At 75.1% G+C, this 57,671-nt stretch carries 40 protein-coding genes and 1 pseudogene; 14 read left to right on the top strand and 27 right to left on the bottom strand.

Annotation, left to right across the window (positions count from 1 at the left end; all coding sequences use genetic code 11):
- Positions 1 to 85 precede the first annotated feature (85 nt).
- Both ABD363_RS16385 and ABD363_RS16380 read right to left on the bottom strand, forming a co-directional pair.
- On the bottom strand, positions 86 to 631 hold the full coding sequence (locus tag ABD363_RS16385) for a hypothetical protein (protein ID WP_344604059.1): 546 nt from the start codon (positions 629 to 631) through the stop codon (positions 86 to 88).
- Between the two features lie 645 nt (positions 632 to 1,276).
- The gene (locus ABD363_RS16380; protein WP_344604166.1) at positions 1,277 to 2,524 is read right to left on the bottom strand and encodes an MFS transporter; all 1,248 of its coding nucleotides are present in this window, start codon (positions 2,522 to 2,524) and stop codon (positions 1,277 to 1,279) included.
- Positions 2,525 to 2,964: 440 nt separating this feature from the next.
- Here ABD363_RS16380 and ABD363_RS16375 point away from each other — a divergent pair, with 440 nt between their 5' ends.
- The gene (locus tag ABD363_RS16375; protein WP_344604057.1) at positions 2,965 to 3,387 is read left to right on the top strand and encodes a DUF6003 family protein; all 423 of its coding nucleotides are present in this window, start codon (positions 2,965 to 2,967) and stop codon (positions 3,385 to 3,387) included.
- Positions 3,388 to 3,783: 396 nt separating this feature from the next.
- On the opposite strand, the gene ABD363_RS16370 is transcribed toward ABD363_RS16375, so the two are convergent.
- Together ABD363_RS16370 and ABD363_RS16365 are read right to left on the bottom strand one after the other, a co-directional pair.
- A complete protein-coding gene (locus ABD363_RS16370; RefSeq protein WP_344604055.1) occupies positions 3,784 to 4,092 on the bottom strand; it encodes a WhiB family transcriptional regulator in 309 nt (102 codons plus the stop codon).
- Between the two features lie 471 nt (positions 4,093 to 4,563).
- A complete protein-coding gene (locus tag ABD363_RS16365) occupies positions 4,564 to 5,340 on the bottom strand; it encodes an AfsR/SARP family transcriptional regulator (protein ID WP_344604053.1) in 777 nt (258 codons plus the stop codon).
- A 380-nt stretch (positions 5,341 to 5,720) separates the two neighbouring features.
- On the opposite strand from ABD363_RS16365, the gene ABD363_RS16360 reads away from it, so the two are divergent.
- The 3 genes from ABD363_RS16360 to ABD363_RS16350 all read left to right on the top strand — a co-directional run bounded on the left by ABD363_RS16360 (position 5,721) and on the right by ABD363_RS16350 (position 8,247).
- Positions 5,721 to 6,629, top strand: a complete 909-nt coding sequence (locus ABD363_RS16360; protein ID WP_344604051.1) for a manganese catalase — start codon at positions 5,721 to 5,723, stop codon at positions 6,627 to 6,629.
- Positions 6,630 to 6,692: 63 nt separating this feature from the next.
- A complete protein-coding gene (locus tag ABD363_RS16355) occupies positions 6,693 to 6,923 on the top strand; it encodes a hypothetical protein (RefSeq protein ID WP_344604050.1) in 231 nt (76 codons plus the stop codon).
- Entirely contained in the window at positions 6,916 to 8,247 is a 1,332-nt protein-coding gene (locus tag ABD363_RS16350) for an Nramp family divalent metal transporter (RefSeq protein WP_344604049.1), read from the top strand. Before ABD363_RS16355 ends, ABD363_RS16350 begins: the two co-directional genes overlap by 8 nt.
- A gap of 228 nt (positions 8,248 to 8,475) precedes the next feature.
- On the opposite strand, the gene ABD363_RS16345 is transcribed toward ABD363_RS16350, so the two are convergent.
- The 3 genes from ABD363_RS16345 to ABD363_RS16335 all read right to left on the bottom strand — a co-directional run bounded on the left by ABD363_RS16345 (position 8,476) and on the right by ABD363_RS16335 (position 13,953).
- Complete coding sequence (locus ABD363_RS16345; protein WP_344604048.1) at positions 8,476 to 9,060, bottom strand: hypothetical protein; 585 nt, start codon at positions 9,058 to 9,060, stop codon at positions 8,476 to 8,478.
- A gap of 409 nt (positions 9,061 to 9,469) precedes the next feature.
- Complete coding sequence (locus ABD363_RS16340) at positions 9,470 to 9,787, bottom strand: STAS domain-containing protein (protein ID WP_344604046.1); 318 nt, start codon at positions 9,785 to 9,787, stop codon at positions 9,470 to 9,472.
- Entirely contained in the window at positions 9,787 to 13,953 is a 4,167-nt protein-coding gene (locus ABD363_RS16335) for a SpoIIE family protein phosphatase (RefSeq protein ID WP_344604044.1), read from the bottom strand. The genes ABD363_RS16340 and ABD363_RS16335 overlap by 1 nt, the downstream gene beginning before the upstream one ends.
- A gap of 245 nt (positions 13,954 to 14,198) precedes the next feature.
- Here ABD363_RS16335 and ABD363_RS16330 point away from each other — a divergent pair, with 245 nt between their 5' ends.
- Positions 14,199 to 15,506 (top strand): PP2C family protein-serine/threonine phosphatase, encoded by a 1,308-nt coding sequence (locus ABD363_RS16330; protein ID WP_344604042.1) that lies wholly within the window; start codon positions 14,199 to 14,201, stop codon positions 15,504 to 15,506.
- The gene (locus tag ABD363_RS16325; protein ID WP_344604040.1) at positions 15,503 to 15,865 is read left to right on the top strand and encodes an STAS domain-containing protein; all 363 of its coding nucleotides are present in this window, start codon (positions 15,503 to 15,505) and stop codon (positions 15,863 to 15,865) included. Before ABD363_RS16330 ends, ABD363_RS16325 begins: the two co-directional genes overlap by 4 nt.
- Before the next feature lie 180 nt (positions 15,866 to 16,045).
- Here ABD363_RS16325 and ABD363_RS16320 read toward each other — a convergent pair whose 3' ends face one another.
- The 3 genes from ABD363_RS16320 to ABD363_RS16310 all read right to left on the bottom strand — a co-directional run bounded on the left by ABD363_RS16320 (position 16,046) and on the right by ABD363_RS16310 (position 19,811).
- Positions 16,046 to 18,088: a SpoIIE family protein phosphatase gene (locus ABD363_RS16320; RefSeq protein ID WP_344604038.1), complete on the bottom strand. Its 2,043-nt coding sequence runs from the start codon at positions 18,086 to 18,088 to the stop codon at positions 16,046 to 16,048.
- 1 nt (position 18,089) lies between these two features.
- Entirely contained in the window at positions 18,090 to 19,247 is a 1,158-nt protein-coding gene (locus ABD363_RS16315; RefSeq protein WP_344604036.1) for an acyl-CoA dehydrogenase family protein, read from the bottom strand.
- Between the two features lie 201 nt (positions 19,248 to 19,448).
- The gene (locus tag ABD363_RS16310; RefSeq protein ID WP_344604034.1) at positions 19,449 to 19,811 is read right to left on the bottom strand and encodes an STAS domain-containing protein; all 363 of its coding nucleotides are present in this window, start codon (positions 19,809 to 19,811) and stop codon (positions 19,449 to 19,451) included.
- A 1,040-nt stretch (positions 19,812 to 20,851) separates the two neighbouring features.
- Here ABD363_RS16310 and ABD363_RS16305 point away from each other — a divergent pair.
- A complete protein-coding gene (locus ABD363_RS16305; RefSeq protein WP_344604032.1) occupies positions 20,852 to 21,739 on the top strand; it encodes a CAP domain-containing protein in 888 nt (295 codons plus the stop codon).
- Between the two features lie 104 nt (positions 21,740 to 21,843).
- On the opposite strand, the gene ABD363_RS16300 is transcribed toward ABD363_RS16305, so the two are convergent.
- From ABD363_RS16300 to ABD363_RS16290, 3 genes are read right to left on the bottom strand one after another with little or no spacing between them, the layout of a single operon-like run.
- Positions 21,844 to 22,551: a B3/B4 domain-containing protein gene (locus ABD363_RS16300; protein ID WP_344604030.1), complete on the bottom strand. Its 708-nt coding sequence runs from the start codon at positions 22,549 to 22,551 to the stop codon at positions 21,844 to 21,846.
- Between the two features lie 35 nt (positions 22,552 to 22,586).
- Positions 22,587 to 23,234 carry an FMN-binding negative transcriptional regulator gene (locus ABD363_RS16295; RefSeq protein ID WP_344604028.1) on the bottom strand — a complete coding sequence of 216 codons (648 nt, stop codon included), beginning with the start codon at positions 23,232 to 23,234 and terminating at the stop codon, positions 22,587 to 22,589.
- A 45-nt stretch (positions 23,235 to 23,279) separates the two neighbouring features.
- Positions 23,280 to 24,116 carry an EamA family transporter gene (locus ABD363_RS16290; protein WP_344604026.1) on the bottom strand — a complete coding sequence of 279 codons (837 nt, stop codon included), beginning with the start codon at positions 24,114 to 24,116 and terminating at the stop codon, positions 23,280 to 23,282.
- 116 nt (positions 24,117 to 24,232) lie between these two features.
- Between ABD363_RS16290 and ABD363_RS16285 the strand changes: the two genes are divergently transcribed.
- A complete protein-coding gene (locus tag ABD363_RS16285) occupies positions 24,233 to 24,817 on the top strand; it encodes a helix-turn-helix domain-containing protein (RefSeq protein ID WP_344604024.1) in 585 nt (194 codons plus the stop codon).
- Positions 24,818 to 24,892: 75 nt separating this feature from the next.
- Here the strand turns inward: ABD363_RS16285 and ABD363_RS16280 are convergent, their stop codons facing one another.
- The 4 genes from ABD363_RS16280 to ABD363_RS16265 all read right to left on the bottom strand — a co-directional run bounded on the left by ABD363_RS16280 (position 24,893) and on the right by ABD363_RS16265 (position 28,478).
- Entirely contained in the window at positions 24,893 to 25,810 is a 918-nt protein-coding gene (locus ABD363_RS16280) for a TIGR03564 family F420-dependent LLM class oxidoreductase (protein ID WP_344604022.1), read from the bottom strand.
- A 186-nt stretch (positions 25,811 to 25,996) separates the two neighbouring features.
- Positions 25,997 to 26,338 carry a hypothetical protein gene (locus ABD363_RS16275; protein WP_344604020.1) on the bottom strand — a complete coding sequence of 114 codons (342 nt, stop codon included), beginning with the start codon at positions 26,336 to 26,338 and terminating at the stop codon, positions 25,997 to 25,999.
- A gap of 315 nt (positions 26,339 to 26,653) precedes the next feature.
- Complete coding sequence (locus tag ABD363_RS16270) at positions 26,654 to 27,844, bottom strand: sensor histidine kinase (protein WP_344604019.1); 1,191 nt, start codon at positions 27,842 to 27,844, stop codon at positions 26,654 to 26,656.
- On the bottom strand, positions 27,825 to 28,478 hold the full coding sequence (locus ABD363_RS16265; protein ID WP_344604017.1) for a response regulator transcription factor: 654 nt from the start codon (positions 28,476 to 28,478) through the stop codon (positions 27,825 to 27,827). Before ABD363_RS16265 ends, ABD363_RS16270 begins: the two co-directional genes overlap by 20 nt.
- A gap of 113 nt (positions 28,479 to 28,591) precedes the next feature.
- On the opposite strand from ABD363_RS16265, the gene ABD363_RS16260 reads away from it, so the two are divergent.
- Genes ABD363_RS16260 through ABD363_RS16245 form a run of 4 tightly spaced genes read left to right on the top strand, consistent with a single transcriptional unit; the run spans position 28,592 to position 32,383 of the window.
- A complete protein-coding gene (locus tag ABD363_RS16260; protein ID WP_344604015.1) occupies positions 28,592 to 29,161 on the top strand; it encodes a hypothetical protein in 570 nt (189 codons plus the stop codon).
- Positions 29,158 to 30,450 (top strand): peptidoglycan-binding protein, encoded by a 1,293-nt coding sequence (locus tag ABD363_RS16255; RefSeq protein ID WP_344604013.1) that lies wholly within the window; start codon positions 29,158 to 29,160, stop codon positions 30,448 to 30,450. The genes ABD363_RS16260 and ABD363_RS16255 overlap by 4 nt, the downstream gene beginning before the upstream one ends.
- The gene (locus ABD363_RS16250) at positions 30,447 to 31,163 is read left to right on the top strand and encodes an ABC transporter ATP-binding protein (protein ID WP_344604011.1); all 717 of its coding nucleotides are present in this window, start codon (positions 30,447 to 30,449) and stop codon (positions 31,161 to 31,163) included. Before ABD363_RS16255 ends, ABD363_RS16250 begins: the two co-directional genes overlap by 4 nt.
- On the top strand, positions 31,160 to 32,383 hold the full coding sequence (locus ABD363_RS16245) for an ABC transporter permease (protein WP_425577990.1): 1,224 nt from the start codon (positions 31,160 to 31,162) through the stop codon (positions 32,381 to 32,383). Before ABD363_RS16250 ends, ABD363_RS16245 begins: the two co-directional genes overlap by 4 nt.
- A 207-nt stretch (positions 32,384 to 32,590) precedes the next feature.
- Here ABD363_RS16245 and ABD363_RS16240 read toward each other — a convergent pair whose 3' ends face one another.
- Both ABD363_RS16240 and ABD363_RS16235 read right to left on the bottom strand, forming a co-directional pair.
- A complete protein-coding gene (locus ABD363_RS16240) occupies positions 32,591 to 33,769 on the bottom strand; it encodes a prephenate dehydrogenase (protein WP_344604007.1) in 1,179 nt (392 codons plus the stop codon).
- Positions 33,766 to 35,097 carry an aminotransferase-like domain-containing protein gene (locus tag ABD363_RS16235; protein ID WP_344604164.1) on the bottom strand — a complete coding sequence of 444 codons (1,332 nt, stop codon included), beginning with the start codon at positions 35,095 to 35,097 and terminating at the stop codon, positions 33,766 to 33,768. The genes ABD363_RS16240 and ABD363_RS16235 overlap by 4 nt, the downstream gene beginning before the upstream one ends.
- 171 nt (positions 35,098 to 35,268) lie before the next feature.
- On the opposite strand from ABD363_RS16235, the gene hppD reads away from it, so the two are divergent.
- A complete protein-coding gene (gene hppD, locus ABD363_RS16230; RefSeq protein ID WP_344604005.1) occupies positions 35,269 to 36,366 on the top strand; it encodes a 4-hydroxyphenylpyruvate dioxygenase in 1,098 nt (365 codons plus the stop codon).
- Positions 36,353 to 37,498, top strand: a complete 1,146-nt coding sequence (locus ABD363_RS16225; RefSeq protein WP_344604003.1) for an alpha-hydroxy acid oxidase — start codon at positions 36,353 to 36,355, stop codon at positions 37,496 to 37,498. Before hppD ends, ABD363_RS16225 begins: the two co-directional genes overlap by 14 nt.
- Before the next feature lie 170 nt (positions 37,499 to 37,668).
- On the opposite strand, the gene ABD363_RS16220 is transcribed toward ABD363_RS16225, so the two are convergent.
- The 8 genes and pseudogenes from ABD363_RS16220 to ABD363_RS16185 all read right to left on the bottom strand — a co-directional run.
- Positions 37,669 to 37,902, bottom strand: coding sequence for a ferredoxin (locus ABD363_RS16220; protein ID WP_344604001.1), 234 nt, complete (start codon positions 37,900 to 37,902; stop codon positions 37,669 to 37,671).
- 25 nt (positions 37,903 to 37,927) lie between these two features.
- Entirely contained in the window at positions 37,928 to 39,214 is a 1,287-nt protein-coding gene (locus tag ABD363_RS16215) for a cytochrome P450 (RefSeq protein WP_344603999.1), read from the bottom strand.
- A gap of 13 nt (positions 39,215 to 39,227) precedes the next feature.
- Positions 39,228 to 40,421 (bottom strand): cytochrome P450, encoded by a 1,194-nt coding sequence (locus tag ABD363_RS16210; RefSeq protein WP_344603997.1) that lies wholly within the window; start codon positions 40,419 to 40,421, stop codon positions 39,228 to 39,230.
- An 18-nt stretch (positions 40,422 to 40,439) separates the two neighbouring features.
- Positions 40,440 to 41,924, bottom strand: a complete 1,485-nt coding sequence (locus tag ABD363_RS16205) for a tryptophan 7-halogenase (RefSeq protein ID WP_344604162.1) — start codon at positions 41,922 to 41,924, stop codon at positions 40,440 to 40,442.
- Between the two features lie 37 nt (positions 41,925 to 41,961).
- Complete coding sequence (locus ABD363_RS16200) at positions 41,962 to 43,239, bottom strand: cation:proton antiporter (RefSeq protein WP_344603995.1); 1,278 nt, start codon at positions 43,237 to 43,239, stop codon at positions 41,962 to 41,964.
- 28 nt (positions 43,240 to 43,267) lie between these two features.
- The gene (locus ABD363_RS16195) at positions 43,268 to 43,489 is read right to left on the bottom strand and encodes an MbtH family protein (RefSeq protein WP_344603993.1); all 222 of its coding nucleotides are present in this window, start codon (positions 43,487 to 43,489) and stop codon (positions 43,268 to 43,270) included.
- Positions 43,490 to 43,676: 187 nt separating this feature from the next.
- Positions 43,677 to 50,090 (bottom strand): amino acid adenylation domain-containing protein, encoded by a 6,414-nt coding sequence (locus ABD363_RS16190; RefSeq protein ID WP_344603991.1) that lies wholly within the window; start codon positions 50,088 to 50,090, stop codon positions 43,677 to 43,679.
- Positions 50,091 to 50,140: 50 nt separating this feature from the next.
- Positions 50,141 to 57,655 (bottom strand): annotated as a pseudogene (locus tag ABD363_RS16185) (class I SAM-dependent methyltransferase); the annotation flags it as partial.
- Positions 57,656 to 57,671: the final 16 nt, after the last annotated feature.

Raw genomic sequence — 57,671 nt, 5'->3', positions numbered from 1 at the left:
TGGGCTCGGCGGGCCGGGGCCCGGCGTGGGCGGCCGCCCGCGCCGTCGCCGTACGCCGGCGGCCGCCGAGGGCGCGCGGGCGTCTTCAGCCCGTGCCGTGCGCGGCGCCGTCGTCGCCGCCCGTGCCGTCCCGGCCGTCCGGCGCGACGACGGTGTACAGAACCGACCTCTTCTGCTTGTGGCGCCTGATGAGTCCCTTGGCGACGAGTCCCTCCAACGTGTTCCGCACGACCTGGGGTGTGGGCATACGGTCGGGGTGTGCCCGCAGGAGCTCCTCCCGCAGCTCCGCGGCGGAACAGGGCTCCTCGTGTCCTGCGAGCAGGCCCAGGAGGAGGTCCCTGAGCAGGGGCCGGCGTCCGGCGGGCGGCCGCCGTGTCCTCGCCCCCCGGCGTTTCCTCGTGGCCGTGTCCGAGCGCTGTGCGGGTGCGGGCGGTGTCACGGCGCCGGGCGGTGTGCGGGCCGGCCCGGCCGGTTCCTCGTCCCGTGCCTGCTCGGGCACGGCCGACGGGTGCTCGGCCAGATCGAGGATGCCCTTCAGCAGGGCTTCCTCCTCCCGCAGGGTCTCGAGTCGACGGATCAGTTCCTGTTGCTCGCGGCGGTTCTCCTCCAGGTCCGACGCGGCTTGCTCCATGTACCGCGATCGCACCGTTGCGCCGGCTGACTTGCTGGGCACAGCCTTCTCTCCCTGGGTATGCGGACGACCTGCGCATCGTACTCAGCGGAACGCGCAGGTACCGGGGGCCGGGCGGGGGCCGGGAGCCGCGGGTCCGCGAAACAGGTGTGCGCGGGACGTGCGCGGGGGGACGAGTCCCCGCGGGACACGTGTGCGCCGCTGAAGGCGCCGCGGAACACTTCAGGTGTGCGGCCCGCGGTCACGGGCCGCCGTACGCGCGCGGCCCCGGAGGAACTCCCGCCTCGGTGAACGGCGTGCAGGCGCCGGGTCCGTCCGGTCGGGTTCGTTCACCGGTGTCCCCGGGGGTCGGTGCGTGAACCGTTGCGGTCCCACCTCCACCGGAGGACCGGGGCGCGCATCGGTCGGGTGACCGGCTTCGAGGACCGGTTTCGTGGCCGGCGTCCCTTGGCCGCCTGCCCGCGGGCCCGTCGCGCCGAGGACCCGGCACGGTGCCCGCGCGTCGGCCGTCGGCCGTCAGCCGTCAGCCGTCAGCCGCAGCGTGTCGCCGGGACTCGCGGTGGGACCGGGAGGGGAGCGGTACGCCCGGCAGGCCGCGGGTGTGCGGAGCCGGGCGTGGGGCGTGCCGGTCCGGGGACCGGGGATTCATCGACGGGCGGCTCTCCTGTGCTTGCCACGGCTTGGCCGGAGGCGGCCGGCACGGACGAAGGCGAGGGCGAGGCCGAGGCACTGCAGGACGGCGCAGGCGGTGATCACCGCGTCCAGGTCCGCCGGGGCGACGGCGGCCATGACGACGCCGGCGAGGGGGAAGGGCAGCAGCAGGATCAGCACGGTCAGGGACAGGGTGCTGCCGAAGACCTCGGCGGGGATGAGACTGGACCGCAGCGTGCGCAGCACGACCGCCAGCGCGCTGTCGCCGGCCATGAAGACGGCGATCAACAGCAGGTAGGCCGGGTAGGAGTCGGCGTGCGCGAGGGCGAAGCAGGGCGCCACCGTGATGAGCGAGGCGACACGGCCCGTCCTGACCAGCCCCCACCGGTCGATGGCGATCCGGGCCCCCGCGACCGCCAGCAGCGAGGCCGCCGCCGCGGCGGACCACACCAGGCCGACCGAGGCGCTGGACTGGCCGAGCTGCTTCATCAGCACGACCGGAGTCGCCGCCTGCAGCACGCCCAGCGCCAGGTTGGACAGCGCCAGTCCCGCCACCAGGTAGGCGAGCATGGGCAGCGCGCGCAGGGTGGACCAGCCGCTGCGCAGTCCCCGCAAGAGGGACGGGGTCGCTTCCGGGACCGGCTGACGGATGTGGGGGGTGATGACGGCCGACAGGATCGACAGACCGCTGATGGCGGCGAGCATGCCGCTCGAACCGCCCCATTGCAGGAGGACGCCGCCGGCCGCGGGCCCGATCAGAGCGGCTGCCTGGTCGATGCCCAGAAGGACCGACTGGACGCGGTGGGCCCCGCCGGCGGCTTCCCGGCTGGCGACGGCCCCGACGCTTTCGGCCGCGATGTAGCTGAACTCGGTCAGGAACCCGGTACAGGCCGCGAGCAGCATGACCACCACCGCCGCGGCCGTGTCGCCGACGAGGAGCAGGACGGGGGCGGCCAGGCCGACGACGACGGCCCGCGCGCAGGCCGCCATCCGGAAGACCCGCCCGGCGCCCAGCCGGTCGACGGCCGAGCCGGCCAGCCCGAAGGTGCACAGCCGGGGCCCCCAGGCCAGCACGAAGGCGACGCCGGTCAGCGACGACGAGTCCGTGGTGCCCAGCACCAGCAGGGGAACGGTGTAGGTGGCCATGGAGGACGCGACGGCGTCCGCGAGACGGGGCAGGTAGACGGCGCGCGCCGGGCCGTACGCCGGGGTACGGGCATGCCGGGGTGCGGCATGCCGTATCGGAGTGGGTATCAAAGGAACAGCGCCTTATTTCTCCGGGAACCGAGGTGCCGGTTCTCCGGATGACGGGAGCAGGGGCAAGGGCACGCGACACCTGCCGCCCGGTCGGACGGGAACAGGCACGCCGCGCTGCGCGCATCCACGGGAACCGGGTGGCCCCGGGATCCACGACGTCGCTTGATGATCAAGTAACGCATTTCCTACAGCGAGATCAACTCGCGAAGCATCACACCCGGTAACGCGCGCTCGGCGGCCCGGACCGCCTCCGCCGGCACGACGGTCGTCAGGCCGGCGCACCGCGAAGCGGCGCGGTCCGTCGAGCGCCGCCCGCACCGCTCGCACACGGGCTCGGCCGACCGGGCGGAGCCGGTCGTGAGACGGCCGATGGCGGGTACAGGTGACGCCGTCGGAACAGGACCTTCTCCCGTGAGGAACCGAGGATGACCGATGACGCCTACCTCGTTCTGCTGAGCGGCCCGGCCGCGACGCTCGGCGTGCCCCCCGCGGCCGTCGGGGAACTGGCCTGCATGGAGACCCCCGCGGTACGGGCGTGGCTCGACGCGCAGGGAGTCACCGCGGCCTCTCCCCGCCTGCGCCTGCTGCCGCCGGAGGAGACGGCGGCCATCCCCGAGGACGCCGAGCGGCTGCCGGTCCCCCTCGGCGAGGAGGAGCTGAGCCGTGTGCGCCACCACGCCGCGCCGCGGGACGTCGCCCGGCTGGAGGAGGAGCTGCTGGCCTACCGTTCCTGCGCGGACGGCCGGGACGCGCTGCTCGCCCGTGCCCTGGCGGCCGGTGTGCCCGCGCACCGGGTCGCGGAACTGACCGGGGAGGATCTGGCTGCCGTCAAGGCGGTCGCCCGCTGACACCGTGCCCGGCGGACCGCGACCGCGTCCCGGCCCGCCCGTCGGCCGCCGACCGGTGGTGCGCCGGTCCACGGCTCGGCGCACCGCCGGCTCCCCGGGAATCCGCCCGGTTCGGGGACGGGATCGCGTCCGGCGGGCCGCGCAGGGTGTGGTCCGGGGACCGGCCGGTGTCCGGACCGCGGCCGTGGCGCCCGGCCCGCCGGGCCGGCGGACGGCTCACCGGACGCCACGGCCGGGGCCCGCGTCCCCGGTGCGCCGAGGCCCCGGCCCGGCGGACGGCTCACCGGACTGCCTGACAGGCACCCCGCACCCCGCCGGCCCGGACGGAGATCCCCGGCGCCGCCCCGCGGGACGCGGCCGAGGCGCCGGCCCGGGTGGTGGACGCCGCGGCCGCCGTCACGGCCGCCCCACCCGCCGCACCGGAGCGTCGCACAGCGCCCGGCGGATGGCGCGGCGCTGCGTGGCGGTGGTCGCCCCCCAGATGCCCGCGTCCTCCCCCTGTTCGAGTGCCCAGGCACGGCAGGCGAGCAGGACGTGGCACCGGCGACACACCGCACGGGCTCTGGCGACTTGCGGATCGGTCTCCCGCTCGTTCAGGGGGAAGAACAACTCGGGATCCTCCCCGAGGCAGGCGGCCTCCTGCCGCCAGTCCTGGGGAGCGGGCGGCTCCGCGCTGCGCGGAGCCGGATGGGGGCGGGAACGCACGGCGCACCTCCGCGTGGTGCCGGCCGAACCGGCAGGAGGCTGAGGCACGGGCAGTGCCCCAGGCCCGGCAGAGGTCGCTCCCCCAGCGTACGCGTGCGGCGCCCCGCCCGCCGCCGGACGCGGACGGTGCGGCTCCGGTCGGCCCGTGGTCCCGTGAGCCCGGCGTGACAGGCGGCAGGCGGCCCGGTTTCGGCGGGTCCCGAGGGACGGGGGCCCTGGCGGGCCGGGGCGGGGCCCATGCGGAGCCGCTTCGCCGGCCCGGGCGGGAGACGCGGCGGGTCCTCGCCCTCCGCCCGGCCGGGCGTCCCCGCCGAGGGGTCCCCGCCCGTAAGGCGCGGCGGACACCGCGCCCCGCTGCCGGCGCCGCCGGCCGAGGTCTCCGCCGGCGCGTCGCCCGCGGGGGGCGGGGCGTCCCGGCGGGCTGTCCGGCGGCGAGGCGGGAGGCCGGGGCCCGGCAGCGGGCCGTGACGTTCACGCGCTGGGCCCGGAGCCCCGCGCGCAGTCCAGCGGCCGCCGCAGGAACGGCGCGAGGAGGTTGCGGTAGTCGCTGGTGGGCGCCAGGCCCAGCTCACTGCGCAGGTGCCGGCGATAGGTGTCGTAGAAGCGCAGCGCGTCGGCGATGTTCCCCTCGGCGAGGTGGATCTCGCACACGCAGCGGTGGGCGCTCTCCCGCAGGGGGTCCGCCTCCAGCGCGGCCATGGCGAATTCCATGGCCGCGCCCATCTGTCCGGACGCGCGCAGTCGTCTGCTGCAGGCCTCCAGGGCGTGCAGGCGGGTCTGGCGGAAGTGCTCGCGCACCACGAGCAGCCAGCTCTCGCTCCAGTCCGGCAGCAGGTCCTGCCGCAAGGGGGCCGGGACCGTCGGCGACTGGGCGGCGGGCCGGCCAGCGGCGAGGTCGTGCACCATCCGGTAGGCGGCGTGCAGGTCGACCTGGACGTTCTGGCCCAGCCGGAGGTGTTCGTTGTCGCAGACGACCATCTGGCAGGAGCCGCCGGCGCGGGACAGGCGCCACAGGGCGGAGCGCAGGCTGGCGGCGGAGCGCCGGTCGGGCAGGTGCGGCCAGAGCAGCGCGGCCGCACTGCCGCGGGCCAGGCCCTGCGCGTGGATCGCGAGCAGCACCAGCACTTTCTGCGTGGTGGGCGCCAGATAGGTGTGCCCGTGCGGGAGACGGAGGGCGAAGTGGCCGAGCAGGGACACCTCCGCCCGGGGCCGGGACGGACGGTCACGGTCGACAGGGGGGACTGCCATGTCGGGTTCTCCACGTGCTTTCCGGGAGCGGAACGGGACTTTCCGGGTTTTCCGGGATGCAACGGGCCACACCCGATCCCGCGGTCGGATCCCCGTTTCCGGGATTCCCGCCGGGCGGATCCGGGCCCCGCGCGTGTGGACGGCGTCACGGGCGCTGTACCACGACGTCGTCCCGTGGTTTCCGGCGGCGCGGACCGGCTGCCGGGCGGGGACCGGAGGCGGCCGGTGCGGCCGTGCGCCACGGCGGGGCGGCCGCCGGTAGGGGCACGGACACGCGACGGTGACGGGGGCGGCCTAGCGTCGTGGCACGGGCGGACGAGCGCCGGCACCGGACTTGTCCCCGCCTCGGCCGAAACCGCATCTGCGATCAGGGGAACGCCATGTTCCGACACACCCAGAAGCTCCAGTTCGAGGCCCGGCCGGAGAAGCCGGACCCGGCGTACGCGCACAAGCTGCAAGAACTCGTCGGCGGCGCCTACGGCGAGATGACCGTGATGATGCAGTACCTCTTCCAGGGGTGGAGCACCCGCATCCAGGGCAAGTACAAAGACCTGATCATGGACACCGCCACGGAGGAGATCGGTCACGTGGAGATGCTCGCCACGATGATCGCGCGCCTGCTGGAGGGGGCCCCGGCCACCGCCACCACCAAGATGGCGACCGCCGACCCGGCCGTCGGCGCGGTCCTGGGCGGCATGGACCCGCAGCAGGCCATCATCGCCGGCGGCGCCGCGCTGCCCGCCGACAGCAACGGCTACCCCTGGAACGGCCGGTACGCCGTCGCCAGCGGCAACCTCCTCGCCGACTTCTACGCCAACGTCGCCGCGGAGGCGCAGAGCCGGCTGCAGACGGCCCGGCTGTACAACATGACCGACGATCCGGGCGTGAAGGACATGCTCAAGTTCAACCTCGCCCGTGACACCGTGCACCAGAACCAGTGGCTCGCGGCGATCGAGCAGCTGCGCGAGGACAACCTCGAGGGCGTGGTCGTCCCGGGCGGGTTCGAGGACGTGGAGTACCGCGAGCACGCGCAGACGATCTGGCACCTGTCCGACGGCGCCGAGACCGAACTCGGCCTGTGGGCCGGCGGCCCGACCCCGGACGGCGACCACGAGTTCAGCGTGCTGCGGTCCCCCGAGCCGCTGGGAGACCTCGCCGTGCCCCCGCCGCCCGACCCGAAGCTGTACGCCACCTACGACGGCAGCCGGGGCGCCCCCAAGGGCCCGGTGCTCGGCACCGAGACCGGCCTGCGGGGCAAGATCAAGGACGCGATAACGCCGGACGAGTGAGCGCACGGACCGGGTCCGCGGACAGGCGGGCCCGGTCCGCCGTCGTTCGAGAGGAGCACCACGATGCGTCACTCCGTCGCCTCCGCACCGTCGCGCCGCGCGGTGGCCCGCCTCGTGCTGAGCAGTGTGTACGCGCTGTCCGCCGTCGTCGGACTCGCGTACGGCGGCCCGGCGCACCGGGCCCTGGCCGCCGCCTTCCTGACCGCCGCCCTCGCGGGACCGCTGTCGGCGAAGGCGGCGCGCCGCCCGGGCCCGCCGCGCGGCGGATCCCTGCCGGGGAGGCGGCATGCTTGACCCGGCCTCCACCGAGCGGGTGCCGAACACCCCGCTCGCCCCACCGGCCGGCGCGCCGGCCGTCACGGCCGAGCCCGCCACCGAGCCCGCCCCCGGGGACCGGCCGGCGCCGCAGGCCGCGGCCGGCTCCCGGCTGCGGATGGTCCTGGCGATGCTCGGCCCGGCGTTCGTCGTGTCGGTCGCCTACGTGGACCCCGGCAACTTCGCCACCAACATGACGGCCGGCACCCGCTACGGGCCCATGCTGCTGTGGGTGATCGCCGCCGCCAACATCATGGCCGTGTTCGTGCAGTACCTCGCCTGCAAAGCGGGCGTCGCCACGGGCAAGGACCTGCCCCAGCTGTGCCGGGCGCACACCCCCCGCCCGGTGAACCGGGCGCTGTGGGCGCAGGCGGAACTCGTCGCGATGGCCACCGACCTGGCCGAGTTCGTCGGCGGCGCCGTCGCCCTGCACATCCTGTTCGGCATCCCCCTGCTGCCCGCCGCCTTCATCGTCGCGGCCACCTCGCTGCTGCTGCTGACCCTCGCTCCCGAGGGGCGGCGCCGCTTCGAGATCGTCACCGCCGCGCTGCTCCTGGTCATCCTCGCCGGCTTCGTCTACCAGGCGGCGGCCGCCGGCGCGTGGAGCGGCGCCCTGTCCGGGATGCGCCCCCGCTTCGCCGACACCCAGAGCATCCTGCTGACCACCGGCATGATCGGCGCCACCGTCATGCCGCACGTCATCTACCTCCACTCCTCGCTGGCGCGCAGCCCCGCCCGGTGCTCCCCGCAGCGCAAGCTCCGCCAGCTGCGCGCCCATCGCTCCGCGCTGTTCGTCGCGCTCGGCATCGCGGGGCTGGTGAACGCCAGCATGCTCACCATCGCCGCCGCGGCCCTGCACAAGACCGGCACGCGGGAGACGCTCGAGGCCTTCCACACCGGGCTCGGCGCCGCCCTGGGCTCCGGCGCCGCGTTCGCGTTCGCGCTCGCCCTGCTCGCCTCCGGGCTGGCCTCCTCGGGCGTCGGCACCTTCGCGGGCCAGGTCATCCTGAGCGGCTTCCTCGGGCGCCGCATCCCGCTGACGGTGCGCCGCCTGGTGACCATGACACCGCCCCTGGCCGTCCTGTCCCTGGGCGTCGAACCGACGCAGGCGCTCGTCCTCAGCCAGGTCGTGCTGTCCTTCGGCGTCCCCTTCGCGCTCGTCCCCCTGCTGGTCTTCACGGCGCGCCGGCGGATCATGGGGGCTCTGGTCAACCGCCGCGTCACCACGGTGGCCGCCGTCGCGGTGAGCACCGTGATCAGCGCGCTCAACGTGCTGCTGCTCGTCCGCACCTTCACGGCGTGACACCGCGGCCGCGGATCCCCACGCGCCCCGGTCCGCCTCCCCGAGGGCGTCGGCAGGGGCGCCGGTCGCGTCGCCGGAACGGACGGAACCGGATCCACCGCGTGACCCCCGCGGGACGGGAACGCGGCGGCGGGGGCCGCGGACCGGCCGCCCCGGGCCCGCGCGGCACCCGGGTCCCCGCCCGGCGGCGGGCCGACCGGTGCAGGGCCGGCCCGCCGCCGGACCGGTTCAGTGCCCGAGGACGTGCTGCAGCCTGCCGCGGATCTGCTGCCAGGGCCGCTGCTGCTCGCCGTGCAGGGCGTTGAGCACGACCAGCCCGCCGGTCAGGGCCGGCACCGCCCACTGCAGCACCGTCAGCTGCCGGCGCGCCGCGCGCGCCTCCTCCCGGTCCTGGTCCTGCTCCTGCCGGTCCCACCCGTGCTCGCGCTGGTCCGCGCCCTCCTGCCGGGCGGGCGGGGCCATTCTCTGCACCTTCTTGCCCAGGACGCGGCTGTAGGCGGTCACCGCCAGTGCCGCGGCGGTGACCGCGCCCTTGGCCAGCGACGACGCCCCGACGCCGCGCTGTCCCGCCACCCGGGCGGCGTTGGCCTCCAGCAGGCCGACGCTGCCCACCAGGTGCGCGGCGATCGCCGCGGCGTTGACCGGCGTCCACATCGCCCAGCCCGCGCTCTCGAAACGCCGGCTGCTCTGCTCCGTGCCGCCCTCCGCGCGCGCCGCGCCGTTCAGGCCGACCGCGCCCATCAGCGACCCTCCGAACCACGCCGCCAGGCCCACGTCATGCAGGCTGCGCAGCACCGTGTTGCGTTCCGCCATCCTCAGCACCTCTTCCGCCACGAGTGGTCACATACGGCGGTGCCCGCGACGGGCACACGGTCACCAAGCTCCCCGGTCCGCAGCGCACGGGCCACCGTGCCCACGCGAACGGGTGACGGAGGCCGGCCGGGCAGGAGGCCGGCTCGTGGCCGCCGCGGACCCGGCGGTGCCGGAACCGGGGCGGGGCGGCCGCCGGGACCCGCGGATCGGCGATCCGGCCGTGCGGCGGCGCAGTGGGGAGGCCGGGGCCCGCGTGTCCTCCGGGGAAGGCGCGGGCCGGCCGCCTCCCCCGGTGCGGCGCCGCACGGCGTGCGTCCGGCCGTCCGCCGCGGAGCCGCCGGACGGCGCCGGCACCGGCGCACGGCGTGCCCGGCCGCCTCCCCGTGGACCGGGCCGGCCCGCCGCGGGGTCAGCGCTCGGACGACCGGGAGCTGTCCGCGGTCAGTCCGTGGGTGGTGGTGATGTCGGCGAGTCCGGAGATGGTGAGAACGGGTGACAGGAGCGGGGTGGCGATGAGTTCCAGACGGTCGCTGTGGGCGAAGAGCACACTCAGGCCGGCGCTGTCCAGGTACTCCACCCCCGTCAGGTCCACGACGAGGGGGCCCGTGGTCCTGTCGAGGGCTTCGGCGAGCAGGCGGGCGTTGCTCATGTCGATCTCCCCCGCGACCGTCAACGAGGCGCTGCCGTCCGTGCGTTGGCCGGGAGTAAGAGTGAGGGGGGTGGTCATCAGGCGATCCTCGTATGCATGTCGACGGTGGTGCCGGCAGTGCCGGGGGTGATGGTGACGCGGTGCATGAGTGCCTGCATCAGCGTGACGCCGCGGCCGCGGTGTCCGTTGCGTTCGGGCTGAGGCTTCTTCCACCGGCCGGTGTCGGTGACGGTGAGGCGCAGGTCCTGGACGTAGGCCTCCGCGCGCAGGCGGATGATCTCCCCCGGCGCGTCCCGGTGGCCGTGCTCGATGGCGTTGGCGCAGGCCTCGCCTGCCGCCACGAGGACGTTCTGGACGGTGTGCGGCGGGAGGTCGCACTGGTCGAGCCAGCTGCGCAGGGCCTTGCGGACGGGAGCCAGCTGGGAGGACTCGGCGGGGAAGGCCATCTCCAGCGGGGCCGGATGGCGGTAGAGCAGCAGAGCGACGTCGTCGTCGTAGCCGTCGCTGGGCTCCAGGCGGCTCATGACCTGCGAGGCCAGTTCCTCCACCGCGACGTCGCGGCCTTCCTGGACGGCCTCGCTGGCCTGGTCGATGCCCACGCTCAGCGGGCGGCGCCGGCGCTCGACGAGACCGTCGGTGTACAGCAGCAGGGTGGCGCGGGCGGGCATGGTGCACTCGCCCTCCGGGCGCGTCCTGCCGGGGCGGACGGCCAGCGGCAGGGAACGCCCGCCCTCCAGCAGGTGGGTGGTGCCGTCGGCATGGGCGAGGATGCCCGGCGGGTGACCCGCGCTGGAGTAGGTCAGGTGTCCGGTGCCCGGGTCGAGGACGCCGCAGAAGACGGTGGTGCACACCGCCCCGGGGATGCCCGCGGCGAAGTGGTCCAGGGCCATGAGGGTGCGTGCGGGGCTGGCGTCCTGCAGCAGCAGGGCGCGGCAGGCGCTGCGCAGTTGCCCCATGACACTGGCGGCTTCCAGGCCGCGGCCGACGCAGTCGCCGACGACGATGCCGATCCGGCCGTCGGGCAGGCTGATCGTGTCGTACCAGTCGCCGCCGACTTCGAGGGGCTGGGTGGCGGGCTCGTAGCGGACGGCGAAGCCGTCGGGGAGCCGGGAGGGGCCGAGGATGGCGCGTTGCAGGGCGAGGGCGGTCTCGCGCTGCTGGTCGATCTGGTGGACGCGGACGAGGCCCTGCGCGAGGTGACCGGCCAGCAGGGACAGCAGGAGCTGGTCCTCGCCGGTGAAGGGCCGGTGTTCGCCCAGGTCGACCCAGAGGGCCAGCGGGCCGTCGGGGTGCTCCAGGAGGATGCCGGCCCCGGTCTGGGCGGCGGCCGGGGTGAGCAGGGGCCGCCGGCGCAGATCGGTGAGCGTCTCGCGCCGGTCGTCGGACAGGTCCTGCCAGGTGCGGGGGGTTTCGGTCGTGGTCAGGGCGGGGTCCTCGCCGTGGCGGAAGACGGCGGCCAGGACCTCCTGCGCGCGCCAGAGGTCCTTCAGCTCGTGGAGCGCGCCGGTGAGCGCGTCGGACAGGCTGGTGGCCTGCGACAGGCGGGTGCTGAGGCTCGCGAGGGCGCTCTCGCGCTGGATGGCGTAGTGCTCGGCGGTCACGTCGCGGAAGGTGCCCACGGTCACCTGGCGTCCGGTGTCGGGGTCCTGCGCCTGGTTGAAGGTGGCGGTGACCCACAGCCGGTGGCCGTCGCGGTGGGTGACGGGGATGGTGTAGCTGCCCCGGGGGTTGCCCAGCAGCTGGGCGAAGGCGGCCTCGACCTGCCGGTGGGCCTCGGGGTCGCCGGCGGCGTCCGGCCACCACGGGTGGATCGGCGGGTAGGGCAGGCCCTCCGGGCCGTAGCCGAGGATGTCGGTGAAGGCGGTGTTGATCTCCACCACCGCGCCGTCCTCGTCGCAGACGAAGAAGGCCTCCTGCAGCGAGTCGATCAGCGCCGCCCGCCAGCGGGTGTGGTGGGTGCGCAGCCGGGCCAGCTCGATGTTGGCGCGGACGCGGGCGAGGAGTTCCGCGGCGGCGAAGGGCTTGACGAGGTAGTCGTCGGCGCCGGCCTGCAGGCCCTCGATGGAGGCTTCCTGCCCGGCCCGGGCCGACAGCAGCAGCACGGGCAGGGAGGCGGTACGCGAGTCGGCGCGCAGCGCCCCCACCAGGGACAGGCCGTCCAGGCGGGGCATCATGACGTCGCTGACCAGCAGGTCGGGGATCCGGGAGCGGACGGCGTCGAGGGCTTCCTGGCCGTCGGTGACGGCGGTGACCTGGTACCCGGCGCCCTTGAGCAGGCGGGTGAGGTACTCGCGCATGTCGGCGTTGTCGTCGGCGACGAGCACGTGGGCCGGGGACGACGGCCCGGCGGCGGGGACGGCGGTGTCCTGGTCCGTCGCCGCGGCGCTGTCGGCGGACGTCTCCGTGTCCGGGGGCAGCCAGCGCAGGGCTTCCTGCACATAGGGGTCGGCGGTGGCGGACACCGTTTTGGCGCCCGGGGCGGACGCGACGGCGTCGGCGGGCAGGTGCGCGGTGCCGAAGGGCAGCCGGATGGTGAAGCGGGTGCCCTCGCCCTCGACGCTGTCGGCGGTGATGGTGCCGCCGTGCAGGCCGACGAGTTCCTTGACCAGGGCCAGGCCGATGCCGCTGCCCTCGTTGGAGCGGGACCGGGCGTTCTCGATCCGGTGGAAACGCTCGAACAGCCGCGGCATCTCGTCGGCGGCCACCCCGATGCCGGTGTCCTCGACCGTGACCACGGCCTGTCCGTCCTCGGCCCGCACCGAGACGCGGATCGCGCCCTCGAAGGTGAACTTCAGGGCGTTGCTGAGGAGGTTGAGCACCACCTTCTCCCACATGCCGCGGTCGATATGGACCGGCTGGTCGAGCGGGGCGCAGTCGACGTCGAAGGACAGGCCGGCCTTGTCGACGGCGGAGCGGAAGACGCTGGCCAGCTCGGCGGTGACCGCGGCCAGGTCGACCGGCTCGTAGGTGGCCCGCATACGGCCCGCCTCGATGCGGGAGAAGTCCAGCAGGGTGTTGACCAGTTTGCCCAGGCGCAGCCCGTTGCGGCGGATGACCTCCAGCTCCTCGCGCACCTGGGGGTCGGCCTGCGCCAACCGGGTGCGCAGTTCCTCCAGCGGTCCCATCATCAGCGTCAGCGGGGTGCGGAACTCGTGACTGATGTTGGAGAAGAACGTGGTCTTCGCGCGGTCCAGTTCGGCCAGTTCCTCGGCCCTGCGCTGCTGCGCCTGGTAGCTGCGGGCGCTGCCGATCCCCGTGGCGACGTGCCCCGCGACCAGTTCGATGAAGCCGCGGTAGGTGTCGTCCAGGAACCGGTAGCGGTTCAGTCCGGCCACGAGGAAGCCGTAGGGCGCGCTGCCCTGCTGCAGCAGCGGCACCACCAGGGCCTGGGTGGGCGGTTCCTCCCAGGCGCCGCTCGGCAGGCCGGTGAACGGGGCGCCGTCGAGTTCCACCACCGCCGACTCGCCGCGCGCCAGCGCGGCGGCCGGCCACACGGCGTCCGGGTCGTCGAGCGCCACCACCGCGGGTCCCGCCGGATGGCCGGCTTCGATCCCGGTGGTCGCGGCGAGCCGCGCGGAGCCGTCCTCCTGGAACAGGTAGGTCATGGTGAACGGCAGGTCCCACGGGTTGCGGTCGAGCTGCCGGGCGGCGAAGTCCAGCATCTCCTGCTCGGTGCGCACCACGCTCGGATCGGAGCCGAGATCGCGCAGGGTGGTCATGCGCCGTTCGCCGATGACCCGCTCGGTCTCCTCGCTGACCACGCAGAGCATGCCGACCACCGCCCCGGCGTCGTCCCGCAGGGCGCTGTAGGAGAAGGTGTGGTAGGTCTCCTCCGGGTATCCCGACCGTTCCAGGAACAGCAGCAGCGCCTCGTCCCAGGTCGCCCTGCCCGTGGCCAGCACGGTGTCGATGCGCGGGCCGATGTCGTCCCAGATCTCCGCCCACACCTCGCGGGCCGGCCGCCCCAGCGCCCGGGGGTACTTGCGTCCCAGCGTGTCCCGCCGGTAGGCGTCGTTGCAGAAGAACGTGAGTTCGGGGCCCCACGCCATCCACATGGAGAACTTCGACGACAGCAGGATGCTGACCGCGGTCTGCAGGCTCTGCGGCCAGCTCTCCGGCGGCCCCAGGGGGGTGGCCGTCCAGTCCACCGCGGCGAGGTCGCCGCCCACCACTTCGTCGGCGGCGAACACGTCGGCCCGGGCCGCGGCCGGCGGCTCGTGCCCAGCGTCATCCACCCGCGCCATTCGACACCCCTTCGTTCCCGGGCCCTGCCTGTGCCGCCCGTGCCCGTGTCCGCCGCACTCGTCGCACCGCGCGTCCGGCCCGGGCGTCGCGCGGCGTCCCGGCACGCCCTGGCCTGCCCTACCCCTTGCTCCGACGACTTCGTAGGATAAGCCAGTCGTTCCCGGCGCCTGCGCCCGGGACGGCACGGCGGAGCGCACACGGCACAACGGGACGGCGGGGCATGACGGCGAGTACACCGACGAGGGTGCTGACTCCGTCGTCCGGGGAAGAGGTGTCCGGGGAGGAGGCGCGGCTGGCCGCGGTGCGCCGCTACCAGGTCCTGGGCACCGCGCCCGACGGGGCGTTCGACCGGATCGCCGCGCTCGCCGCCCGGGTCTTCGACGCGCCCATGGCCAGTGTGTCGGTCGTGGACGCCGACCGGGTGTGGTTCGCGGCCACGCACGGTCTGGACGGCATCACGCAGATCGGCCGCGATCCCGGGCTGTGCGCCTCCGCCATCCTCCACGGCGAGCCCTACGTCGTCCCCGACGCCCGCACCGATCCCCGCGCCCTGTCCCACCCCCTGGTCCGGGGCGAGCCCGGGATCCGCTTCTACGCCGCCGCGCCCATCACCACCCGCGACGGGCAGCGCCTGGGCACCGTCGACGTGTGGGACACCCGGCCCCGCCGGCCCAGCGACGACCAGCTCGCCGCCCTGCAGGACCTCGCCGCCCTGGTGATGGACGAGATGGAACTGCGTCTGTCGGCCCTGCGCACCGTCGCCGCCGAACGCGACCGCCGCGCCGACGCCGAACGCCTGGCGCGCACCCTGCAGCGCACCCTGCTGCCCCCGGCGCTGCCCGCCGTGCCCGGGCTGCAGGCGGCCGCCGCCTACCACACCGCCTCGGCCGACGAGGTCGGCGGAGACTTCTACGACCTGTTCCCCCTCGACGACGGCCGCTGGGCCTTCTTCATCGGCGACGTGTGCGGCAAGGGCGCCGACGCCGCCGCCCTGACCTCCCTGACGCGCTACACCCTGCGCGCCGCCGCCATCTACGACCCCGATCCGTGCGCCGCGCTCGCCAACCTCGACACCGTCCTCAAGGGCGAGTACCAGGGCGACGATCCCCGCCACTGCACCGCCCTCTTCGGCGTCCTCGACCCCGCGCCCGACGGCTCCTTCGCCCTCACCCTGGCCGGCGGCGGCCATCCCCCGGCCCTGGCCCTGCGCGCCGACGCGACCGTGGAGGCCCTCTCCACCGCCGGCGGACAGCTCATCGGCCTGCTTCCCCGCCCCCGTTTCGTCCGGACCACCACCCGGCTGCGCCCCGGCGAAGCGCTGCTGATGTACACCGACGGCCTCATCGAGGCGCACGCGCCCGACGGCACCATGCTCGGCCAGGACGGTCTGACCGCGCACCTCTCCCGGGCCCGCCCCCGGTCGGCCGACCACCTCCTGAGCAGCGTGGACGAGCTGCTGCGCCGTCTCGGCCCCGGAGTCACCGACGACACCGCGCTGCTCGCCCTGTCCGTCCCCCCACGCCTCGCACCACCCACCCAGGAGACCCGGTGACCGAGATCCAGCACACGCTCTCCCTCACCCGGCACGACCGCCCGGCCGGTCCCGTCCTGCTGAAGGTGGCCGGTGAACTCGACCACCACACCGCGCCCCGGCTCACCGCCGCCCTGGACGACATCACGTTCGACGCCGGCACCCGCCTGGTCATCGACCTGACCGAGCTGACCTACTGCGACTCCACCGGCATCACCGTCCTCGTCACCGCCTACAACCGCGCCACCGCGGCCGGCGCCTCCCTCGGCCTCGCCGGAGTCAACCCCGACCTGCTGCGCGTCTTCCACGTCGTCGGCCTCGACCAGGTCTTCACCTTCCACCCCACCGTCGACGACGCCCTCGCCCCACCGCACAGCTGACCACGCGGCTTCCGGCCGGGGCCCGGCCCGGCACCGCCCGGTGCGACGCGCCCGCGGACCGCGGCGGGGCGGGCGGCCCCGGCGGCGTCGTGAGCCGCGCGCCCCGGCCCGGGGAGGGGCGTCCGGGCCGGGGGCCGGTGTCTGCGGCGGGGGTCCCGCGGCGTTCCCCGGGGCCGGGGGTCACGGGTGTGCGCTGATCGCGACGAGCGCGAGGTCGTCGCGGAGCCGGCCCGCCCAGCGGGTGACGGCGTCGGTGAAGAGCAGGTCGGCCAGCCGGTCGGCGAGCCGGTCGTCGGACGGGCCGGTCCAGGAGGCCAGGAGGGCGGCGAGGTCCTCGGGTTCCCGGCTCAGGTGGGCTCCGGAGCCTTCGGTGAAGCCGTCGGTGTACAGGATCAGGCTGTCGCCGGGGTGGAGGACCGTGCTCTGCACGGGATGGCCGGTGGCCCTGAAGGCGCCGAGCAGGGGGCCGTGCTCCTCCAGGAGCCGCGTCCGGCCGCCGCGGCGGCGCAGCAGGGGGGCCGGGTGGCCGGCGGAGGTGACGCGCAGGCGTACGGGGGTGTCGGAGGGGTCCAGCAGGGCGTAGACGAGGGTGCAGAAGGGGCTGTTCTCCCGGAGCAGGGCCCGGTGGACGGAGGGCAGGACGTGTGCCGGGTCGGGATCCTGCTGGGCGGCGGTCCACAGGGTGTGGCGGACCAGTCCGGTGACGGCGGCCGCGGTGGGGCCCTTGCCGCAGACGTCTCCCAGGGTCAGGGCCCACTGCCCGTCGGGCAGCGGGAAGACGTCGTAGAAGTCGCCGCCGATGTCCAGGCTGTCGCCCTGTGCGCGGTAGCGGGCGACGATGTCCAGGCCGGGCAGCGTGGGCAGGTCGGGCGGCAGCAGCGGCCTCTGGAGGGCTTCGGTGGTGGCGCGCAGGCGGTCCAGGAGACGGTCCTGGCTGATGCCGACCGCGATCTGGCCGGCGATGCCGGCCAGGGACTCGAAGGCCGTCTCGGGCAGTGGCCGACGGCTGAAGAGGGCCATGACGCCCATGAGCTCGCCGTCGTTGATCAGCGGGTAGCCGGCGAAGGCGGCCATCCCTTCACGACGGATCCAGTCCTGGTCGTCGGCGTACCGGTCGTCGGTCACCGCGTTGGTCAGGTGCGGTTTGCGTTCGGCGGCGATGAGCCCGACGCCGGGATCTCCCACCCGGATGCGGGAGGGGCCGCCGTCGAGGTGGCCGTGGGGCCCGGCGGCGGCTTGCAGGACGAGCGTGTTCTCCTGGGCGTCGAGCGTCCAGATGCGGGCCACGGCGACGCCCAGCCGGTCGACGACGGCCTGCGCGGAGCGCTGCAGGCGCTGCCGCAGGGGGTCGCCGGCGGTCATGGCGGCGGCGACGTCGCCGCTGAGGAGGGCGTGGCTGGTGCGCTCGGCCAGCTGGCGCCGGGTCTCGGTGCTGCTGGTGATGTCCTCCAGTATGACCAGCGTGTGCGTGGTGCCGTCGGGGTTGGTCACGGCTTGGGCGCTCATCCGCAGGGTCTGCGCGGCCCCGTCGTCGCCGAGGCGTTCGAACAGCGTGGGCGGGGAGGGGACGAGGGCGGCGCGAGCCAGGTGTTCGCGCAGGTCCCCTCGGACGTGCGGGGGGAACAGGAGCGGGAAGGAGCGGCCTGCCGCGTCGTTCCGCAGGGAGAGGATGTCGGCGGCCTTGCGGTTCCAGGCGATGACGCGGCCGGCGGCGTCCACCGCGACGGCGCCGATGAGGACCTGGTGGTAGAGCGGGCCGAACAGCTGCTCGCCGGGCTGCCGGGCCACTTCGCCGCCGGCGAGCAGCCGGCGTTGGGCCGCGGCCTGGGCGGTGCGGTAGGCGTGCTGCAGGGCCAGCCGGTCGAGCATCGACCGGGCGGCGCGGGCGAGGCCGTCCGGGTCGTCGGCGCGCACGTAGGCGAGTCGCTCGGCCGGGGCGAGCAGTGACAGGGCCGAGGTGTCGTCGGCGCCGGCCCGGCCGGTGACGACGATGACCGCCAGGTGCCGTGTCCGGGTCTGGAGGGCGCTGACCAGGCCGGCCGGGGCGGGCACGTCCGCTCCCACGACCAGCAGGGTCGGCTCGTCCGCCGCGTCGGGCGGCACGGCTTCGCCGGAGGGGAGGCGGCGTACGGCGGCCCGGCCGCCGAGTTCCGTCCGCAGTACGGCCTCGGTGGCGTCGTCCACGCCCGCCAGGAGCACGTGGGGCGAGGCGGAGCCGGGCACCTCAGCTTCCCATGAGCGGCTGATCGAGCAGGGCCCTGCCGGTCCACACCCGCAGGGTGTCGGTCAGGGGTGCCATCACGTGGGCGGCGCGGGCGTCCCGCAGGTGGCGGTGCAGGGGGCCTTCCTCGGAGTAGCCGATGCCCCCGGTCAGCGTGAGGGCGTCGTTGATCACCGATTCGGCCGCTTCGGCCACCTCGGCCTTGGCGGAGCACAGGCCCAGCAGCCCCTCGGGCCCGCCGGCGTCGGCTTCCGTGGCGGCCTGGTAGATCAGGCGCCGGGTGCGCTCGACGCGCGCCCACATGGCGCCCAGGCGGTGCTGCACCAGCGGCTGGGCGGCCAGGGTGCTGCCGCTGTGCGTGTGGCGGCGGCGCAGCAGGTGGCTGCGGGCCTCCTCCAGGGCGGCGGAGGCCACGCCCAGGTAGGTGCTCGCCATGGCGGTCAGGAAGTAGGGGGCGACGACGTTGAAGACGTACCAGATCTCGTCGCCCTCCTCCCCGAGCAGACGGGTGCGGGGCAGGGCCGCGCCGTCGAGGCGCATGGTCCGCGAGGCGTTGCCCCGCATGCCCAGGCCCGTCCACGGCGGGCCCCAGGTCATCCCGGGGGTGTCGCCGTCGAGGACCACGCAGGAGAACTGGCCGGGCAGGGCGTCGTCGCCGGCGGCGACGGTGGACACCACGTAGGAGTCCGCGTGCTCGCCGTTGGTCACGAAACTCTTCGCCCCGGTCAGGACGAGCTCGCTCCCCCGGGTCTCCATGCGGGTCTGGGACAGCCAGAACTCGCCTCCCGTCCCGGGCTCGGAGAGAGCCAGCGTGGTCAGGTGCTCACCGGCGGCGATGGGTTCGAGGTAGTGACGCCGGTGGTGGTCGGTGGCCTTGGCCGCGATCACCGCGGAGGCGACCAGGTGCATGCCGAAGCAGATGGAGGTCGAGGCACAGGCCCGTCCGGTCACTTCGCCCACCTGCGCCACCGCCAGCAGGCCGTGCCCCATCCCGCCGGCCTCCTCGGGCACGACCAGGCCGCCGAGTTCGGCGCGCAGGGCCGCCATGCCCTCGGCGGGCCAGCGCCGCTCGGCGTCCACGGCAGCCGCTTGCGGGGCGAGGACCTCCTCAGACAGCCGGCGCGCCGCGGCCACCGCTGTTCCCAGTTCCGTCCTCGCCACCGTCTACCGCCTTCGCCCTCACGTCCGTGTGCCGGCGCTGTCCGTTTTTCGTACCGGTCAACCCGATCAACAATGCCACGTCGGCGGGGGTTTCCCCCACTCGCCCCGGAGGCGGCAGCGGGCCGGCGTTCTGCGCCGCGGGCCGCGCGGCGGTGGCCGGCGGTCTCCTCGCCGCCTCGTCCCGGTGCGGCCGGGCCCCGTTCAGCGCCGCAGGTGTTCCAGGGCCTGCTCGGTACTGGAGTGCAGGGTGAAGAACTGGTCCAGTCCGGTGATGCCGAACACACGGGCCAGGTGGGGCCTGAGGCCGGCGATGCTCACCGTGGATCCGGCGGCGTCGGCGCGGTGGTGGGCGGCGATGAGCGCGGTCAGTCCGCTGGAGTCGCAGTACTCCAGGCCCGACAGGTCGAAGATCACGCCGGAGCCCTGCGCGAAGGGGATGTCGTCGAGGGCCTGTTTGAGACGGGGAACCGTGTGGTAGTCGAGTTCGCCATCCAGACGCAGCACGATCGGCCCGGCCGGATCGGGCCGCTGGGCGATGTCCAGAGTGCGCTCTTTCTCGGTCACCGTGTCTCCTGGGCGACGGGGCTGATGGGGCGGTCACAGCACAGCCTCGCAGGCCACGCTGTCCGCACGGAAAGCGGTGGCCTCCTCGCCGTCGCTCCCCGCGCTGTGCGGTGCTGCTCCGTGCTGGGCCCGACGGGGTCCCGGATCAGCTGACTTATCGTACGAAGTCGCGGAACTCCGCGGAGGGCGGCGCCGGGCGTCCGGCAGCGGGGCCCGGACTCGGCGCCGTACCGCCGATCGCGGGGGGCGCGCCGGTGGCCGGCGGGACACGGCCCGGGACGGTCCGCGGCGGGGCGGCGCCTGTCCGCGTCGCCGTCCGGGAGAGCCGGCGGCGGGTCGTGGGGGCGCCACGGCAGGACGCCGGCCGAGGCCGCCCGGTCGACGACGGGCGCGGTGCCGCGCCGACGGACCGGGCCGGGGCCGACAGGTCGCCGGACCGGACGACGGGCCCTCCCCGCCGCACGGCCGGCGCCGGTCCGCCTCCCGGCCCCCGCGAAGCCGGCCCGTGCCCCGGCCCCCGCCTCACCGCCTCACCGGGAGCTCCCGGCCCGACGGGCGCGACCGCGCCCCGCGGGAAGCCGCTCCGCAGGGGACCCGGCAGGCGGTGCCGGCGGGCCGGCCGGGCCTGAAGCCGTGGTCCAGTGACATCCCTCACGCCGGATCCGGGAGCTGAGCGCGCGCAATAGTAGAAACCACTATGGCGACATAGAGGATTTGTCCGGCTTGATTCGGGCGGGACGAGGCCGGACCCGCCGGCGTCCGCCCCCTCCCCTCCTCCCGCCCACCCCCGGCAGGAAAAGGCCCTTCTGACAGGGCGACAGGAATCCGCGAAGGCCTCGGACGCCGGACCAGCACACCCCCACGGCCCTGGCAAGGACCGGCCGGGTCTACGAGGCGAGGTAGTACGCCGGTCCTTTGTGCTCCTTGTGGAGCCGTCCTAACAATGACGGTCCGCGGACCCCCTCCGCCGTTCAGGAGGCGGGGTCCGCACAGAGCCAGCCGCGCACGAGGCGCTCGGCGACTACCGAGTGAGGTCACGCATGGGGAAGCACCGCAAGAACCGGCATTACCGGCGAATAGTCATCGCCGCCGTCGCCATGGGCGCGGTGGGCGTGCCGACCGTCGCCCTGGCCTGCGCCGACTGGCAGGGCAGCGAGGGGGGCCGGTTCCACAACGCCAGGGGCGACGCGGCCACGGGCGGATGGAACGACGCCGACCGGGGTCACGGCCGGAACGGCGGCGAGGACAGCGGGCCCGGCTCCGCGGCGTCGAAGACGCCGAGCGCCTCCGCCGGCGCTCGGCGCCCCACTGCGCCGAAGCCCGGAAGCACCGCGCCCTCCAGCGCCCCGAAGGCCACCCCCGGCACTCCGAAGGCCAGCCCTTCCACGACCCCCGGCACCCCGAAGGCCACCCCTTCCACGACCCCCGGCACTCCCAAGGCCACCCCCGGTACCCCGAAGGCCACCCCCTCCACGGCCCCCGGCACTCCGAAGGCCACTCCTTCCACGACCCCCGCGTCGCCGGAAGCGCCGGCGGGCACCGCCACGGCGTCCGGGGTCACCGCTCGCATCGTCGAACTCGTCAACGCCGAACGGAAGAAGGTCGGCTGTTCCTCCGTGACCCTGGACGCGACCCTGACCAAGGCCGCGCAGGCACACAGCGAGGACATGGCGGCCCACCGGAACATGTCGCACACCGGGTCCGACGGGTCGTCCCCGGGCGACCGGATCACACGTGCCGGCTACGCCTGGAGCACCTACGGCGAGAACGTCGCCTACGGCTACGGCACCCCCGAACAGGTCATGTCGGGCTGGATGTCCAGCCCCGGCCACAAGGCCAACATCCTCAACTGCGCGTTCGAGGAGATCGGCGTCGGTCTCGCCCAGCCCGGCCACTACTGGACGCAGGACTTCGGAACCGCCCGGTAGGCGGCGGCGCCGGGGAGGCCGAGCGCCGCGTCGGTGACGTCCGCGCGGTCCCCGGCGGTCCGGGGCGTCGCGGGACGCCGGTGCCGCCCGGGGCCGGCGGGGCCTCAGACGGCGGCCCGGGGTTGCGCCGGGCCGAGCTGGTGCACGGTGGTTCCCTCGGCGTGCGGGGCGAGCAGGCCCCGCAGTTCGTCGGCCGCGGTCTTCAGGAGGGCGCCGTCACGGGTGGCCCGGAGGGTTTCGAGGACGAAGGTGACACGGGTGGAGTCCTCGGTGACGCGGGTGCGGTGGGCGTCGCGGTGGTTCCAGTGGCGGGTCAGGACGCCGGTGGTGTCCGCGTAGACGATCTCGCCGGGCTTGGGGTTCTCGACGGTGTCGGGTTCGCCGAGCGGGGTGAAGGACTCGGTGCCGTCCGCGGGGCGGATGTCGACGTCGCCGGTGACGCGGTCGAGGTCGAAGGCGCCGGCGGGCAGGCCGTGCCGGACGGAGACGACGTTGTAGGAGTCGACGGCCGGGTTGATGCGCGGCAGGGTTCCCTTCTTGGCCAGGCGGCGGCCGAGGGCGTCGACGCTGGGGCGGACGCGACGGGGGTTGGTGCCGAAGGAGCGGTAGGCGGTGTGCCAGGACTCGATGCGGGGATCGGTCTCGTCGGCGGGCCGCCAGGCGCCGGCGGCGAGCTGCTGCTCCAGGTCCTCCAGGGCGGCCGCGGTGCGGGGCCAGGGTTCGCGGCCGCGCAGGCCGGTGGCGGTGACCAGGGCGATGAGGGTGTCGGGGAAGGCGTCCGCGAGGGCGGGGGCGAGACGGAAGACGGGCATGGGCGGGGTTTCCGTTCCTGCGTCGGGATGGCTGGTCAGGGCTTCCAGGGGCCGGTGCGGTCCAGGCGGCGGCGCTGTTGCCGTGCGGTGGGCACGTCCAGGCCCTGGCCGCGTGCGGCGAGGCGGTCGGCGACGGCCGCGCGGTGCTCGACGGGTTTGTGGTCGTCGTACTTGAACTTGGCCCGCACCTCGACGACTTCCAGGCGCAGGCCGCGGATGCCGGACAGCATCCGGCCGTAGGGGGGCCGGCCGACGGCGACGGGGGCGTGGTCGCCGTCGGGCTGGAAGTGGGCGAGCTGGCGGCGCAGCAGTTCGGCCTTGGCCTCGGGGTCGTCGACGACGTGGGCGCGGCAGGTGAACTGGACGGCCGTGTAGTAGCTGGTGGGGACGCCGTCGGTGGGCGGGGCGCCGGCCTGGGCGCGCCAGGGGCCGGGGACGAAGGCGTAGTCGCCGATGACGGTGAGGACGACGTCCGGGTCGTGCTCGATCGCCTTCCAGACCGGGTTGGGCCGGGCGAGGTGGACCAGGAGGTGGTCGCCGTCGCAGGTGAAGTGGGTGGGGACGACGGCGGGGGGCCGGCCGGGCGGGCCGTTGACGCTCAGGAGCCCGAAGTCGTGGCCGTCGGCGATCCAGGTCCGCCACTCGGCTTCGTCCAGGCCGGCGTCCCAGGGGTGGATCAGCATGCGGTGCTCCTTGGTGTGCGGTGAGGCGGGGGTCTGCGGGCCCGCTCAGGCGAGGGCGAGGAGGCTGACGGCGACGGCGGCGGCGCCCAGGCCGACGAGCTGGCCGCGGTGGATGCGTTCGGCGAGCACACCGCGGGCGAGCAGGACCGTGCCGGCCGGGTAGAGGGCGGTGACCACGGCGACGACCGCGAGGTCCCCGGTGCGGGCCGCGAGCAGGAACAGCAGGTTCGCCACCGAGTCCAGCGCGCCCGCGGCCGCCGACGTCGCGTACGCGGGCCGCTCCGCGCCGAGCCTGCGGCGCATCAGTCCCGCCGCGGCCAGGGTGACGGCCGAGGAGACCGTCCGGCCGACGATCAGCGGGGCCACCCCGCTGTCGGACGGCGCCCGGTGCAGGAAGACCAGCTGAAGCGCGATGGCGGCGCCCGCGCCGAGGGCCAGCAGCAGCGCGGTCCGTGAGGGGCGTGCCGCCCCGGCGCCGTGCCCGGCGCTGACCAGCACCACCGCCGCCAGCGCGAGCGGCAGGCCGATCAGTGCGGTGCCGGTCAGGTGCTCGCCCCGCAGCAGTCCCGCGCCGACGGGCAGCGCGGCGGACACCAGCGCGGTCACGGGCGAGAGCACGTTCATCGGGCCGATCGCCAGGGTGCGGTAGAGCAGGGCGAACGCCGCGGCCGAGGCCACCCCGGACGCGGCGCCCCAGCCGAGGGCGCCGGCGCCGAACGAGGCGCCGAGCAGGGGCCACAGCATCAGCTCGACCGCGAGGCTGGCCGGGGCCGCGATCAGCACGGTGCGCAGCACATGGGCCTTGCGGGCGCCGAGGCCGCCGAGGAAGTCGGCGCACCCGTAGGCGAGTGAGCTGCCCAGGGCCAGCAGCAGAGCGATCACAGGACATCCCTTACCATCATCGGAACGACCGAACCGTACAACGCAATGACCAGCCCGTGTCAACCGAACGACCGCACGGTGCATTCCGGTGGTCCGACGGCGAGGATGGAGATCAGATGGCCGAGACAGCCGCAACCCTGCGGACGGTCGCGCACAACGTCCGGGCGGCCCGCGTCCGCGCGGGCCTGTCCCTGGACGAGCTCAGCCGGCGCGCCCAGGTCAGCAAGGGGGCTCTGGTGGGACTGGAGAAAGCCCAGGGCAACCCCAACCTGGCCACCCTGGTACGGCTGGCCGACACCCTCGGCATCTCGGTGTCCGCCCTGATGCAGGGGCCGCCCGAGGAGCGCGTCCGTGTCGTGGCCGCCGACACCGTCGCGCCCCTGTGGACCGGGGAACGGGGCGGCGAGGCCCGGCTCGTGCTGACCACCTCCGGACCCGCCCCGGTGGAGGTCTGGCGCTGGCGGCTGGAGCCGGGCGAGGAGTACCCCAGCCACCCCCACCAGGCCGGGGTCGTGGAGACCGTCAGCGTCACCGCCGGCCGCATGGTCCTGGTGGTCGACGGCGCCGAGCACACCGTCGAAGCCGGGCAGACCGCCACGTTCGACGGCGACACCCCTCACACCTACCGCGGCGCCGGCACCGGGACCTGCCACCTGATCATGACGGTCCACCTGCCCCCCGGTCCCGGCGCCTCCGCCTGACCCGCACCCCGCGCGAGCCGCCGCGACGTCCGCGCCGCGCCCGGCGCGCACGCGCGGAACCGCGGGCTCGGCCCCTCAGCCGTTCGCCAGTTCCCCGAGCAGCTTCCAGGTGCGGCGCCGGTCCGCCTCGCCCCCGAGGTCCGTCGCGGTGAACACCACCTCCGTCGCCCCGGCCTCGCGGTAGCGCCGCACCTCGGCGGCGACGGTCTCCTCGTCGCCGATGACGGCGAGGTCGGCGGCCCGGGCGCCGCCGGAGAGCCCGATGACACGCTGGTAGGAGGGGAACTGCTCGTAGAACGCGAGCTTGTCGGCGGCGGTCCGCCGCACGGCCTCGGTGTCGGCGGTGACCACGCCGGGGACGAACGCCACGATCCGCGGCGCCGGCCGGCCCGCCGCCTCCGCCGCGGCGGTGACGGCCGGGACGATGTGCTCGGCCAGGGCGCGCGGCCCGGCCAGCAGCGGGAGGATCCCGTCCGCGAGTTCGCCGGACACGCGCAGCGCCTGCGGTCCCATGGCGGCGACCAGCAGCGGCACGGGCGGTTCGGCGCCCGGGACCGCCGCCGGCAGTGGCGGGGCGGCGGTGAGCAGTTCCCCGCGGAAGTCGGCGCTGCCCGTCTCCACCAGCTGGCGCAGGGCGGTGAGGAACTCCCTCAGCAGCCGGACGGGGCGCTCGTACGGGATGCCGAAGCCGGTCTCGGTCAGGTACTTGGTGCCGAGTGCGAGCCCGAGGTGGTAGCGGCCGCCGGTGGCGGCCTGGGCCGTCTGGGCCTGGCTGGAGACCAGCAGCGGGTGGCGGCCGAAGACGGGGATCGCGGCGGTCCCGACGTGCAGCCCGGGCACCTCCCGGCCGACGATCGCGGCAAGCGTGGGGGAGTCGTACGCGAAGGTCTGCCCGAACCACGCGGAACGCAGTCCGGCCTCGTGGGCCTCCTTCGCGAGCCGCACCGCGCCGTCGATCCGGTCCTCAAGGGGGAGCGTTACTCCGATAGTCATGCACGGGGCAACCGGCACGCGCGCGGGGGGATTCCTGCTCGCGCATGACAAACTTGTGACGGCTTCGGAGCGGGCCCGCGCCTGTCTCCGGGCGCGCCGGCGACGGCCGCGACGCGCGGGCCGCTCGACGGGACCGGGGCCGCGGCCGGTGCGGCGGCCGGCCGGCGCGGCCCCGGGACCGCGGCGTCAGCAGGTCACGGTCTTCTGGTAGTGGCCGGTGACGAAGTAGTGGACCATGGTCCGGCCGTTGGGGAGGCTCTTGCACCCGCTGTCGTCCCCGCCCTTGATGATGATTTTGATGCGCATCGTCTTGCCGCACCTGTTCGTGGCGCTGGCCCACGGGTCGCCGGGGATGTTGCGGCCCCGTTCGATGCAGGCGGGGGCAGTTCCGCCCCGAGCCCCGGCCGCAGCCCGGGCTTCCGCGCCGGCGGCGGGCGCCGCCTGGGCGGAGCCCGCGGATCCGAGGAGGGTGCCGACGGCGAGAACGGCTCCGGCGGTACCGGCGGCGAGACGACGAGACGTGAACATGGTGACGGGATCCTCTCGTTGGGGCCGGCCGAGGCCGACGCGGTGTCGTCGTGACCACACTGGCCGCGGGGCGGCACCCGCGGCCAGCCACCGTCGGGGAATGACGACCACACGGGACGCCCCGCCCTTTGAGCTGCGAAGACGCGACCGTCCCGGGAGGCGCCGCGGGACGTGGCCCGGACCGGCCCGTCCGGCGCGGCGCGTCGACCGCCTCGTACAGCAGCGCGGCTCCCGTCGCCGGTGCACGAGGAAGCGCCCGTCCGCCCAGCCGGTTCTCGCGTCGCGGGCCCGGACGGGACTCCCCCGCCTGCGGGATCAGGACGCGGGCGCCCCGTACCGCCCGTCCCCGCGGCGGGGGAACGCGACGGTGATGTCGAGCCCGCCCTCCGGCCCCTGCTCGGTGACGATCCGGGCCCGGTGGGCGTCGGCGATCGCCGCGACGATCGACAGCCCCAGACCGTGGCCGTCGGCGCGCGCGGAGCGGTGGCCGAGCCGCTGGAAGGGCTGGTACAGCGACGGGATGGCCTCACGCGGGACCACCGGTCCGCTGTTCACGACCCGCACCGTGGGCGCCCCGTCCCGAAGGCCGGTGGTCACCCGGATCCAGCCGCCGTGCCGGGTGTAGCGCTGGGCGTTGCCGACCAGGTTGGTCACCAGCCGTTCCACCAGGCTGGTGCTGCCCTCGGTCGCGGCGGGGGCGAGCGCGACGTCCAGGGTGACGTCCTCGGGGCGGGTGGGCGCGAGGTCGTCGAGCACGTCGGCGACGACCTCGGCGAGGTCCAGCGGCTCGGTCCGGAAGACCCCGCTCTGGCTGCTCGCCAGGGTCAGCAGCGCCTCGATCAGCCGCTCCTGGTCCTCGCCGATGGCCAGGGTCCGCTCGCACACCGCCCGCAGGGCCCTCACGTCCGGGTCCGGGTTGCTCAACGCGACCTCGATCACCGTGCGTTGCAGGGTCAGCGGGGTGCGCAGCTCGTGCGAGGCGTTGGCGACGAAGCGTCTCTGCGCGTCGAACGCGGCGTCCAGGCGGGCGAGCAGGTCGTCGAAGGTGTCGCCGAGGTTCTTCAGCTCGTCGTCGGCGGGGCCGGGCATCGCGAGCCGCTCGTGCAGGTTGTGCGCCGAGATGCGCCGGGCCCGTTCCGTCATCACGCGCACGGGCCGCAGCACCCGCCCGGCCATCAGCCAGCCCAGCCCGCCGGAGACACCGGTCATGACGCCGAGCGCGATCCCGGACCGGGTGAGCAGTGTGCGCTGCGCCTCCTGGCGCTGGCGGTCGGCGACGTAGGAGATCTGTGCCGAGAACTCCCGCACCGCCGGGTCGCGCGAGGCGTTCATGGTGGTGATCTTGGTGCCTTTGGAGGCGGGGCTCTGCACGACCAGGAGGTAGGTGACGGCGAGCAGGGTGGCGCCCGAGACGAGGAACAGCGTCCCGTACAGCAGGGTGAGCCGGAGCCGGGCCGACCAGCGGATGCGGAACCGGCCGGCCGGTTCAGATGCGGTAGCCGACATGCGGCACCGTCTCGATCACCGGTGGGTCGCCGAGCTTGCGGCGCAGCCGGCTGATGGTCACCTTCACGGTGTTGGTGAACGGGTCGGTGGCGTCGTCCCAGGCCCGTTCGAGCAGTTCCTCCGCGGACACCACCGCGCCCCGCGCGGCCAGCAGCAGCTCCAGCACGGCCATCTCCTTGGGGGACAGGTCGAGCCGGCGTCCGCCGCGCCAGGCGGTGTGCTCGGCGGGCGACAGCGACAGGTCGCCGTGGGTGAGCACCGGGGGCACGGCGGGGTGCGCGCGCCGGGCGAGGGCGCGGATCCGCGCGACCAGCTCGGCGAAGGCGAACGGCTTGGTCAGGTAGTCGTCGGCGCCCAGGCTGAGTCCGTCGACCCGGTCGGCGACGGTGGAGGAGGCCGTGAGCATGAGGATGCGGGCCCGGCAGCCGTGCTCGATCAGCGCCCGGCAGACCTCGTCGCCGTGCACCAGCGGCAGGTCCCGGTCGAGCACGATGACGTGGTAGTCGTACACGGTGGCCTGCTCCAGCGCCTGCCGGCCGTCCAGTGCCAGGTCGATGGCCATGCCTTCCTGCCGCAGCCCGGCGGCGATCGTCTCGGCGAGTTCGAGGTGGTCGTCGACAATCAGCACTCTCATGCCGGTCAGAATGCCCCGGGCGCCGTAACAGGGGAATAACGCGTGGGGAGGGCGGAAAGAGGTGGGCGCGGTTGTTCCCCGCGTGTAACCGCGCCGGGCGTACAACTCCGTGCATGTTCTCCACACACCGTCGCGCCCTGATCGGGCGCGCGCTTCTTCCCGTATCCCTGCTGCTCACGGGCGTGCTGATCAGCGGCTGTTCCGACGAGTCCGACGCGGCCTCCGACGGCGGGGCGACCTCGGACTCCTCCGGGTCGGCGAACGGCGCGTTCGACCAGGCGCTGGAATTCGCCGAGTGCATGCGCGCGGAGGGCGTGCCCGAGTTCCCCGACCCCCAGCAGGCCGACGGCGGTGTCCGCATGGACGCGGGCGGCGTCGACACCGACTCGCCCGAGTTCCAGGGCGCCATGGAGGCCTGCCGCGACAAGGCCCCGCAGGCCGAGGGCCAGGCCCAGGGCGGTGAGCCGCTCGACCCGACGAAGGTCGCCGCCTGGGCGGAGTGCATCCGCGAGAACGGCGTGCCGAACTTCCCGGACCCCGAGATCAACGGCGGCCAGATGGCTCTCGACTTCGCCGGCGCCGGCCTCAGCATGGCCGACCCCGCCTTCCAGCAGGCCCGTTCCGCGTGCCAGGACAAGTGGCCCGGCGGCGGCATGATGATCCAGGGCGGCGGAGGCCGGTGACCACGCAGGACGAGACGGAACACCTGCCGGCCGTCGTGGAACCCGGCGGGGCCCCGGCGGTCCCGGACGACGCGGAGCGGACACCGGCCGTCGCCGAGGAGGCGGACCGGCCCGCGGTGGCCGGGGAGGCCGACCGCCCGCCGGCGGACCGGCGCAGGCGCCGCACCCGCCGCACGGCCCTCCTCGTGGCGATCGCGACGGCCGTGGCCGCCGCCGCGGGACTCGCCGCCACCGGCGCGTTCGGCGGCGACGACGGATCCGCGGCGCAGACCGCCCCCGACGGGCCGGCCGCGACGGCGAAGGTCCAGCGGATGACGCTGACCAGCACCGAGACCGTGGACGGCACCCTGGGCCACGGCGAGCCGACCGCGGTCACCCACGGTTTCGCCGCGTCCGGGCAGGGCGGGCAGAGCGGCGGCGGCCAGGACGGCGGCGAGTTCGTCACCTGGGTGCCAGGCGAGGGCGACACGCTCGAACGCGGCGACTCCGTCTACCGGGTCAACGAGCGCAAGGTGCCCCTGCTGTACGGGTCCGTCCCCCTCTACCGCACGCTGAGGCCCGGCAGCGAGGGCGCCGACGTGCGGATGCTGGAGCGCAACCTCGCCGCCCTGGGCTACGACGGCTTCAAGGCGGACGACGACTACACCTGGAGCACCGCCGAGGCGGTCCGGGAGTGGCAGGACGACCTCGACGCCGAGGAGACCGGGACCGTACGGCCCGGGGACGCGGTGGTCGCGCCGGGAGCCCGGCGGGTCGCGGAGGTGAAGGCCTCGCCCGGCACGGTCGCCGGCGGCGAGGTGCTGACCTGGACGGGCACCGAGCGGATCGTCTCCGTGGACCTGGACCCGCAGCACGAGGACCTGGTGGAGGAGGGCTCCAAGGCCACGGTCCGGCTGCCGGACGGCGGCACCGTGGAGGGCGAGGTCACCGACATCGGCACCGCGGGCGGCGGCCCGGCCGGTTCCGGGACCGGGGCCGGCGGCGAGGACCGGGGCGCGGACGAGGCGACCCTTCCGGTCCGGCTGAGGATCGAGGACCAGAAGAAGCTGGGCCGCTACCAGGCGGCGTCCGTCGACGTGATCCTGGAGGCCGGCAGCCGCCGGGACGTGCTCGCGGTGCCGGTCAACGCGCTGATGGCGCGGCCGGGCGGCGGCTACGCCCTGGAGGTCCCGAAGGCCGGGGGCGGCAGCGAGATGGTGCCGGTGGAACTGGGGATGTTCGCGGACGGCCTGGTCGAGGTGAAGGGCTCGGGCATCGAGGAGGGCATGGACGTGGGGGTGCCCAGGTGACGCCGCACGTGGTCGAGCTGACGGGCGTCTCCCAGCAGTACGGGGAGGTCGTCGCGCTGGCCGACGCGCATCTGGTGATCGGTCGCGGCGAACTCGTCGCGATCGTCGGGCCGTCCGGGTCCGGGAAGTCGACCATGCTCAACATCATGGGCACGCTGAGCCGCCCGACCTCCGGGCACGTCCGGGTCGACGGCCACGCGGTCGAGGAGCTGAGCGACCGCGAGCTGTCGGCGCTGCGCGCCGGCACGATCGGCTTCGTGTTCCAGCAGTTCCATCTCACCGCGGGCATCCCGGTGCTGGACAGCGTGGCCGACGGGCTGCTCTACAGCGGCACCCCGCGCGCCGAGCGGCGCCGGCTCGCCGAGGCGGCGCTGCGCCGGGTGGGGCTCGGGCACCGGCTGTACCACGAGCCGCACCAGCTCTCCGGCGGTGAGAAGCAGCGGGTCGCGATCGCCCGTGCGGTGCTGGGCGATCCCCCGCTGCTGCTGGCCGACGAGCCGACCGGCGCGCTCGACTCCCGGTCCGGCGCGACCGTGCTGGAGCTGCTGCACGAGCTGAACGCGGCCGGCACCACGGTCGTGGTCATCACGCACGACCGGGACGTCGCCGCGTCCCTGCCGCGCGAGGTGCGGCTCAAGGACGGGCGGATCGAGCACGACTCGGCCGCCGCCGGCCGGGAGCCGGCGGCCGTCGCCTCCGGGGCGGAGCGATGACGGGGCCCGGCCGGCCCGCGGCCGGCTCCCGGCCCCGTCCGGCCCGGATGAGCTTCGCCGACGTGCTGCGGGTGGGCGGGTACGGGCTGCGGGCCCGCCCCATGCGGGTGTTCCTGTCCGCGCTGGGCATCGCCATCGGCATCGCGGCCATGGTGGGCGTGGTGGGCATCTCCACCTCCAGCACGGAGGACCTGGACCGGCGGCTGAGCGCCCTGGGCACCAATCTGCTGTCCGTCACGCCGGGCCCGTCGCTCAGCGGCGACGCCTCCCACCTGCCGAGCGAGGCGGTGGAGATGGTGGGCAACATCCCGGACGTGGAGTCGGTGACGGCGCTCGGCAAGGTCGATGCCAAGGTCTACCGCAACGACCACATCCCCGAGGCCGAGACCAGCGGTATCGCCGTCTACGCGGCGAAGACCAACCTGCCCGGGACGACCGGCGCGAAGCTGGCCGACGGCCGCTGGCTGAACGCGGCCAACGAGCGCTACCCGTCCGTCGTGCTCGGCCCCCGCGCCGCCGAGCAGCTCGGGGTGCACCGGGCCGGACCCGACGTCCAGGTGTGGCTCGGCGACCGCTGGTTCACCGTGATCGGGCTGCTCGCGCCCAATGAGCTGACCCCGGAGCTGGACACCCAGGCGCTGGTCGGCTGGCCCTACGCGGAGGAGAAGCTCGGCTTCGACGGCTACCCGACGGTGATCCACGTACGGGCCGTGGAGGAGCGCGTCGCCGCGGTGCAGGGCATCCTCGGGGCCACCGCCAACCCGGAGAAGCCCGACGAGGTGGCCGTCTCCCGGCCGTCCGACGCGCTCGCCGCGAAGGAGGCCACGGACGACACCCTGAGCGGGCTGCTCCTCGGGCTCGGCGCGGTGGCGCTGCTGGTCGGCGGCGTCGGTGTGGCCAACACCATGGTCATCTCCGTGCTGGAGCGCCGCTCCGAGATCGGTCTGCGCCGCGCGCTGGGGGCCACCCGGGGCCAGATCCGCAACCAGTTCCTGTGCGAGTCGCAGCTGCTGTCCGTGCTCGGCGGCGTCGGCGGGGTGGCCCTGGGGATCGCGGTGACCATCGGCTACGCCTCCTACCAGGGCTGGCCGTCGGTCGTCCCGGTCTGGGCCATGGCCGGCGGCGTCGGTTCGACCCTGGTCATCGGTGCGCTGGCGGGCTTCTATCCGGCGGTGCGCGCGGCCCGGCTGCCTCCGACGGAGGCGCTGGCGACCCCCTGAACGGCCGCGCCCCGCTCACCGGTGCCCCCCGGACATCCCCCGCGGGGGGCGCCGTGCCGGGCCCGGACCCGACCGGGCCCGGGCCCTCCCCGGCCGCCGGGCCGGGGAGGGCACCGGCGTGCCGCGGGACGGTGTGCGCGGCGGGGTCCGAAGGGGGCCGCCGGGAGCGGGCCCGGTCACGCGCGGCGCCGACGGCGGCGGCCGCGGTCAGCCGGGAGCCCCGGCGAGAGCGGGCTCGGTCCCGTCCCGTACGCCGTCCGGGCGCGCGGCGCCGGCGGGCGCCCCGTCCCCGCGGCCGACGTCCCAGCCCGCGGAGGCCAGTTGCCCCGCCAGGGCATCCGCCTCGGCCGGGGCGAGCTCGAACCGGATCACCAGCGGCCCGTCCGGGCCGTGCGGGGCGACCGGCGCGGCGACGGTGTCGGGTCCGGCGCCGTATCCGGCCGCGGTGTCCAGGAGCCGGGCGAGTTCGCCGGGGCGCCCGGCGACGGTGACGTCGACGTGGGCGGTGCCGGCGGCGCGCGGGCCGCAGGCCGGGGCGGGCAGCGCCTCCAGCGCGGCGATGCCGCGTTCCAGCAGGCCGGTGAGGTCGCGCCGGCTCCGCGTCCGGTTCCGCGGGTCCCGCGCCGACAGGTCCCGCACCGCCGTGAGCAGTTCGGTGAGGTCGGTCTGCAGGGCGGTGAGGACGCTGGCGACCTCGGCGGCGTTGGTCTCGATGATGTCGGTCCACAGCCGGGCCTCGCCGCGGGCGATCCGGGTGGCGTCCCGGAACCCCTGGCCGACCAGGAGGGCGGTGCCCGGCGACCGGCCGCCGAGCCGGGCCGCGACCAGGCTGGCCATGAGGTGCGGGGCGTGGGAGGTGAGCGCCACGGTCTCGTCGTGGGCCGCGCTCTGCATGACCGCGGGCACCCCTCCGCACAGGGCGATCAGGTCCAGGGCCCGGTCGAAGGCGGGCTTGGAGGTGAGCCGGGAGGGGGTGAGCACCCACACCCGGTCCTGGAAGAGGTCGGGGCGTGCGGCGAGCGGCCCGGAGCGTTCCCGGCCGGCCATCGGGTGGCCGCCGACGAAGTGCGTGGGCCGCGGGGCGCGGGCCAGCACCTCGCGTTCGGGGCCGGCCTTGACGCCGGCCACGTCCGTGTAGCTGCGGGCCAGGCCCCGCGCCTGCTGTTCCGAGAGCACGTCGGCGACCTTGCTCGGGGGTACGGCGAGCACCGCGAGGTCCACCGGTTCCCCGGGCGGCTGCGCGGTGCCGGCGCCGAGCAGCTCGGCGGTGCGGACCGCGGCCGCGTCGGCGTCGAGGAGGTGGACGGTGACGCCGCGCCGGGCGGCGGCGAGCGCCACGGAGGTGCCGATCAGTCCGGTGCCGACGACGGCCAGGGTGCGGATCACGAGGCCGCCCCGGTGGCGACGCCGGCGGCGCTGCCGCCGGGCAGGCGTGAGGTGACGGCGGCGGCCAGCCGGTCGAGTCCCTCCTCGATCTGCTCCGGCGTCAGGGTGCTGACGGACAGCCGCAGCTGGCGGGACTCGGTGCCCGCGCCGAAGAAGTGGTGCATGGGCGTGAACAGCACGCCGTGTTCGCGCCCCGCGTGCTCCAGGAAGGCGTCGTCCACGGTGAACGGCACGGTGACGACCACGAAGAACCCGCCGTCGGGTTCGTTCCAGGTCACTCCGGCGCAGTCCCGGAACCGTTCGGCGAGCCCTTCCAGGACCCGGGTCAGGTTGCTCCGGTACACGGCGGTTTCCCTGACGTTGGCGGCCACCAGGCTGAAGTCGTTGGCGATCAGCTTGCCGCCGATGACGGCCTGGGCGATCGGCGAGGTGTTCACCGTCAGCATGCTCTTGACCTTCGACAGTTCGTCGGCGAGCAGTCCGTCGCCCACCGGCTGGTCGGCGACGGCGAAGCCGACCCGCGCGCCCGCGACGCCGCTCTTGGCGAAGGAGCCGAGGTAGACGACCCGGCCCTCGGCGTCGAGCGACTTCAGCGTGGGCGGGCGCCGGTCGGGGGTGCGGTGGAAGAGCCCGTAGGGGTTGTCCTCCAGCAGCAGCAGGCCCTCCGACGCGGCGATCTCCAGCAGCCGGTGCCGGTCGGCGACGGTCATGCTGACGCCGACGGGATTGGCGAAGTCCGGCGTGACGTAGCAGGCGCGCACCCGGCGGCCGGCGTCGCGCGCGGCGCGCAGCAGGCGCACCAGCTCCCCCAGGTCGAGCCCGTGCGGCCCGGAGGGCACCGGCAGCACCGGCAGATCGGTGAGCAGGGCGGCGCCGGTGAGGCCGACGTAGGTGGGGGACGGGGCGAGCAGCGCGTCGCGGTCGTCGGCGCGCAGGACGCGCAGCACCAGGAACAGCGCCTCCTGGAAGCCGACGGTGACGACGACGGAGCGCGGGTCGGCGTCGATGCCCTCGTCGACGGCGAGGTTGCGGGCGATCAGCTCGGTGATGACGCCCCTGGTGTCGCCGTACTGGAAGAGGGTGCGGGAGACCTGCTGTTCCGTCATTCCCCGCTCACTTCGCAGATGATCCGCGAACACCTTCAGGTATTCGTGGAGCTGTTCCGTGTCGAAGAATCCCTCGTAGGGCCGGCCGGCCGCGAACGATATCGCCTCGGGATAGGCCCCGGCGATATTGTTCAGCAGATTCATCGACTCCATGGACGCAGCGGCGAGCGAGGCATGCAGCGGCTCCGAACTCAATTCGGCAAGATTTTCCCGGATCTGCATGGGGGTCAGTATCACGTACGCCGTCAGCTGCGACAACGCCGCTTCTTTGACACCTGGAAGACGGCCCTGACCAGCGCCTTCGGGTGTTCGTTTCTGACAAGTGCGATATTCGCCGGTCGAGTTGTACGGTTGTGCCGCAAATCCCGATCCTTCTTCGACCCAGGGACCGTCATGAATGATCGAGCGAGCGCGGATCGACCCATCAGTCACTACACGATCGACTACGTCGAGCTGTATGTGGAGGACCTGGCGGCAGCGGCCCGCGATTGGCAGGACGCATACGGTTTCTCCGTGGCCGGCGAGAGCGTTTCCGCCGACCACCGCGGTGTCGCGCTCCGGCACGGCGGGATCACCCTGGTCCTGACGACCCCGCTGAGCGACCGGCACCCCGCGTCCGCGTACCTCCCGGCCCACGGCGACGGGGTCGCCGACATCGCGCTGCGCACCCGGGACGCGGACGCCGCGTTCGCCGCCGCCGTGGCCGGAGGGGCCCGTGCGCTGCGCGAGCCGCGGCGGCACTCCGGGGACGGGCCGCGCGCGACCGCGCTCATCGGCGGCTTCGGGGACGTCGTCCACACGCTGGTGGAGCGCGAGCCCGGTGCGCCGGGCGGGCTCCCGGCGGGGTTCACCCCCGTCGCCGGCGAGCGGCCGTCCTGGTCCGGCGAGGTGGGGCTGCTGGAGATCGACCACTTCGCCGTCTGCCTCCCCGCGGGGGACCTCGGCACGACCGTGCGGTCCTACCGCAACGCCCTCGGTTTCCGCGAGATCTTCCAGGAGCGGATCGTCGTCGGCGCGCAGGCGATGGAGTCGAAGGTGGTGCAGAGCCCGAACGGCGCGGTGACCCTCACCCTCATCGAGCCCGACACCCGGGCCGAGCCCGGCCAGATCGACGACTTCCTGAAGAACCACGACGGGGCCGGCGTCCAGCACATCGCCTTCTCCAGCGACGACGCCGTGCGCTCGGTCCGCGCGCTGCGCGGCCGCGGGGTCCGCTTCCTGAGGACCCCGGACGCCTACTACGACCTGCTCGGCGGCCGTATCGAGCCGGCGGCGCACTCCATCGGCGCGCTGCGGGAGGCGCAGCTGCTCGCGGACGAGGACCACGGCGGCCAGCTGTTCCAGATATTCACCGCCTCCACGCACCCCAAGCGCACGCTGTTCTTCGAGATCATCGAGCGGCAGGGCGCGGGGACGTTCGGCAGCGCCAACATCAAGGCGCTGTACGAGGCGGTGGAGCTGGAGAAGACCGGGCAGCATGGTCCGCGGTGACCTGGGCCGGGGCGCGGCGGTCCCGCTCGACCTGGACGACGTCGAGCGGGCCGCCGCCGCGGCCCTGCCGCCCGACGTGTGGGACTTCGTCGCCGGGGGCAGCGGCCGGGAGCTGTCGCTCGCGGCCAACCGGGCGGCGTTCGACGGCGTGTTCGTGCGCCCCCGGGTCCTCAACGACGTGTCCGCGTGCGGCGCGGAGTCGACGCTGCTCGGGCGGGCGGTGCGGATGCCGGTGGCGATCGGGCCGGTGGCGTACCACCGGCTGGTCCATCCCGAGGGCGAGTCGGCGACCGCGCGGGCCGCGAAGGCGGCGGGTGTGCCGTTCACCGTGGCGACGCTGAGCAGCGTGCCGGTGGAGGAGGTCACGGCGGCCGGCGGCTCGGTGTGGTTCCAGCTGTACTGGCTGCGGGACACCGGGCGGACGCTGGAACTGGTCCGCAGGGCGGAGGACGCCGGCTGCGAGGCGATCGTGCTCACCGTCGACGTGCCGTGGATGGGCCGCCGGCTGCGTGACGTCCGCAACGGGTTCACGCTGCCGGACCACGTCCGTGCGGTCCATCTGGGCGGCGGGGCCTCGACGGCGCACCGCGGCGGCCACGGGGCGTCGGCGGTGGCCGTGCACACGGCGGAGACCTTCTCCCGGTCGCTGACCTGGTCGTCCGTGGAACGGCTGCGCGAGTGCACCCGGCTGCCGATCGTGCTCAAGGGCGTTCTGGCCCCCGAGGACGCGCGGCGCGCGGTGGAGCACGGCGTCGACGCCCTGGTGGTCTCCAACCACGGCGGCCGCCAGCTGGACGGCGCGGTGACCGCCGTGGACGCGCTGCCCGACGTGGTGGAGGCGGTCGGCGGCGCCTGCGAGGTCCTCCTGGACGGCGGTGTGCGCAGCGGCACGGACGTCCTCAAGGCCCTCGCGCTCGGCGCGTCGGGCGTGCTGGTGGGCCGCGCCCCGGTCTGGGGGCTGGCGGCCGGCGGCGAGGACGGCGTCCGGCGCGTGCTGGACATCCTGGCCGGTGAACTGACGGACGCGCTGGGGCTGGCCGGATGCGCGGGGGTCGCCGAGGCACGGCGGCTGACCACACTGGCGGCCCCGGGCGGCGGGAGCGTGCGGGGCGCCGGCGCCCGGAGCGGGTAGCGAACGCGCCCGACGGAACGGCGGGGCCCGGCACGCTCGTGGTGCCGGGCCCCGCCTCCCCGCCGGGCGTCGTCCCTCCGCCGGGTCCCGCTCTCCGCCGGTCGCCGTCCCGGTGCCGGGCCCCGCCTTCCCGCCGGGCCCCGGCCTCCTCCCGGCTCGCGGCCGGCGGCTCAGCGGCGGGCCCGGGGGGCCTCGTCCGTGGACGCCGGTTCCTGGTCGTGGACCGTGATGGCGTGCCCCGGGCAGCGCCAGACGACCGACCGCACGGCCGCGGCGAGTTCCGCGGCCGGCGCGGCGTCGTCGACGACGCCCACCCCCTCGTCGTCCTGGTCGAAGACCTGGGGCGCGAACATCGCGCAGACGCCGCCGCTCACGCACTTGTCGCGGTCGATCCGGATCTCCATCGGTCCGCCGTCTCCTCTCCGCCGGTCACCAGGCGACCGGCAGCCGGTGCACTCCGTGGGCGAGCGCGCGGTTGTAGAAGCGCACCTCCCCGGCGGGCACGGCGAGCCGCAGTCGTGGGAAGCGCCGCCACAGCGCCTGGTAGGCGATGCGCAGCTCGGTACGGGCCAGCGCGGCGCCCAGGCAGTGGTGGACGCCGTGCCCGAAGGCGACATGGGCGACCGGCTCGCGGGCGAGGTCGAGCCGGTCCGGTCCGTCGGTGAGGGCCGGGTCGCGGTTGGCCATGGTGAGCGAGCAGATGACGGTCTCGCCCGCCCGGATCACCCGGCCGCCGATCTCCACGTCGTTCACGGCGGTGCGCGGGGTGGGCGCGTTCGCCACCGACATGTAGCGGATCAGCTCGTCCAGGGCGCGGTCGGAGGCGAGCCGGCCGCCGTCGCCCCGGCCGGGGCCCTCGCCCCGGTCGGGAATCCCGCCCCCGCCGTCGCGGTCGCCGAGCAGCAGCGGCAGCTGGTCCGGGTTCTCCAGCATCGCCAGGACGCCGAGGCCGATCATGCCCTCGATGTTGTCGATGCCGGCGAGGATCAGCAGCACGCACACGCCGCGCATCTCGTCGTCGGTGAAGTCGTCGCCGTGTTCGCGCACCAGCGCGCCGATGAACCCGTCGTCGGGGTCCTCGCGCTGCCGCGCCACCATCGACACCAGGTAGCGGGAGAACGCGGCGCCGTCGGCCGCCCGCACCTTGCGGCTGCGGGAGAAGTCGAGATGCCGGTGACAGTGGCGCAGGAACTCGGGCCGGTCGTCGCGCGGCACGCCGATCAGCTCGCACAGCACCTCGCCCGGCACGGGCTGGGCGAACAGCTGCATCAGATCGGCGCCCGGTCCGGCGGCCTCGACGGTGTCCAGGTGCTCCTCGACGATCGCCTCGATGTCCGGTTCCAGCCGGCGCAGCCGCCGTACGGTGAACTCGGGGGTGAGCATCTGGCGCAGCCGGGTGTGCTCGGGCGGGTCGTAGTCCATCAGATGGCCCACCAGCTCCGGCGGGCGCCAGTCCGGTCCTTCGGCGCCCCACCGGCGGCGGGTGCTGAAGTTGGTGTGGTCGCCGAGGATCCGGCGGACCTCGGCGTAGCCGGTGGCGAGCCAGACCCACTCGTCGGACTCGTTGGGGCCGATGACGTACCTGCTCAAGGGGGCCGCGGCGCGCAGGTCGTCCGCCGGGTCGAACCGGGTGCGCCGGGTGTAGAGCAGTTCGGGGTAGGCCTGTGGGGCCCGCGGGGCTTGCTGCGGGGTGTGGTGCGGGGTTCGCTGCGGCATGAACGTCGTCCTCCTACCAGGCCACCGGCAGTGCGTCCAGGGAGTAGACCCGCGAGGACGGCGTCCGGAACCGGATCTCCTCGGCGGGCACGGCGAGCCGCAGATCCGGGAAGCGCCGCCACAACGCCAGGTAGGCGGTGCGCAGTTGCATCCGGGCCAGCGGGGCGCCGAGGCAGTGGTGCACGCCGTGCCCGAACGCCAGGTGCGGGGCGGGTTCGCGGGTGATGTCGAAGCCGTCCTCGGGACCGCCGCCGGGGGCGGCGATCCGGTTCGCCGCGAAGGCGGAGCAGACGACCCGCTCCCCCTTCGGCACCACGTGCCCGCCGAGCGGCACGTCCTCCAGCGCGGTGCGCGGCGAGAGGGTCGGGATCACCGAGACGTAGCGCAGCAGTTCCTCCACCGCGCGGTCGATCAGCCCGGGGTCCCGGCGCAACGCGGCGAGCTGGTCGGGGTGTTCGAGGAGCACGAGGGTGCCGAGCCCCAGCATGCTGGCGACGTTCTCGATGCCGGCGGAGGTCAGCGACGCGGCCAGGCCCTCCAGCTCCTCGTCGGTGATCTCGTCGCCGTGCTCGCGCACCAGCATGCCCAGCAGGTCGTCGCCGGGATCGCGGCGCTGCCGTGCGGCGAACCGGCGGAAGTAGGCGCGGTAGGCCCGGCCGGCCGCCATCTGGCGGGCCCGGCCGCGGCCGTCGTCGCGGGTGATGTCGAGGTGGCGGGACAGCTCCGCCCGGTCGTCGCGGGGCACGCCCAGCAGCTCGCAGGCGGTCCGGCCCGGGATCTGCCAGGCGAAGTGGTGCATCAGGTCGGACGGCGCCCCGGCCTGCTCCATCGCGTCGAGGCACTCCTCGACGACGGCCTCGATCCGCGGCTGGAGCCGCCGCAGGCGCCGCATGGTGAACTCGGGGTTGAGCATCCGGCGCAGCCGGGTGTGCTCCGGCGGGTCGTAGTGCAGGGGGTTGCCGATGTTCTGCAGCCGGCGGGACTGCGCCTCGGTGTCGGCGGGCGGGAGCATGGTGAACCGGTGCTGGTCGCCGAGCACCTCTCGGGACTCGTCGATGCCGGTGACCAGCCAGCCCACGACCTGGTCGGAGGGCCCGCCGTGCAGTCCGGTCCGCAGCACCGGGCACTCGGTGCGCAGCGCGACCAGCTCCGGGAGCGGGTCGAACCGGTCGCGGCGGTGGTACACGGGGACGTCACGGGACGCCATCGTCGTGGCTCGCCTCCCTCAGGCGGTGGTGGCCGGCAGCCAGCACAGGCCGTCCGCGGAGGAGACCAGGCCGCCGGGGAACATGGGCGCCTCGGGTTCGGCGTCCTCGCCGAGCAGCGCCCGCATCTGCACCCGGCCCGCCTCCTGCATGGCGTTGCGCACCACGGAGGAGCCGAACAGCGGCACGGAGCTGCCGTCCTCGGCGGCGGCGAGCTTCTCCACGGCGGTGGCGAACTCGTCGGAGTTCTGCGCCAGCCGGTCGCCCAGCGCCCCGGCGTTCATCAGACTCTGCTCGCCGGAGGAGACGCCGCCGATCAGTTCGACGAACGCCTGGAGCTCCGGCTCGCTGTTCGCGGTGACCTTCTTGGCCTGCCAGAAGTAGGAGCTCTCGTCGCGGTGCATCTCGTAGAAGGAGACGAGGAACTCGTAGAAGACGCCGTACTCGCGCCGGTAGCGGGCCTCGAACTCCTTCATCGCGGCGTCCTCGTCGACCGTGCCCTCCAGGACGCTGTTGAGGGAGCGGGCGGCGAGCAGCGAGCTGTAGGTGGCCAGGTGCACGCCGGAGGAGAAGACCGGGTCGACGAAGCAGGCGGCGTCGCCGACGAGCATCATGCCGGGCCGGGTGAAGGTGGTCTGGTGGTACGAGTAGTCCTTGCGGACCCGGATCTCGCCGTACTGGCCCTCGGTGACGCGGGTGGCGTCGGAGAGGTAGTCGGCGATCATCGGGCACTCGTCGATCAGCGCCCGCAGCGCCTGCTCCGGGTCGCCCTGGATCTTCTCGGCCATCTCCCGCCGTACGACGGCGCCGACGCTGGTCAGGGTGTCGCTGAGCGGGATGTACCAGAACCAGCCGCTCTGGAAGGCCACGCACAGGATGTTGAAGCGGTTGGGCTCGGGCAGCCGCTTGCCGTTCTCGAAGTAGCCGAAGAGGGCGAGGCTGCGGAAGAAGTCGGAGTACTCGCGGGTGCCGCCGACCTTGCTGTAGAGCCGGCTCCTGTTGCCGGAGGCGTCGACGACGTACCGGGCGCGGATCTCGCGCTCGGCGCCGTCGGGGTCGGTGTAGGTGAGCCCGCACACCCGTTCGCCGTCCTCGAGGACCCCGCGCACCGCACAGCCCTCCCGGACGTCGGCGCCCTGCTTGCGGGCGTTCTTCAGCAGGATGTCGTCGAACTTGGACCGCTCGACCTGGTAGGCCACGGAGGTCGGGCCCGCCATGCGGGGCGAGACGGAGAAGGCGAAGGTCCACGGCTCGGGGCGGGCGCCCCAGCGGAAGGTGCCGCCGCGCTTGAGCGGGAAGCCCGCCGCGGCGAGGTCGTCCGCGGCGCCGGAGAGCCGGCACACGCCGTGAATGGTGGACGGCAGCAGCGATTCGCCGATCTGGTAGCGCGGAAAGTTCTCCTTTTCGAGTACGACGACCCGGTGCCCTCGTTTGGCGACGAGTGCGGCGAGGGTGGAACCGGCGGGTCCGCCGCCGACGACGGCCACGTCGAATTCTTCGGTCACTGCTGCCACAGTCAACTCCCTGTCCGTGTCTGCTTTCTCATTGAGCCTGAATTCGCCCGGCGGGTTCGTCAACTCGTCCAATTTCCTTGCGCGGACGCTCTTTTCGCCCGATCAAGGTCAGCAGCGGCCCGGTCATGAAAGTGGTGACGAGGGCCATGAGGACGAGCACCGTGAAGAGCCCGGGTCCGATCACCCCGGCTTCGAGCGCCACGTTGAGCACGATCAGTTCGGTGAGGCCGCGGGTGTTCACCAGCGCGGCCACCCGCGCCGACCGGTGGGGGCCGAGCCCGGTGAACCGGCAGGCCGCGTACGCCGGGCCGAGCTTGCCGACGACGGCGATGCCCAGGATCAGCGCCAGCAGCACCAGCCCGTCGGCGTCGAGCGTGCCGACGTCGAACTTCAGCCCGGTGGTGACGAAGAACAGGGGCAGGAGCAGTCCCGCGGTCTGCTCCATCGGCTGCAGCACCTCGGCGTCCGGGACCTCGTTGCGGCGGGGCATGACCAGTCCCGCGAGGAAGCCGCCGAACACCGGGTGCAGGCCCAGCTCGGACGTCACCCAGGCGCTGCCCAGCGCGAGCCCCAGCGCCGGCGGGACCGGGCTGAGCAGCCACGACTCCGAGCGGCGCAGCAGCCGGTCGAGCAGGGGGCGCACCACCAGGAACATCACCGCGCCGAACAGCACGATCAGCACCAGCGCCGTCAGCCACGACGGCCCCGAGGAGTGCCCGGTGCCGGCGAACGCGGCGGCCAGCACCAGCCAGGCGGCCACGTCCATGATCCCGGCCGCGGTGGTGGCCACCGTGCCGGTGGGGGTGCCCGCCATGCCGCGCTCGCGGACGATCGCCACCAGCACCGGCAGTGCGGTCACCGAGCAGGCCACCGCCATGAACATCACGAACGTCCGCCCGCCCGCGCCCGGTTCGACCGCGGTGAACACCCCGTCGAGGAGGGTCACCGCGCCGGTGCTGAGTCCGGCCGGGACCAGCAGCGACAGCGCGGCCACCGCCAGCACGGACCGGCCGCCGCTGCGCAGCTGCCGGTAGTTGATCTCGTATCCGGCGAGGAACATGAAGATCACGACGGCGACCTGGGAGAGCACCGTCAGGAACGGCAGCACCTCCGGCGGGAAGAGCGTCTTCGTCACGTCCCCCGGCAGCCGGCCGAGCAGGGTGGGGCCGAGAGCGACACCCGCCGCGATCTGCCCGATCACGGTCGGCTGCCCCAGCCGGCGGGCCAGCGCGCCCAGCAGCCAGGAGACGACGACGATGAGCGCGACGTCACCGATGACCACGGCGGTCACCTGTTCGGTGTCCACGCCTCTCCTTCCGTCCGCGCGCCGCCGCTCAGGCCGTGGCGGCGTCCTCGGTCCGGGCGACGAGGCTCTTGGGCCGCATGTCGGTCCAGTGCTGCTCGACGAATTCCAGGCATTCCGCCCGGCTCGCCTCGCCGAACACGGTGGTCCATCCCTGCGGCACTTCCGCGAACACCGGCCAGAGCGAGTGCTGGCCCTCGTCGTTGACGAGCACGAGGAAGGTGCCGTTCTCGTTGTCGAAAGGGTTCGTCATGGGATCGTCCGCCTTCTGTTCCGGTTGATTCTCGATGTGGTTCGAGATGTGGTCTCGATGTGGTTCGAGATGTGGTCTCGATGTGGTTCGAGATGTGGTTCTCGGCGCGGCTGGATGCCGGGAGCGCCGGATTTCCCGGACGCCGCCGGATTTCCCGGACGCGGCCGGATTTCCCGGGCGCGGCGGGTCATCCGGAAGCGGTGAGTTTCCCGGTGAGGACGCGGCCCACCGGGGCGAGCTGTCCGGGATGGAGCATCCGGTAGTGGTCGACCGGGATCTCGTGGGCCTCGACGGTGCCGCCGGTGAAGGGCTCCCACACCACCCTGGCCTCGGAGACGGGCAGGTCCGCCGGGCGGTCGTGGGCGGCGATGAACAGCAGGACGTCACCGCCGAAGCGGCGCGGGGCGTGGCCGGGCGCGAACCGGGCCATGTTGCCCAGCACCTCCTGCATCCGCGCCAGCACCCGGTCGCCCAGGTTGCCGCGCGCGTCGACGCCCGCCGACACCTCGATCTCCTGCTCCATCAGCGTCGACGCCTGCTCCTCGCGGGAGACCCCGCGGTCCCGGGAGACCGACTTCCCGGCGCTGCCGGGGTAGGCGTCGAGCAGGGCGAGCAGCGCGACCTCCTCGCCCAGGTCCTCCAGCCGGCAGGCGACCGCCTGGGCGATCACGCCGCCGAAGGACCAGCCGAGCAGGTGGTAGGGGCCTTCGGGCTGCACCGTGCGGATCTCGTCGGCGTAGTCGGCGGCCATCTCCTCGACGCTGTGCGGCAGTTCCTCGGGCCCGGCGAGCCCGCGCGCCTGCACGCCGTACACCGGCAGGTCGGCCGGCAGATACGGCACCAGCGCCGCGTACGACCAGCTCAGGCCCATGCTCGGGTGCAGGCAGAACAGCGGTGCCCGGCTGCCCTCGGGGCGCAGCGGCAGCAGCACGCCCAGTTCGCTGCCGCCCCGGCCCACCGGCCTGCCGGCCTGCGGGGTCCGCCGGCCGCGCAGCGACAGCACGCCCTCGCCGTCGCGCCTGGCCCGCTCGCCGGTGCGCAGCATCCGGCCGCCGGGCCGGTACGGGTCGGCGACGAACCGCTCGGCGGTCGGCGCGGGCCGCCCCGTGTATCCCCGCGCGAGGGTGCCGCCCGCCACGTACAGGTCTCCCTCGACCCCGGCGGGGACCGGGCGCAGCCGGTCGTCCAGGACGTAGGCGAGGGTGTGCGGGAGGGGCCGTCCCGCCGGGAGTCCGGCGGCGGGCGGGTGCTCGCCGGGGCCGAGCCGCGCCTCCAGCCAGGTGCCGCCGGTCTCGGGGAGGGCGTGACCGGTGACGCGGGTGGTGTCCGCGGGGAGCCGGTGCGGCTCCTCGTCGACGACCAGGACCTCCGGGTACGGCGGTGCGCCCGCGGCCTGTCCGGCGAGCAGGGCGCCGGTGGTGACCAGGAGGTCGGCGCCCGGCCCGTCGGCGGAGGGGGTGCCGAAGCGCACGGTCCCGCCGGCGCTCAGGGCGGCGAGCAGCGGGGTGATCAGGGACGCGGCCGGCACGCGGGTGTCCAGCAGGGTCACCCCGGAGACGGGCGAGGTGCGCGCGCGGTGCGCGGCGCGGGCGGCGAGCGTGCGGTGCTCGACGACCGCGTGGGAGCCGTCCCCGGCCGGCAGCAGCAGGGCGGGGTGACCGGGGAGCGCGGGGCGCAGGGCGGCGTCCTGGGCGGGGGTTTCGCCGGTGTCGGTGAGCAGCACGGGGAGGTCCCCGGCAAACGCCCAGGACCCGGCGCGGGCCGCGGTGGTGACCACGGCCGCCGGACGGATCCCCCCGAGGGCCCGGTCCGGGCCGCGGACCAGCCGGAGCGCGGCGCCGGACCGCAGCACCCCGGCCACCGCGCCGGCCAGCCCGGTGCCCGTGGGCTGGTCCACGGCGACGACGTCCTCGGCTCCGACGCCCCGCGCCGCGAGCCGCCGCGCCAGCGTCCGCGCCGCCGCGTCCAGATCGGCGTACGTGAGCGACCCGGAGGCGTCCGCCACCGCGACCGCGTCGGGCGTGGCGGCCGTCCGCGCGGCCAGCGCCTCGACGACCGTCGTCCCGGGCGGCTCGGTGCCGGCGGCGTCGTCGAGTTCCGGGGCCGCCCGCCGTTCGGTGTCGTCCAGCAGCAGGTCGACGTCCCCGATCCGCAGCTCCGGATCCTCGGCGACCTGTTCCAGGACCCGGACCAGGCGCGCGGCGAGCACGGCCGCCGTGTCCCGGTCGAACAGGTCGGTGGCGTACCGCAGTTCGCCGGTCAGGTCGCCGGGGGAGCCGTCGGCTTGCTCGGTCCGGTCGAGGTGGAGGGACAGGTCGAACTCCATGGCGTCGGTGCCGAGGTCGACGGGGCTGGTGTTCAGCCCCGGCAGCTGCCAGGCGTCCCACGGGTCCTCGTCCTCGTCGCGGACGTCGAGGGCGACCTGGAAGACGGGGTGCCGGTCGGGGGCGGGCGGCAGGTCGAGGGCCTCCAGCAGCCGGGCGAAGGGCACGTCCTGGCGGCGGCGGCCCTCGCGGCCCGCCTCGTGCGCCCGGCCGAGCAGGTCGGCGAAGGTGGGGTCGCCGGAGAGGTCCGTGCGCAGGGCGAGGGGCCGTTCGAAGGCGCCGATCAGCCCGTCCAGCTCGACCTCGTCGTCGCTGCGCGGCAGCACGGTGCCGACGGTGACGTCGTCGGTCGCGCCGAGCCTGCCGAGCAGCAGCGCGAGCGCCGCCTGGACCGCGGTGAACACGGAGGCTCCCGACGGCCGGGCCGCCGCGGCGAGCCGGGCGTGCGCCGCGGCGCCCAGCCGGACCGGCACGGATCCGGCCCGGCGGGTGGGCAGCACCGGGCGGGCCCGGTCCGTGGGCAGTTCCAGGGTCTCCGGGGCGCCTTCGAGGGCGCCGCGCCAGTACTGGATCTCGTCCCAGGCGAGGGTCTCGCGGTTCCGTTCGCCGCTCAGCAGCTCCTGCTCCCACAGCGCGTAGTCGGCGAACTGCAGCGGCAGCGGCGCCCGTTCGGGGGCGCGGCCCCGGCGCCGGGCGCCGTAGGCCGCGGCCAGGTCGCGCATCAGCACGCCGGCCGACTGCGTGTCCGCGGCGATGCGGTGCACGAGCAGGTGCAGGACGTGGTCGGTGTCGGAGAGGGCGAACAGGGTGTGCGTCCAGGGCACGTCGCGGGTGAGGTCGAAGGTGTGGGCCGTCGCCCGCTCCAGCAGTGCGGGCAGGTCCTCCTCGCGGGCCCGGACGAGCCGCAGCGCGGGCCGCCCGGCCGCCGGCTCCAGCACCTGCTGGCGTACCGAGCGGCCGGCGCCGGGGAAGGTGGTGCGCAGGATCTCGTGCCGGTCGGCGACATCGCCCAGCGCCGCCGCCAGCGCGTCCCGGTCGAGGGCGCCGCGCATCCGCAGCGCGAGCGCGTGCTGGGCGGGCGCGGTCCCGCCGTCGCCGGCGAGCCGGTCCAGCAGCCAGGTGCGCAGCTGGCCCGCGGTGACGGGCAGCGGGTCCGGGCGGTCCTCGACCCGCCGGAGCACGGGCCGGACGCGGGCGGCGAGCGCCCGGGCCACACCGGCCGGGGTGGGCGCCGAGAACAACTGCCGGATCGGCAGGTCGACGCCGAGTTCCTCGCGGATCCGGCGGGCGAGGCGCATGCCGAGGCCGGAGTCGCCGCCGAGCTCGAAGAAGTTGTCCTCGGCGCCGACCTCGCCGAGGGCGAGCACCTCGGCGAAGAGCGTGCACATCAGCTGCTCGGTCTCGCTCTCCGGGGCGCGTCCGGCGGCCCGCGTGAGGAAGTCGGGGGCGGGCAGCGCCATGCGGTCGACCTTGCCGTTGGCGGTGACCGGCAGCGTGACCATGGCCATCACCAGCGCCGGGACCATGTACTCCGGCAGCACCCCGGCGACCTGTGCCCGGATCTGTTCGGGGTCGAGGTCCGGCCCGTCGGCGACCACGTAGCCGATCAGCCGCTTCCCGCCGGGGCCGTCGTCGCGGGCGGCGACGACGGCCTGCCGGACGCCGGGCTGCGCGGCGAGCGCGGCCTCCACCTCGCCCGGTTCCACCCGGAAGCCCCGGATCTTGACCTGGGCGTCGGCCCGGCCGGCGAAGACCAGTTCGCCGTCGTCGGTCCAGCGGGCCAGGTCCCCGGTGCGGTACATCCGCCGCCCGTGCGCGTACGGGTCGGCCACGAACCGTTCGGCGGTCGGGGCGGCCCGCCCGGCGTACCCGTGCGCCACGCCCTCACCGGCGATGTACAGCTCGCCGGGCACCCCGGGCGGCACGGGCTGCAGGAAGGCGTCCAGGACGTAGGCCCGGCGGTTGGCCAGCGGCCGTCCGATCGGCAGCGTGCCGGTGTCGGGCGAGCCGGGTCCGAGGAGGTGCCAGGTGGCGCACAGGGTGGTCTCGGTCGGCCCGTACAGGTGCCGGATCCGCAGCTCCGGGCAGACCTGCCGCACCCGCCGCACGGCCTGCGGCGGTACGACGTCGCCGCCGGTGAGCACCTCGCGCAGCCCGGTGAAGCACTCCGGCGCCTCCTCGGCGAGCACCCGGAAGGTGCCCGCGGTCAGGTGCAGGACGGTCACCCCGGCGGCGGTCTCCTCACGGATCCGCAGGGCGTCGACCACGCCCGGCTCCGCCACCACCACGCGGGCCCCGGACACCAGCGGCACCCAGATCTCGAACAGGGAGGCGTCGAAGGCGTGCGGGGCGTGCAGCAGCACCGCGTCGTCCGCGTGCACGCCCCAGCCCGCGTCCCCGGCGAGCGCGGCGACCGCGCCGTGCGGCACGGCCACGCCCTTGGGCGTCCCGGTCGAGCCGGAGGTGTACATCACGTACGCGACGTCGTCCGCGGTCACCGGCACCGACGGCGGCTCGTCCCCGCCGGCGGTCAGGTCGTCGAGGACGAGCGGCGCCACCGGGGTGTCCTCGGGCACGGCGGCGCGGGTGGCGCGGGCGCACAGCACGGCGGTCGGCGCGCAGTCCTTCAGCAGGAACGTGATCCGCTCGGCCGGGTCGGTCACGTCGACGGGCACGTACGCGGCGCCCGTGCGCCAGATCGCCAGCAGCGCGGTCAGCAGGTCGGCCGAGCGTTCCAGGAGGACGGCGACCCGGTCGCCGCGTCCCACGCCCTGCCGCGCCAGACGGCCCGCCAGCCGGGCCGCGTCGGCGTCGAGCCCGGCGTACGTCAGGGTCCGCTCGCCGTCGACGACGGCGACCGCGTCGGGGGTGCGGGCCGCCTGCCCGGCGAACAGCTCGGGCACCGAACTCCCGGGCACGGCCGCCCCGGTGGCGTTCCACTCGTGCAGCACGCGCTCCCGTTCCGGCCCGCCGACCACGGCGAGCCGCCCCACGGGCGTCCGCGGGTTCGCGGCGAGCTGTTCCAGCACCCGGATCAGCCGGCCCAGCACCGCCTCGGCGGTGCCGCGGTCGAACAGCTCCAGCTGGTGGTCGAGTTTGACGTGCAGCCGGTCGCCGGGGGCGACGACCAGCGTGAACGGGTAGTGGGCGGTGTCGCGGGAGAGCTTCGCCGGGCGCATGGACAGGCCCCGGGAGCCGGGCCCGCCGGGCGCGTGCGGGAGGTTCTCGTAGACGACGAGGGTGTCGAAGACCGCGCCGGGGCCGCCGAGGCGCTGCACCTCGGGCAGGCCGAGGTGCTGGTGGGCGATCAGCCCGGCCTGCCGCTCCTGGAGGGCGGTCAGCATCTCGACGGCGGGCTGCCGCCCGTCCAGGGGCACCCGCACCGGCAGGGTGTTGATCAGCAGTCCCACCATGGACTCGACGCCGGGCAGTTCGGCGGGCCGGCCGGAGACGGTGGCGCCGAACACCACGTCGGTGCGCCCGGCGAGCTGCGCCAGCACGACCGCCCAGGCGCCCTGCACGACCGTGTTGAGGGTCAGCCCGTGCCGGCGCGCCAGGCCCGTCAGACCCGCCGTCAGTTCCTCGGAGAGGTCGGTGAGGACGAAGCCGGAGTCGGGCAGGCGGGTGGGGTCGGCGGGCGCGACCAGGGTGGGGGCGTCCAGCCCGGCCAGCTCGGCCCGCCACACGTCCCGGGCCCGCTGCTTGTCCTGCCGGTTCAGCCAGCCGAGGTAGTCGCGGTAGGAGGCGGTGGGCGGCAGCCCGGAGGCGTCGCCGCCGGCCGCGTACAGGGCGGACAGCTCGCTCATCACGACCGGCATCGACCAGCCGTCCATCAGCACGTGGTGGCTGGTGACGACCATCCAGTGCCGGTCCTCGGCGAGGGTGACCAGGGCGATCCGCAGCAGCGGGGCCGCCGCCAGGTCGAACCGCCGGGCCAGTTCCTCGCCGGCCACCCGGTCGGCGGCGGCGGCCGCCTGCGGCTCCGGCAGGGCGCTGACGTCCTCCTCGCGCCACGGCAGGGTCACCTCGCGGGCGATGACCTGCACCATCCGGGCGCCGCTGACATGGCGGAAGCAGGCGCGCAGCGCCGCGTGGCGGGCCACCAGCGCCTCCCAGGAGGCGCGCAGCCGGGCGCCGTCCACCGGTCCGTCGAGCGCGAGCACGGCCTGCACGGTGTACACGTCGGGCCCGCCGCGGTCGTCCAGGGCGGCGTGGAAGAGCAGGCCCTCCTGGAGCGGGGACAGCGGCCACACGTCTTCGACGAGGGATCGGGGCATCGCGTTACTCCTCACAAGGGCCTGTCACAGGGGTCTGCGGTCGGGTGCTGTCACTTGTCGTCGGCGAGTCCCGCCTCCAGCTCCTCGATCTGGCTCTGCGCGAGGTCCAGGAGGGAGAAGTCGGAGGGGGTGTGGCCGCCGGCGGCGGGGTCGTCCGTGTGGGCGGCGAGGCCGCCGAGCAGTTCGTGCCAGGTCCGGCCGAGCCGTTCGAGCGCGCCGCGGTCCGCGGCGGCGGCCCGGCCGCGGAGTTCGAGGGTCAGTTCGGGGCCGTCCGGTGTGCGGCGCAGCCCGGCGGTGGCGTGCACCGCGTGGGCCGGGGGCCGGGTGGCGGCGGGCCGGCCCAGGGGCTGCCACGGCTCCGCGGTGTCCGGGACGTGGCCGTGGTAGGCGAACGCCAGCGTGGGCGGGGCGAGGGCGGCGAGCCGGGGCGCGGTCTCGGGGTTGAGGTGGCGCAGCAGCCCGTACCCCAGGCCGTCGCCGGGCATCGCCCGCGTCTGCTCCTTGACCGTCTTCAGCAGGTTCCCGGCCGCCGCGCCGCCGGCCCGTGCCGAGGCGAGGTCGACTCCGGCGAGGTCGACGCGTACGGGGACGCGGTGCGCGAAGCGGCCGACCGTGCGGGCCGGGTCGGCCCCGTCGACGGGCCGCCTGCCGGAGATCTCCAGGTCCACCAGGGCGCCGGTGGCGGCGCCGGTCTCCGCGACGGCGCCCACCAGGGCGGCGAGGACCACTTCGGACGGCTCGCAGTGGAAGGTCTCCGGGGTGCGGCCGGTGAGCACGGCCGTGACCTGCGGTGTCAACGACCAGGTGGCGCGGGTCTCGGCACCGGCGGCGGGGATCCGTTCGCCGGCCCCCAGCAGCGCCGCCCAACCGTCCAGTTCCGCGATCCGCTCCGCGGCCGTCGCCTGCGCGGCGAGCAGACGCGCCCAGCGCCGGTACGACGTGCCCGCCCGCTCCAGCACGGGTTCCCGTCCGGCCGCCGCGGCCTCGTACGCCGTCCGCAGGTCGGACACCAGGATCCGCCACGACTCGTCGTCCACGACCAGCTCGTGGACGACGAGCACCAGCCGGCTCTCCGGGCCGGCGTCCGCCCACACCAGCCGGGCCAGCACGCCCGCGGCCGGGTCGAGCCGGGACACGGCGCGGGCCACGGCGTCGTCGAGGCGCCCGCCGTCGTCGATCCGGTCGATCAGCCCGGCCGCGTCCGGCGCTCCGGGCTCGCCGACGACCGGTCCCGCGCCGGCGCCGTCGATGCGGCAGCGCAGCATCGCGTGGGTGTCGAGCACGGCCCGCAGCGCGCGGGCCAGGGCCGTCCGGTCGAGGCCGGCGGGGGCGGCGAGGGTCACCCACTGGGCGGGCACGGTCCCGTCGGCCGGCACGGCCCGCATGGCCGGTGTCCACGGCACCTCGCCCGTCGCCGCCTCCTCGGCGACGGCCGCCTCGGCGAGCAGGGCGAGCCGTTCGGGCGTCTTCTCGACGAAGACCTGCCGGGGAGTGAGCACGACGCCCTCGCGGCGGGCCCGCGAGGCGAGCTGCATCGAGGTGATCGAGTCGCCGCCGAGCGCGAAGAAGCTGTCGTCGGCGCCCACCCGTTCCAGTCCCAGCACTTCCGCGAAGAGGCGGCACAGCAGCGCCTCGGCGGGGGTGCGGGGATCGCGTCCGCCCGCGCGGCCGGCGAAGTCGGGGGCGGGCAGCGCGCGCCGGTCCAGCTTGCCGTTGGGGGTGAGCGGCAGCCGCTCCATCGGCACGAGGGCGGTCGGGACCAGGTAGGCGGGCAGCCGCCGCTCGGCGTGTTCGCGGAGTTCGGCGAGCAGGGCGCCGGTGCCGCGGCCGGCGGCGGGGTCGTTGGTGACGGCCGGCGGCGGCGCCGGGGCGGGTGTGTAGACGTCCACCACGGCCGCGGACGCGGTGAGTCCGGTGCGGACGAACACGGCGTCCAGTTCGTCCGGCGCGGTCGCCGACCAGGTGACGCCCACCCAGTAGCCGAGCCGGTCGCCGAGGTCGTGCAGCTCCTCGACGTCCGGGCCGGGCGCGGTCCTTCCGGGCGCGGGCGGGGCGCCCTCGTCGAGGGCGCGGGCCAGCGCGACCTCGTGCGCCACGCGGGAGTTGGGCACGCCGGTCAGCCGCAGCCGGTCGGGGCGCGCGGACTCCAGGTGGCGGGCCAGCGCGGCGAGGCCGCCGGCCTCGGTCCAGGTCAGCCGGGGCGCGTCGGCGACGGACAGGGTGGCCGTGCCGGTCTTGCGCAGCACCACGTCGTAGCGGTGCCGGCTCAGTTCGTTGTGGTGCCGGGCCCGTTTGACCCGGATGTCGGCGCCCGCCACGTCGGGCAGTCCGGCGCCGAGCGCGGCGAAGAACTCCGGGTCGACCAGCAGTTCCTTCTCGACGGTGAGGTGCTGCTCCACCGCCCGGCGCACGGCGGCGGCGTCCCGGCCGGCGGCGCGCGCGGTCTCGACGGCGGTCGCGAACGGCCGCAGCAGCCGGTGATTGCGCACGTCGCCGACGAACACCGCGCCACCGGGCACGACCAGCCGCAGTGCCCGGCCGAGCACGTCCCGCAGGTAGTCCGCGTCGGGGAAGTACTGCACCACGGAGTTGAGCACGACGGTGTCGAAGTGTCCCTCGGGCAGCCCGTCGGTCCGGTCCGCGGCCTGCACCCGCAGCCGCACCTTCGCGGCCAGCCGCGGATCCCGCTCGACGTGGCGGCGCAGTTCCTCGACGACCGGGGCGGAGAAGTCCGTGCCCCAGTACTCCTCGCAGTCCCCGGCCAGCCGGGACAGCAGCAGTCCGGTGCCGACGCCGATCTCCAGCACGCGGCGGGGCCGCAGCGCGCGGATCCGGGCCACGGTGCGCTCCCGCCACTCGCGCATCTCGGCGAGCGGAAGGGGCTGTCCGTCGTAGCTGCTGTTCCAGCCGGTGAAGTTCTCGCCGAACTCGGCGTCGGCGGGTTCGGCGTGCACGGAGTCGTACAGCACCCGCCACTCGTCGACCTGGTCGCGCGCGATCCGCTCGTCACGGCCGCGGTCGGCGCCGGGCACGACGTACCCGATCAGCCGCCGCTCGCCGGGGGTGTCCTCGCGGGCGACGACCGCCGCCTGCGCCACGCCCGGGTGCTCGGCGAGCACGGCCTCGATCTCGCCCGGCTCGACGCGGTGGCCGCGCACCTTGACCTGCGCGTCCGTGCGCCCGGCGAAGACCAGCAGCCCGTCCGGGGTCCAGCGGGCCAGGTCGCCGGTGCGGTACATCCGCTCGCCGGGCGCGAACGGGTCGGCCACGAACCGGGAGGCGGTCAGCCCGGCCCGGCCCAGGTAGCCGCGGGCCAGGCCGGCGCCCGCGACGTACAGCTCGCCGGTGACGCCGGGCGGGAGCGGCCGCAGGAAGGCGTCGAGGACGTAGGTCCGCCCGTTGGCGATGGGGGCGCCGATCGGGACGGCGTCCGCTCCCGGGGCCAGGGGCGGGCTCATCGACGCGCACACGGTGGTCTCGGTCGGACCGTACGCGTTGATCATGCGGCGGCTGCCGGCCCAGCGGTCGGCCAGGGCGGGCGGGCACGCCTCGCCGGCGACCACCAGCGTCCGCAGGCCGTCGGGGAGCTCGTCCGCGGTGGCCAGCGCGCTCGGCGGCACGGTGACGTGGGTGGCGTCCCAGTGGCGCAGCGCCTGGGCCAGCGACACCTGCGGGGGCAGGGTCTCGGCGGGCGCGACGATCACGGCGGCGCCGGACAGCAGCGCCATCAGCAGTTCGGAGACCGCCGCGTCGAAGCCGGGGGAGGCCAGTTGCAGGACGCGCGCGTCCGGTCCGACGGCGAAGCGGTCGATCTGCGCGGCGGCCAGGTTGCCCAGGCCGGCGTGCGGGACCACGACGCCTTTCGGGGCGCCGGTGGAGCCGGAGGTGTAGATGACGTACGCGGCCTGCTCGGGCTCCACCGGCACCGCCTCGGACGGGTGCGCGGCCGGGGTCGCGTCGTCGAGGTCGTCGAGGACGACGATCCGGCCCGGGTAGCCGGCGGGCACGGCGGCCCGCGTCCCCGTCGTGCACAGGAGCACCGGGGGCGCCGCGTCGTCGAGCAGATACGCGATCCGGTCGGCGGGGTGCGCGGGGTCGACGGGGACGAAGGCGCCGCCGGCCCGCGAGACGCCGAGCAGCGCCACGACCATCTCCACCGAGCGCGGCACCAGCAGCGCCACCCGTGTCTCGGCGCCCACGCCGAGGGCGCGTACCCGGCGCGCCAGCCGCCCGGCCTCCCGCTCCAGTTCGGCGTAGGTCATCTCGCGGCCGGCGCCGACGACGGCCGTCGCCCGCGGGGTGCGGGCCGCCTGGGCCGCGAACAGGTCCGGGAGCGAGGCCCGGGGCCGGGCCGGTGTGGCGGTGTCGTTCCACTCCCCCAGCACCAGGGCCCGTTCCGCGGCCCCGGTCGCCTCCAGCCGCCCGACCGGGACGGACGGGTCGGCCACCACCTGCTCCAGCACCCGCACCAGGGCGGCGAGCAGCTCCTCCACGTCCGCGCGCCCGAAGGCGTCGGGCCGGTAGACGAGGTCTCCGCGCACCCGCTCGTTCTCCAGGACCGCGACGAGGGTGAGCGGGTAGTGGCCCGCGTCCTGCGGCGTTCCGACGGGCCGGACGGACAGCGCGTCGGGGTCGTCGGAACCGAGCGGCGGGCGCGGGTAGTTCTCGTAGACGACGAGGGTGTCGAAGGTGGCGGCGGGCCCGGTCAGCCGTTGGATCTCGGTGAGCCCCAGGTGCTGGTGGGGCATCAGCGCCACCTGCCGCTCCTGCAGGTCCGCGAGCATCTCCAGCACCGGCTGCGCGCCGTCGAGCCCGACCCGCACCGGCAGCGTGTTGATGAACAGGCCGATCATCGACTCGACGCCCGGCAGCTCGGTGGGGCGTCCGGCGACCGTGGTGCCGAACACCACGTCGGTGCGGCCGGTGAGCCGGGCCAGCAGAACCGCCCAGACGCCCTGGAGCAGGGTGTTGAGGGTCAGGCTCCGTCCCCGGCCGAGGGCGGTCAGTTCCCGGCTCAGTTCCTCGTCCAGTTCGTACGTCACGCGCTGCGGTTCGGCGGGCGCGGTGACCCGGTCGGCCGGGACCACGAGCGTCGGTCCGTCCACGGGCGCCAGCTCGGCCCGCCAGGCCGCGCGCGCGGCCTCCTTGTCCTGCCGCGCCAGCCATTCCAGGTAGGCGCGGTAGGAGGGGGCGGGCGGCAGGGCGCGCGGGTCGCCGCCCGCCTCGTAGAGCCGGGCGACCTCGCTCACCATCACCGGCAGCGACCAGCCGTCGGAGGCGATGTGGTGGCTGGTGAACGCCAGCCGGTGCCGCCGCTCGGCGATCCGCACCAGCAGCACCCGCAGCAGCGGCGCGCTGGTGATGTCGAAGCGGTGCTCCCGGTCCTCGGCGGCCAGCCGTTCGAACGCCGTCAGCGCTTCGGCCTCGGGCAGGTCGGAGACGTCCTCGGTACGCCACGGGATCTCCACCTCGCGGGCGACGGTCTGGACGAACCGCCCGGACTCCAGTTGCCGGAACCCGGCCCGCAGTGTGGCGTGCCGGGCGGCCACGGCCTGCCAGGCGGCGCGCAGCCGGGCCGCCTCCAGCGGTCCGGTCAGCTCCAGCCAGCGCTGGCCCTCGTAGACGTCGGGTCCCTGCTCGTCGTACGCGGCGTGGAAGAGGAGCCCTTCCTGCAGCGGCGAGAGCGGCCACGCGTCGGCGAGTTCCGGCACCGCCGCCTCGATCTCGGCGACCTCCTGCCGGGTGAGGTCGAGCAGCGGGAAGTCGGACGGGGTGCGGCCGCCGGCGGCGGGGTCGGTGACGTGGGAGGCGAGCCCGTTCAACATCGCCAGCCAGGCCCGCCCGAGCGCCTCGGCGTCGGCGCTGTCCAGCACCTCGCCGGCCCAGCTGAGGCTCAGGGTCAGTTCCGGCCCGTCCGGTGTGTCCCGTACGGCGGCGCCCGCCTCGATCACGTGCTTGACCGGTGTGGCGGGGTCGACCGATCCGCCGATGCCGCCCGTGGTCTGCCAGGGTTCGACGTCCGTCCCGGTGGGGGCGGCGGACCGGCCGAGGTAGTTGAAACCGATCTGGGGCACGGGGAGCCCGGCCAGCGCGGGGGCGGTCCGCGGATTGAGGTGGCGCAGCAGCTCGAAGCCCAGCCCGTCGCCCGGCAGGGAACGCACCTGTTCCTTCACGGTCTTCAGCAGTGTTCCCGCCGCCGGCCCGCCGGCCAGCGCCTGGGCGATGTCGGCTCCGGCGGTGTCCAGCCGCACGGGCCTGACGCTGGTGAACCAGCCGACCGTGCGGGACAGGTCCACGCCGTCGAGCGCCTCGCGGCCGTGGCCCTCGATGTCGAGGAGCACGGCGGTGCCGGCGCCCTCGGTCCGCTCACGCCAGTGGGCGATGCCTCCGGCGAGGGTGGCGAGCAGCACCTCGTGGACGCCGCAGTGGAAGGCGTGGGGGGCGCGGTTCACCAGGTGCCGGGCCTGCGCGGGTGACAGGGTCCAGGTGGAGCGGCGCACGGTCGCCGCGGTGTCCCGCGCGGGGTCGAGCGGCCGGCGGCCGATCCGGGCGTCGCCCTCGCCGAGCAGCGCGGTCCAGGCGGGCAGTTCGGCGGTCCGGGTGTCCTTGTGTGCCTCGGCGGCCAGTTTCCGGGCCCAGCTCCGGAAGGAGATCCCGGGGGGCGCCGTCTCCGGTTCCCGCCCGGCGGCCACGGCCTCGCACGCGGCCCGGAGGTCGGTGAGCAGCACCGGCCAGGACACGGCGTCGACGGCCAGGTGGTGCACGGCCAGCACCAGCCGTCCGGTCGCCCGGCCCGCGTCGATCCACACGGCTTGGGCCATGACGCCGGACGTGGGGTCGAGGCGGGCGACCGCGTCGTGGGCGGCGCGGTCGGCGAGCGCGTCCAGGCTGCCAAAGGCGCCGGTGGCCGCGCTGATCCGGGTGACCAGCCGGGCGGGGTCGGCGCTGCCGCGCTCGGCCACGAGCAGCGTGGGCTCCGCCCCCGGTTCGACGCGGGCGCGCAACATGTCGTGCGTGCCGATCACCGCGCCGAGACCGGCGGCCAGCGTCTTCTCGCCGAGGGCGGGCGGGGCCGCGACGACCGCCCACTGGGCGAGGCTCCCGGTCTCCACGGCACGCGGGGCCCGGTCGCGCAGGGCGTGCATCACCGGTGTCCACGGCACCTCGCCGCCGGAGTCGGCCTCGTGAGGCTCGGGCCCGCCGGTGCCGTCCGCGAGCTGTGCCACGGCGGCGATGGCGGCCGGGGTCTCGTGCTCGAAGACGTCCTGGGCGCTGAAGACGACGCCCTTGCGGTTGCCGCGCGCGGCGAGCTGCATCGACATGATGGAGTCGCCGCCCAGCTCGAAGAAGCTGTCCGCCACCCCCACCCGCTCGCGGCCCAGCACCTCGGCGAACAGCTCGCACATCAGCTTCTCGGCGGCGGTACGCGGCTCACGCCCCGTGGAGGCGGCGAACTCCGGCGCGGGCAGCGCCCTGAGGTCGACCTTGCCGTTGACGGTCAGGGGCAGGGCCTCCAGCACGACCAGGGCGGCCGGGACCAGGTACTCGGGCAGCGAGCCGGCCACCCGATCGCGTACGGCC

Source organism: Streptomyces glaucus (assembly GCF_039533365.1).
Taxonomy (GTDB): Bacteria; Actinomycetota; Actinomycetes; order Streptomycetales; family Streptomycetaceae; genus Streptomyces; species Streptomyces glaucus.
The sequence above is the reverse complement of the archived record's forward strand: the minus strand, read 5'-3'. Positions and strand labels throughout refer to the sequence as shown.

What these genes read in the sequence shown, in the direction of transcription:
- ABD363_RS16385 (WP_344604059.1), bottom strand. Translation starts at nt 631, where the DNA reads ATGGAGCAAGCCGCGTCGGACCTGGAGGAGAACCGCCGCGAGCAACAG.
- ABD363_RS16375 (WP_344604057.1), top strand. Translation starts at nt 2,965, where the DNA reads ATGACCGATGACGCCTACCTCGTTCTGCTGAGCGGCCCGGCCGCGACG.
- ABD363_RS16365 (WP_344604053.1), bottom strand. Translation starts at nt 5,340, where the DNA reads ATGGCAGTCCCCCCTGTCGACCGTGACCGTCCGTCCCGGCCCCGGGCG.
- ABD363_RS16360 (WP_344604051.1), top strand. Translation starts at nt 5,721, where the DNA reads ATGTTCCGACACACCCAGAAGCTCCAGTTCGAGGCCCGGCCGGAGAAG.
- ABD363_RS16355 (WP_344604050.1), top strand. Translation starts at nt 6,693, where the DNA reads ATGCGTCACTCCGTCGCCTCCGCACCGTCGCGCCGCGCGGTGGCCCGC.
- ABD363_RS16350 (WP_344604049.1), top strand. Translation starts at nt 6,916, where the DNA reads ATGCTTGACCCGGCCTCCACCGAGCGGGTGCCGAACACCCCGCTCGCC.
- ABD363_RS16345 (WP_344604048.1), bottom strand. Translation starts at nt 9,060, where the DNA reads ATGGCGGAACGCAACACGGTGCTGCGCAGCCTGCATGACGTGGGCCTG.
- ABD363_RS16340 (WP_344604046.1), bottom strand. Translation starts at nt 9,787, where the DNA reads ATGACCACCCCCCTCACTCTTACTCCCGGCCAACGCACGGACGGCAGC.
- ABD363_RS16335 (WP_344604044.1), bottom strand. Translation starts at nt 13,953, where the DNA reads ATGGCGCGGGTGGATGACGCTGGGCACGAGCCGCCGGCCGCGGCCCGG.
- ABD363_RS16305 (WP_344604032.1), top strand. Translation starts at nt 20,852, where the DNA reads ATGGGGAAGCACCGCAAGAACCGGCATTACCGGCGAATAGTCATCGCC.
- ABD363_RS16300 (WP_344604030.1), bottom strand. Translation starts at nt 22,551, where the DNA reads ATGCCCGTCTTCCGTCTCGCCCCCGCCCTCGCGGACGCCTTCCCCGAC.
- ABD363_RS16295 (WP_344604028.1), bottom strand. Translation starts at nt 23,234, where the DNA reads ATGCTGATCCACCCCTGGGACGCCGGCCTGGACGAAGCCGAGTGGCGG.
- ABD363_RS16285 (WP_344604024.1), top strand. Translation starts at nt 24,233, where the DNA reads ATGGCCGAGACAGCCGCAACCCTGCGGACGGTCGCGCACAACGTCCGG.
- ABD363_RS16280 (WP_344604022.1), bottom strand. Translation starts at nt 25,810, where the DNA reads ATGACTATCGGAGTAACGCTCCCCCTTGAGGACCGGATCGACGGCGCG.
- ABD363_RS16275 (WP_344604020.1), bottom strand. Translation starts at nt 26,338, where the DNA reads ATGTTCACGTCTCGTCGTCTCGCCGCCGGTACCGCCGGAGCCGTTCTC.
- ABD363_RS16270 (WP_344604019.1), bottom strand. Translation starts at nt 27,844, where the DNA reads ATGTCGGCTACCGCATCTGAACCGGCCGGCCGGTTCCGCATCCGCTGG.
- ABD363_RS16265 (WP_344604017.1), bottom strand. Translation starts at nt 28,478, where the DNA reads ATGAGAGTGCTGATTGTCGACGACCACCTCGAACTCGCCGAGACGATC.
- ABD363_RS16260 (WP_344604015.1), top strand. Translation starts at nt 28,592, where the DNA reads ATGTTCTCCACACACCGTCGCGCCCTGATCGGGCGCGCGCTTCTTCCC.
- ABD363_RS16245 (WP_425577990.1), top strand. Translation starts at nt 31,160, where the DNA reads ATGACGGGGCCCGGCCGGCCCGCGGCCGGCTCCCGGCCCCGTCCGGCC.
- ABD363_RS16235 (WP_344604164.1), bottom strand. Translation starts at nt 35,097, where the DNA reads ATGCAGATCCGGGAAAATCTTGCCGAATTGAGTTCGGAGCCGCTGCAT.
- hppD (WP_344604005.1), top strand. Translation starts at nt 35,269, where the DNA reads ATGAATGATCGAGCGAGCGCGGATCGACCCATCAGTCACTACACGATC.
- ABD363_RS16225 (WP_344604003.1), top strand. Translation starts at nt 36,353, where the DNA reads ATGGTCCGCGGTGACCTGGGCCGGGGCGCGGCGGTCCCGCTCGACCTG.
- ABD363_RS16220 (WP_344604001.1), bottom strand. Translation starts at nt 37,902, where the DNA reads ATGGAGATCCGGATCGACCGCGACAAGTGCGTGAGCGGCGGCGTCTGC.
- ABD363_RS16215 (WP_344603999.1), bottom strand. Translation starts at nt 39,214, where the DNA reads ATGCCGCAGCGAACCCCGCACCACACCCCGCAGCAAGCCCCGCGGGCC.
- ABD363_RS16210 (WP_344603997.1), bottom strand. Translation starts at nt 40,421, where the DNA reads ATGGCGTCCCGTGACGTCCCCGTGTACCACCGCCGCGACCGGTTCGAC.
- ABD363_RS16195 (WP_344603993.1), bottom strand. Translation starts at nt 43,489, where the DNA reads ATGACGAACCCTTTCGACAACGAGAACGGCACCTTCCTCGTGCTCGTC.
- ABD363_RS16190 (WP_344603991.1), bottom strand. Translation starts at nt 50,090, where the DNA reads ATGCCCCGATCCCTCGTCGAAGACGTGTGGCCGCTGTCCCCGCTCCAG.